This window comes from Burkholderia alba (genome assembly GCF_034721475.1).
Lineage (GTDB): Bacteria > Pseudomonadota > Gammaproteobacteria > Burkholderiales > Burkholderiaceae > Burkholderia > Burkholderia alba.
Genome location: NZ_JAWJWL010000027.1, coordinates 1 through 57,671, shown reverse-complemented (window position 1 = coordinate 57,671; position 57,671 = coordinate 1). Strand labels below are relative to the sequence as shown.

At 63.9% G+C, this 57,671-nt stretch carries 42 protein-coding genes, 5 pseudogenes and 2 CRISPR repeat arrays; of the genes and pseudogenes, 22 read left to right on the top strand and 25 right to left on the bottom strand.

All coding sequences use genetic code 11. From position 1 onward, the window contains the following. Positions 1–56: 56 nt before the first annotated feature. Positions 57–1,478 carry an MFS transporter gene (locus RZR99_RS26145; protein WP_323122675.1) on the bottom strand — a complete coding sequence of 474 codons (1,422 nt, stop codon included), beginning with the start codon at positions 1,476–1,478 and terminating at the stop codon, positions 57–59. 409 nt (positions 1,479–1,887) lie between these two features. Here RZR99_RS26145 and RZR99_RS26140 point away from each other — a divergent pair, with 409 nt between their 5' ends. Next, positions 1,888–4,323: a DUF3772 domain-containing protein gene (locus RZR99_RS26140; protein ID WP_323122674.1), complete on the top strand. Its 2,436-nt coding sequence runs from the start codon at positions 1,888–1,890 to the stop codon at positions 4,321–4,323. A gap of 192 nt (positions 4,324–4,515) precedes the next feature. Then, positions 4,516–4,803 carry a hypothetical protein gene (locus RZR99_RS26135; protein WP_323122673.1) on the top strand — a complete coding sequence of 96 codons (288 nt, stop codon included), beginning with the start codon at positions 4,516–4,518 and terminating at the stop codon, positions 4,801–4,803. Positions 4,804–4,942: 139 nt separating this feature from the next. Here the strand turns inward: RZR99_RS26135 and RZR99_RS26130 are convergent. The 4 genes and pseudogenes from RZR99_RS26130 to RZR99_RS26115 form a co-directional block, all read right to left on the bottom strand. Next, positions 4,943–5,170, bottom strand: a pseudogene (locus RZR99_RS26130) (PTS fructose transporter subunit EIIBC); the annotation flags it as partial. A gap of 139 nt (positions 5,171–5,309) precedes the next feature. Beyond that, positions 5,310–6,821 carry an L-piperidine-6-carboxylate dehydrogenase gene (gene amaB, locus RZR99_RS26125; RefSeq protein ID WP_323122672.1) on the bottom strand — a complete coding sequence of 504 codons (1,512 nt, stop codon included), beginning with the start codon at positions 6,819–6,821 and terminating at the stop codon, positions 5,310–5,312. Between the two features lie 114 nt (positions 6,822–6,935). Then, positions 6,936–8,141, bottom strand: a complete 1,206-nt coding sequence (locus tag RZR99_RS26120; RefSeq protein ID WP_323122671.1) for an aminotransferase-like domain-containing protein — start codon at positions 8,139–8,141, stop codon at positions 6,936–6,938. Between the two features lie 19 nt (positions 8,142–8,160). Then, the gene (locus RZR99_RS26115; RefSeq protein ID WP_323122670.1) at positions 8,161–9,180 is read right to left on the bottom strand and encodes a DUF1338 domain-containing protein; all 1,020 of its coding nucleotides are present in this window, start codon (positions 9,178–9,180) and stop codon (positions 8,161–8,163) included. Positions 9,181–9,353: 173 nt separating this feature from the next. Here RZR99_RS26115 and RZR99_RS26110 point away from each other — a divergent pair, with 173 nt between their 5' ends. From RZR99_RS26110 to RZR99_RS26075, 8 genes are all read left to right on the top strand, one after another. After that, positions 9,354–10,256, top strand: coding sequence for a LysR substrate-binding domain-containing protein (locus RZR99_RS26110; protein WP_323122669.1), 903 nt, complete (start codon positions 9,354–9,356; stop codon positions 10,254–10,256). A 45-nt stretch (positions 10,257–10,301) separates the two neighbouring features. Next, entirely contained in the window at positions 10,302–10,448 is a 147-nt protein-coding gene (locus tag RZR99_RS26105) for a hypothetical protein (protein ID WP_323122668.1), read from the top strand. A gap of 269 nt (positions 10,449–10,717) precedes the next feature. Further along, positions 10,718–11,707, top strand: a complete 990-nt coding sequence (locus tag RZR99_RS26100; protein ID WP_323122667.1) for a sugar ABC transporter substrate-binding protein — start codon at positions 10,718–10,720, stop codon at positions 11,705–11,707. Between the two features lie 34 nt (positions 11,708–11,741). After that, positions 11,742–12,725 (top strand): ABC transporter permease, encoded by a 984-nt coding sequence (locus RZR99_RS26095; protein ID WP_323122666.1) that lies wholly within the window; start codon positions 11,742–11,744, stop codon positions 12,723–12,725. Between the two features lie 17 nt (positions 12,726–12,742). Continuing rightward, a complete protein-coding gene (locus RZR99_RS26090; RefSeq protein WP_323122665.1) occupies positions 12,743–13,522 on the top strand; it encodes an ATP-binding cassette domain-containing protein in 780 nt (259 codons plus the stop codon). A gap of 101 nt (positions 13,523–13,623) precedes the next feature. Beyond that, the gene (locus RZR99_RS26085) at positions 13,624–14,784 is read left to right on the top strand and encodes an ROK family transcriptional regulator (RefSeq protein WP_323122699.1); all 1,161 of its coding nucleotides are present in this window, start codon (positions 13,624–13,626) and stop codon (positions 14,782–14,784) included. A gap of 133 nt (positions 14,785–14,917) precedes the next feature. Beyond that, complete coding sequence (locus RZR99_RS26080; RefSeq protein WP_323122664.1) at positions 14,918–16,195, top strand: NAD(P)/FAD-dependent oxidoreductase; 1,278 nt, start codon at positions 14,918–14,920, stop codon at positions 16,193–16,195. Positions 16,196–16,281: 86 nt separating this feature from the next. Further along, complete coding sequence (locus RZR99_RS26075; RefSeq protein WP_323122663.1) at positions 16,282–16,974, top strand: TetR family transcriptional regulator; 693 nt, start codon at positions 16,282–16,284, stop codon at positions 16,972–16,974. Positions 16,975–16,989: 15 nt separating this feature from the next. Here RZR99_RS26075 and RZR99_RS26070 read toward each other — a convergent pair whose 3' ends face one another. Together RZR99_RS26070 and RZR99_RS26065 are read right to left on the bottom strand one after the other, a co-directional pair. Further along, positions 16,990–18,774, bottom strand: a complete 1,785-nt coding sequence (locus RZR99_RS26070) for a phospholipase D-like domain-containing protein (RefSeq protein WP_323122662.1) — start codon at positions 18,772–18,774, stop codon at positions 16,990–16,992. Positions 18,775–19,034: 260 nt separating this feature from the next. Continuing rightward, entirely contained in the window at positions 19,035–19,793 is a 759-nt protein-coding gene (locus tag RZR99_RS26065; RefSeq protein WP_323122661.1) for a DeoR/GlpR family DNA-binding transcription regulator, read from the bottom strand. Positions 19,794–19,999: 206 nt separating this feature from the next. Between RZR99_RS26065 and RZR99_RS26060 the strand changes: the two genes are divergently transcribed. From RZR99_RS26060 to RZR99_RS26045, 4 genes are all read left to right on the top strand, one after another. Further along, a complete protein-coding gene (locus RZR99_RS26060; protein WP_323122660.1) occupies positions 20,000–20,185 on the top strand; it encodes a hypothetical protein in 186 nt (61 codons plus the stop codon). 121 nt (positions 20,186–20,306) lie between these two features. Next, a complete protein-coding gene (locus RZR99_RS26055) occupies positions 20,307–21,185 on the top strand; it encodes a DMT family transporter (protein WP_323122659.1) in 879 nt (292 codons plus the stop codon). 71 nt (positions 21,186–21,256) lie between these two features. After that, complete coding sequence (gene nadE, locus RZR99_RS26050; RefSeq protein WP_323122658.1) at positions 21,257–22,111, top strand: ammonia-dependent NAD(+) synthetase; 855 nt, start codon at positions 21,257–21,259, stop codon at positions 22,109–22,111. Between the two features lie 238 nt (positions 22,112–22,349). Further along, positions 22,350–22,997: a glutathione S-transferase family protein gene (locus RZR99_RS26045; protein ID WP_323122657.1), complete on the top strand. Its 648-nt coding sequence runs from the start codon at positions 22,350–22,352 to the stop codon at positions 22,995–22,997. An 18-nt stretch (positions 22,998–23,015) separates the two neighbouring features. On the opposite strand, the pseudogene RZR99_RS26040 reads toward RZR99_RS26045, so the two are convergent. Next, positions 23,016–23,832, bottom strand: a pseudogene (locus RZR99_RS26040) (TetR/AcrR family transcriptional regulator); the annotation flags it as partial. Positions 23,833–23,937: 105 nt separating this feature from the next. On the opposite strand from RZR99_RS26040, the gene RZR99_RS26035 reads away from it, so the two are divergent. From RZR99_RS26035 to RZR99_RS26025, 3 genes are read left to right on the top strand one after another with little or no spacing between them, the layout of a single operon-like run. Next, positions 23,938–25,140 (top strand): Tm-1-like ATP-binding domain-containing protein, encoded by a 1,203-nt coding sequence (locus tag RZR99_RS26035; protein ID WP_323122656.1) that lies wholly within the window; start codon positions 23,938–23,940, stop codon positions 25,138–25,140. Positions 25,141–25,157: 17 nt separating this feature from the next. Continuing rightward, on the top strand, positions 25,158–26,000 hold the full coding sequence (locus RZR99_RS26030; RefSeq protein WP_323122655.1) for a phosphoenolpyruvate hydrolase family protein: 843 nt from the start codon (positions 25,158–25,160) through the stop codon (positions 25,998–26,000). 60 nt (positions 26,001–26,060) lie between these two features. Next, on the top strand, positions 26,061–26,504 hold the full coding sequence (locus tag RZR99_RS26025; protein WP_323122654.1) for an SRPBCC family protein: 444 nt from the start codon (positions 26,061–26,063) through the stop codon (positions 26,502–26,504). 523 nt (positions 26,505–27,027) lie between these two features. Here RZR99_RS26025 and RZR99_RS26020 read toward each other — a convergent pair. Together RZR99_RS26020 and RZR99_RS26015 are read right to left on the bottom strand one after the other, a co-directional pair. Then, entirely contained in the window at positions 27,028–27,354 is a 327-nt protein-coding gene (locus RZR99_RS26020) for a DUF4148 domain-containing protein (protein ID WP_323122653.1), read from the bottom strand. Positions 27,355–27,464: 110 nt separating this feature from the next. Next, positions 27,465–28,118, bottom strand: a complete 654-nt coding sequence (locus tag RZR99_RS26015) for a flavin monoamine oxidase family protein (RefSeq protein ID WP_323122698.1) — start codon at positions 28,116–28,118, stop codon at positions 27,465–27,467. A gap of 562 nt (positions 28,119–28,680) precedes the next feature. Here RZR99_RS26015 and RZR99_RS26010 point away from each other — a divergent pair. Both RZR99_RS26010 and RZR99_RS33380 read left to right on the top strand, forming a co-directional pair. Beyond that, positions 28,681–30,588: an insecticidal delta-endotoxin Cry8Ea1 family protein gene (locus tag RZR99_RS26010; protein WP_323122652.1), complete on the top strand. Its 1,908-nt coding sequence runs from the start codon at positions 28,681–28,683 to the stop codon at positions 30,586–30,588. 84 nt (positions 30,589–30,672) lie between these two features. Next, positions 30,673–31,054 (top strand): annotated as a pseudogene (locus tag RZR99_RS33380) (IS3 family transposase); the annotation flags it as partial. A 209-nt stretch (positions 31,055–31,263) separates the two neighbouring features. Here the strand turns inward: RZR99_RS33380 and RZR99_RS26000 are convergent. After that, positions 31,264–32,133, bottom strand: a complete 870-nt coding sequence (locus tag RZR99_RS26000; RefSeq protein ID WP_323122651.1) for an SDR family NAD(P)-dependent oxidoreductase — start codon at positions 32,131–32,133, stop codon at positions 31,264–31,266. Between the two features lie 98 nt (positions 32,134–32,231). Between RZR99_RS26000 and RZR99_RS25995 the strand changes: the two genes are divergently transcribed. Beyond that, positions 32,232–32,903 carry a TetR/AcrR family transcriptional regulator gene (locus tag RZR99_RS25995; RefSeq protein ID WP_323122650.1) on the top strand — a complete coding sequence of 224 codons (672 nt, stop codon included), beginning with the start codon at positions 32,232–32,234 and terminating at the stop codon, positions 32,901–32,903. A 427-nt stretch (positions 32,904–33,330) separates the two neighbouring features. Here the strand turns inward: RZR99_RS25995 and RZR99_RS25990 are convergent, their stop codons facing one another. Next, complete coding sequence (locus RZR99_RS25990; RefSeq protein ID WP_323122649.1) at positions 33,331–33,960, bottom strand: hypothetical protein; 630 nt, start codon at positions 33,958–33,960, stop codon at positions 33,331–33,333. Between the two features lie 237 nt (positions 33,961–34,197). Here RZR99_RS25990 and RZR99_RS25985 point away from each other — a divergent pair. Beyond that, positions 34,198–34,930: pseudogene (locus RZR99_RS25985) on the top strand (IS6 family transposase). A gap of 64 nt (positions 34,931–34,994) precedes the next feature. On the opposite strand, the gene RZR99_RS25980 reads toward RZR99_RS25985, so the two are convergent. From RZR99_RS25980 to RZR99_RS25970, 3 genes are all read right to left on the bottom strand, one after another. Continuing rightward, positions 34,995–35,585 (bottom strand): SCO family protein, encoded by a 591-nt coding sequence (locus RZR99_RS25980; RefSeq protein ID WP_323122648.1) that lies wholly within the window; start codon positions 35,583–35,585, stop codon positions 34,995–34,997. Positions 35,586–35,646: 61 nt separating this feature from the next. Further along, the gene (locus RZR99_RS25975) at positions 35,647–36,111 is read right to left on the bottom strand and encodes a hypothetical protein (protein ID WP_323122647.1); all 465 of its coding nucleotides are present in this window, start codon (positions 36,109–36,111) and stop codon (positions 35,647–35,649) included. 14 nt (positions 36,112–36,125) lie between these two features. Beyond that, complete coding sequence (locus RZR99_RS25970) at positions 36,126–41,261, bottom strand: jacalin-like lectin (RefSeq protein ID WP_323122646.1); 5,136 nt, start codon at positions 41,259–41,261, stop codon at positions 36,126–36,128. A gap of 672 nt (positions 41,262–41,933) precedes the next feature. Here RZR99_RS25970 and RZR99_RS25965 point away from each other — a divergent pair. Continuing rightward, on the top strand, positions 41,934–42,425 hold the full coding sequence (locus RZR99_RS25965; RefSeq protein WP_323122697.1) for a cupin domain-containing protein: 492 nt from the start codon (positions 41,934–41,936) through the stop codon (positions 42,423–42,425). 75 nt (positions 42,426–42,500) lie between these two features. Further along, positions 42,501–42,828: a CRISPR direct-repeat array (repeat unit 28 nt; unit sequence TTTCTAAGCTGCCTACGCGGCAGCGAAC). Between the two features lie 58 nt (positions 42,829–42,886). Here the strand turns inward: RZR99_RS25965 and RZR99_RS25960 are convergent. From RZR99_RS25960 to RZR99_RS25915, 10 genes and pseudogenes are all read right to left on the bottom strand, one after another. After that, positions 42,887–44,097, bottom strand: a protein-coding gene (locus tag RZR99_RS25960) for an IS3 family transposase (protein ID WP_323122645.1) whose coding sequence is annotated in 2 segments (ribosomal slippage) — positions 42,887–43,782 and positions 43,782–44,097 — 1,212 coding nt in all. Because the reading frame shifts where the segments join, the coding sequence is not laid out codon by codon here. 103 nt (positions 44,098–44,200) lie between these two features. Next, a CRISPR array of direct repeats spans positions 44,201–46,092; the repeat unit is 28 nt; unit sequence TTTCTAAGCTGCCTACGCGGCAGCGAAC. 129 nt (positions 46,093–46,221) lie between these two features. Next, on the bottom strand, positions 46,222–46,788 hold the full coding sequence (cas6f, locus tag RZR99_RS25955; protein WP_323122644.1) for a type I-F CRISPR-associated endoribonuclease Cas6/Csy4: 567 nt from the start codon (positions 46,786–46,788) through the stop codon (positions 46,222–46,224). Positions 46,789–46,793: 5 nt separating this feature from the next. Beyond that, a complete protein-coding gene (csy3, locus tag RZR99_RS25950) occupies positions 46,794–47,810 on the bottom strand; it encodes a type I-F CRISPR-associated protein Csy3 (RefSeq protein WP_323122643.1) in 1,017 nt (338 codons plus the stop codon). Between the two features lie 79 nt (positions 47,811–47,889). Next, complete coding sequence (csy2, locus tag RZR99_RS25945; RefSeq protein WP_323122642.1) at positions 47,890–48,963, bottom strand: type I-F CRISPR-associated protein Csy2; 1,074 nt, start codon at positions 48,961–48,963, stop codon at positions 47,890–47,892. Beyond that, positions 48,960–50,360: a type I-F CRISPR-associated protein Csy1 gene (gene csy1, locus RZR99_RS25940; protein ID WP_323122641.1), complete on the bottom strand. Its 1,401-nt coding sequence runs from the start codon at positions 50,358–50,360 to the stop codon at positions 48,960–48,962. The genes csy2 and csy1 overlap by 4 nt, the downstream gene beginning before the upstream one ends. Positions 50,361–50,722: 362 nt before the next feature. Then, the gene (gene cas3f, locus RZR99_RS25935; protein ID WP_323122640.1) at positions 50,723–54,268 is read right to left on the bottom strand and encodes a type I-F CRISPR-associated helicase Cas3f; all 3,546 of its coding nucleotides are present in this window, start codon (positions 54,266–54,268) and stop codon (positions 50,723–50,725) included. Beyond that, the gene (gene cas1f / locus RZR99_RS25930; protein ID WP_323122639.1) at positions 54,265–55,257 is read right to left on the bottom strand and encodes a type I-F CRISPR-associated endonuclease Cas1f; all 993 of its coding nucleotides are present in this window, start codon (positions 55,255–55,257) and stop codon (positions 54,265–54,267) included. Before cas1f ends, cas3f begins: the two co-directional genes overlap by 4 nt. A 325-nt stretch (positions 55,258–55,582) precedes the next feature. Beyond that, positions 55,583–55,756: pseudogene (locus RZR99_RS25925) on the bottom strand (IS6 family transposase); the annotation flags it as partial. A 176-nt stretch (positions 55,757–55,932) separates the two neighbouring features. Continuing rightward, positions 55,933–56,493 (bottom strand): hypothetical protein, encoded by a 561-nt coding sequence (locus tag RZR99_RS25920; RefSeq protein ID WP_323122638.1) that lies wholly within the window; start codon positions 56,491–56,493, stop codon positions 55,933–55,935. 521 nt (positions 56,494–57,014) lie between these two features. After that, the gene (locus tag RZR99_RS25915; RefSeq protein ID WP_323122637.1) at positions 57,015–57,614 is read right to left on the bottom strand and encodes a hypothetical protein; all 600 of its coding nucleotides are present in this window, start codon (positions 57,612–57,614) and stop codon (positions 57,015–57,017) included. Positions 57,615–57,671 lie beyond the last annotated feature (57 nt).

Sequence of the window (57,671 nt, the reverse complement as noted above, 5' to 3'; positions counted from 1 at the left end):
GGACGCAAAAAAAGCCGGAGCCGCGCAAGCGCTCCGGCTTTTTTGCGTGCGCCGTTTCAGCTGGAAATCTTTTCGAGCGCGATACCCTTCGTGCGCGGCCCCATCAGGCCGATCGAGGCCATCACCACGGCCATCGCCCCCGCGATGAACACGAACACGCCCGCCGTGCCGAAGCCTTTCAGCACCGCCGCGATCGCGAACGACGTGAAGATCGCCGAGAAGCGGCTCCACGAATAGACGAAGCCCACCGCCCGCGCACGAATCGCGGTCGGGAACAGCTCGGCCTGATACGCGTGGAAGCTGTACGACATGATGTTGTTCGCGAGCGTGAGGCAGATGCCGAGCCCGACCAGCAGCCACGCGGCCGACGCCTGGCTGAACATCAGCCCGCAGACGATCGCCGCGCCCGCCATCGCGACGATGGTCGTCTTGCGTTCGAAGCGGTCGGCGATCGCGAGGCCGATCAGCGGCCCGATCGGCGCGGCCAGCGCGATCAGGCTCGAATACATCAGGCTCGTCGTGATCGTGATCCCCTGCTTGATCAGCAGCGTCGGCACCCAGTTCGCGAAGCCGTAGAAGCCGACCGTCTGGAACACGTTGAAGAGCGTCAACATCAGCGTGCGCTTGCGGTACGGCGGCACCCACATGTCGCGGAAGCTGCCGCGCCCGGGCACGGGTTCGGCCGGCGCGGGCGGCGGCAGCGGCTTGCCGTACTCGGCGGCCACCTTCACCTCCAGCGCGGTGACGATCCGGTCGGCTTCGTCGAGCCGCCCCTGTTGCGCGAGCCAGCGCGGACTTTCCGGCAGTTGCCGGCGAATCCACCAGACGAAGATCGCGCCATGCGCGCCGATCAACACGACCCAGCGCCAGCCGTCGATGCCGAACGGCGCGTGCGGCACCAGCAGATACGCGAGGAACGCGACGACGGGCACCGCGACGAAACCCACCGCCTGCTCGCACGCGAAAGCACGACCGCGGATCTGCTTCGGCACGAGTTCGGAGATGTAGGTGCCGATCGTCACCATCTCGACGCCGAGCCCGAGGCCGACGACGAAGCGCCAGACATTCAGCCCGGCCGCCGTGTCCTGGAACGCCATCACGACGTTCGCGGCCGTGTACCACAGCAGCGACCAGGTAAACACCGCGCGCCGGCCGAACCGGTCGGCCAGGAAGCCGCACGCGATCGTTCCGATGAACAGCCCCGCGAACAGCGCGGCGATGAAGCTCGCGACGCCCGTCGTGCCGAACAGCCCATGCGTCGTTGCCGTCAGGATCCCGCTCTTGACCAGACCGGGCGCGACATAGCCGCTGTACAGCAGATCGTAGAGCTCGAAAAAGAAGCCGAGACTCAGCAGGATCACCAGCTTCCAGATGCTGCGGGTGGCGGGCAGACGGTCGAGCCGGGCCGAGAGGCTGCCGGCGTCGAGCGATGAAGCGGGTGTCGCGGGCGCCCGAGGGGTGGTTTCCGTTACGGCCATCGTAAGCGTGTCTCCTGGTCGATGTTGTCGTGTGCCTCCGGGCGCGCCCGGTTCGCATGTTCGCGCATTTTACCGGCGCGGGCGGGCCCGGTCGCGCATTCCCGCGAACCCGCGCGGGCGTGCCGCGCATGGACCGGCGGGAAACCGTTCGCATGCTTCGCCGTCCGCCGCGCGAGGCGGCGGCTTGTGTAAATGACGTAACGGTCTTTGCACCGGCCGCCCCTTGCGCGTCAATCGGCGCTATCGTCCGGCGTTCCGCCGACACCCGCGCCGGCATGCTCGGCGCGGGTTCGCCGGGCCGGGCCCCGCACGCGCCCCGTTCATCGCGAACGATCCGCCGAACCGTGGCAATCTACGGACGCATTGCAGCTGCCCACATCGTCAGCTGAACGTAAGGTTATCCCTATCCATGTCCGCCCTATCGAAATTCGCGCGCTGTCTCGCGCTGCTCGTCCTGTTGAATGTCCTGCCTATCGCGGTCGCGACCGCGTCGGCATTCCCGTCCCCGGCGTCCACCACCAGCGTCGGCGCCCCGTCCGCCCCGCCGCTGTCCCACGACGACGTGGTCGCCGAACTGAAGCGGATGCAGACCGAGCAGGACCACATCAAGCAGCAGACCTCGACCGCGACGAGCAGCAAGCAGCTGGACGCGCTCGACGACGCCACCCAGGAATTGACCACCGACGTCGACAAGCTGACGGCCGCGCTGCTCCCGCAGCGCGCGCAGCTGCAGGCCCAGCTCGACGTGCTCGGTCCGCCGCCCGCCGCCGGAAACGCGCCGGAAACGCCCGCGGTCGCCCAGCAGCGCGCCGGCCTGAACGCCCGCAAGGCGCAGCTCGACGCGGAACTGAAACAGGCCGCCGACGAAAAGGACAACCTCGTCAACCTCACCCAGCAGTTCGCGAAGCTGCGCCGCAGCCTGCTGAGGGACCAGCTCGCGCTACGCTCCGGCAGCATTCTCGGCGCGCAGTTCTGGGCGCCGCTCTATCAGCCGCAGCCCGAGGACCTGCAGCGCCTCGACGCATTCGACGCGGACCTCCGCGACATGCTGCGCGCGGCCTGGCAGCCCGGGCAACGCGTCGTCACCGCGCTGCTGCTGATCCTCGCGTTCGCCGTCTGGACGGCCGGACGCCGCTCCCTCGAACGCGGGCTCGCCTGGGTGAGCCTTACCCAGCTGCCGGAAACCCGCCTGCGCCGCAGCGCGCTCGCGCTGTCGACCGTACTCGCGACGGTGCTCGCGACCGGCTTCGCGGTGCAGATCCTCTACATCGCGCTGATGCGCCGCTACGACCTGACGCCCGCGCTGGAGGACATGGCGGAGGGCTTCGCGAAGCTGACGCTCGCCTGCGCGCTGATCGCGGGCCTGGGCCGCGCGCTGCTGTGCACGCGCCGTCCTTCGTGGCGGCTGCCGGCGCTCGCCGATCCGGTCGCGCTCGCGATGAAGCCGTTCCCCGCCGCGCTGGCCGCGCTGCTGCTGGTCGCCGGCACGCTCGAGCAGATCAACCGGATCGCCGACACCAGCCTGCAGGTCACGCTGTTCGGCCGAGGCATCGTGTCGCTGGTCGTCGTGCTGACGATCGGCGCGTCGCTGCTGCGCGCCAATCGCGTACGCACCGCGCTCGCCGCGGCGGGCGAGCCGCCCGAGGCGCGCTCGACGCTGGCCGGCCTGATCCATGCGGCGGTCACGCTGGCCGTCGTCGCGTCGCTGATCGCGCTGCTGATCGGCTACATCACCGTCGCTCGTTTCATCACCTACGAACTGGTCTGGTTCGAGATCGTGCTGTGCAGCCTCTACCTGCTCACCCAGCTGACCCGCGACATCTGCGAGAGCCTGTTCTCCGCCAACCACTCGAGCGGCAAGCTCATCAAGCACCTGTTCGGGCTCGGCGACAGCCATCTCTCCCAGGCATCGACGGTCCTGTCGGGGATCGGCACGAGCGTGCTGCTGCTGCTCGCCGTGCTGGCGCTGTCGACGGGCGGCTTCGGCACGACGCCGGGCGACCTGCTCGACAGCCTGCTCGCGATGCTCGGCGGCGAGAAGCTGCGCGCGCTCAACATCGTGCCGGACCGGATCCTGAACGCGGTGATCGCGCTCGCGGTCGGCTTCTACGTGCTGCGCTCGGTGCGGCGCTGGCTCGACACCGAATTCCTGCCGACGCTCGGCATGGATCCCGGCATGCGCGTGTCGCTCGTCACGCTGTTCAGCAACATCGGCTACGTGCTGATCGTGCTGATGACGCTGGCGCTGCTCGGCGTCAAATGGAACAACCTCGCATGGATCGTCAGCGCGCTGTCGGTCGGGATCGGCTTCGGGCTGCAGGAGATCGTGAAGAACTTCGTGTCGGGACTCATCCTGCTGACCGAGCGGCCGGTCAAGGTCGGCGACATGGTCAGCATCAGCGGCGTCGAGGGCGACATCCGCCGCATCAACGTACGCGCCACCGAAATCCAGTTGAGCGACCGCTCGACCGTGATCGTGCCGAATTCGCAGCTGATCTCGCAAAACCTGCGCAACGTGACGATGGGCAACAGCACGCAGGGCGTCGCGACCCTGATGCTGACGTTTCCGCTGAACACCGACCCCGAGCAGGTGCGCGACCTGCTGCTCAGCGCCTACGAGGAACACCCGTCGATCCTCGACAAGCCCGCGCCGTCGGTGACGTTCAGCCAGTTGTCGCCCGACGGCATCACGTTGAGCGTGACGGGCTACGTGAGCAGCCCGCGGATCGCATCGACGACGAAAAGCGACCTGCTGTTCGAGATTCTCAAGCAGCTGCGCGCGTCCGGCATCACGCTGTCGAATCCGCAAACGCTGATGCTGCAGAGCCTGCCGCCCGCACCGTGATCCTCTCTCGCCGACGCGCGGCGGCGCCCATGTCCGGCACCGCGCGCGACTTGACGCTATCTGACGATCCGGGCGCGGATACGCAGGTGAACGAATGGAATTGTCAAAGATGATGTAATGTCAGCGAACCGACACAAATGAACGGCCGAGCCGCGTTATGCTCTGCGCCTTGCTTATCCGGGAGGATCATCGATGAAGGTTTCCAAGCTGTTGGCCGGCGCATGCGCCGTACTCGCGACCACCGCGGCCGCCTACGCGCAGACCACCACCTATCAGTTCGGCGAAGGCCAATCGACGCTGCCGGGCAACGGATCGGCCGCGCCGGCCCCCGCCCATGCACAGGCCCCGTCCCAGCCGGCCATGAACGGCGCCGCGCAAGCACCCGCCGCGCCGGCGCATCATCCGAAGCACGCGAAAAAGAAGCACCGCAAGCATCACGCGCGTAAAACGCCGTCGCAGGACACCTACGCCCATCACTGATTTCGCGGCGCGGATTGCTCGCGCCGCCTCGCCCGCCGGTCGCGCCCTCGCGCGCCGTCGGCGTGATCCGATCCGCCGCGTCGGCGGATCGCTCCTCCATGAAGCGCAACGTCCGATCCGGGCTCGGCGCGCGGACGGTCAGCCCGAACGTCACGGCGCGGCCGGCCCGCATCGAACGCAGCCGGGTTTCGAGCGCAGGCGGCGCGGCCGCCATCGGCGTGCCGACCACGTAGATCATCGGCAGTCCGACGATCAGCGTCGACAGTAGCGGAATGATCAGCACCGGCTTCAATCCTTCGAGAAGGCGGCGCAGCTTCAGGTGCCGGTTGATCGGCAGCACCGCGTAGCCCGCCAGAAATCCGACGCGATGCCGCCCGGGACGCCCGGCGGACATGCGCCCCGACAAGAAAAAAGCCCGGATCGGAATCCGGGCCTCGTTCGCGGTACGGCGGCCGCGCGTCATCGGCGCGACCGCCGCGCCTCCCTCGCGGGACGCGCATGCGTCGTCACACGTCGAACTTCACGCCCTGCGCCAGCGGCAGTTCGCGGCTGTAGTTGATCGTATTCGTCGCGCGGCGCATGTAGTTCTTCCACGCATCCGAGCCCGATTCGCGGCCGCCGCCCGTCTCCTTCTCGCCGCCGAACGCACCGCCGATCTCCGCGCCGCTCGTGCCGATGTTGACGTTGACGATCCCGCAATCGCTGCCCGCGCCCGACATGAACTGCTCGGCCTCGCGCATGTCGTTCGTGAAGATCGACGACGACAGCCCCTGCGGCACCGCGTTGTGCAGCGCAAGCGCCGCATCGAAATCGTCGTAGACGAGCACGTACAGGATCGGCGCGAAAGTCTCGCGCTTCACGACGGCGGTCTGCGCCGGCATCCGCACGAGCGCCGGACGCACGTAGTACGCATCCGCGTGGCCGCGCTCGACGCGCTCGCCGCCCTTCACCTCGCCGCCCTGCTCGCGCGCATCGGCAAGCGCCTTCTGCATCGCGTCGAACGACGCGCGATCGACGAGCGGCCCCACCAGCGTGCCCGCTTCAAGCGGATCGCCGACCGTCACGGTCGCGAACGCCTTTTCCAGACGCGGCAGCAGCTGATCCGCCACGCTGCGATGCACGATCAGCCGGCGCAGCGTCGTGCAACGCTGGCCGGCCGTGCCGACCGCCGCGAACGTCACCGCGCGCACCACGAGATCGAGATCCGCGCTCGGCGCGACGATCATGCCGTTGTTGCCGCCCAGTTCGAGAATGCTGCGCGCGAGCCGCTGGCTCAGCACCTTCGCGATCTCGACGCCCATCCGCACGCTGCCCGTCGCACTCACGAGCGGCACCTTCGGCGACGTGGTCAGCACCTCGCCGGCATCGCGCGCGCCGATCACGAGCTGGCTCAGACCTTCCGGCGCGACGCCCGGGTGGGTCTTCTCGAATTCGCGCAGCGCCTTGCCGAACAGCGTGTGGCAGGCGATGGCGGTCAGCGGCGCCTTCTCGGACGGCTTCCACACGACCGGGTCGCCGCACACGAATGCGAGCGCGGCATTCCATGCCCATACCGCGACCGGGAAGTTGAACGCCGAGATCACGCCGCACACGCCGAGCGGGTGCCAGGTTTCCATCATCCGGTGGCCGGGCCGCTCGGATGCGATCGTCAGGCCGTACAGCTGACGCGACAGACCCACCGCGAAATCGCAGATATCGATCATTTCCTGCACTTCGCCGAGCCCTTCCGACTCGATCTTGCCCGCCTCGAGCGTGACGAGGCGGCCGAGCGCGCGCTTGTGCTCGCGCAGGACGTTGCCGAACACGCGCACCAGCTCGCCGCGCACCGGCGCGGGCACCGTGCGCCACTTGAGGAACGCGGCGTGCGCCGCGTCGATCTTCCGTTCGGCGTCGGCCGCGCTGTCGACGGCGAGCGTCGCCAAGGTCGCGCCGTCGAGCGGCGAGCGGGCGGTCAGCGCGCCGCCCTTCCACTGCGAGAGATCGATGTCTAGCGTCGCGAGAATGTCGTTGAATTGCATCACTTCCTCTTGAGGTCTTGAGGGACAGGTTGATCGGTGCGGCATCGCCGCCATGCATGGATCGATTGGAACGCGTTCGCGCGCCGCATGCAAGCGTCGCCGCGCGGCACGGGCCTACCGTGCCGCCAGCGCCGCGCGCAAGCGCCGCACGCCTTCGAAAATCTCCGCCTCGCCCGGCGCCGCGAACGACAGCCGCAGGCTGGCCGGATCGGCATCGCTCGCATAGAACGCGCGGCCCGGCACGTACATCACGTTGTGTTCGAGCGCGCGCTTGAGCACCTCGCCCGCGTCGCGGCCGCCCGTCAGGCGCGCCCAGACGAACATGCCGCCCGCGGGCTCGCGCCATTCGACGTCCTCCGGCACGAATTGCCGCAGCGCGCGCGTCATCGCGCGGCAGCGGCTGCCGTAGGTGTGCGCGATCGTGCGCAGGTGGGCGGCCAGACGGCCGCTGTCGAGATAGCGGCGCATCGCCTCCTGCGCGAAGGGCGCCGTGCACAGGTCGCTCGTCTGCTTCGCGACGATCATCCGCCGCGCGATCGCGGCGGGCGCGACGGCCCAGCCGATCCGCAACCCCGGCGCGACGACCTTCGACAGGCTGCCGAGGTAGACGGTCCACGCGGCCGCGCCGCTGCACGCAAGGATCGGCGCAACCGGCTCGCCCGCGAAACGCAGGTCCGCATACGGATCGTCCTCGATCAGCACGAAACCGTGTTCGACCGCCAGCTGCGCGAGCGCCGCGCGACGTCCGGGCGGCAGCGTCGCGCCGGTCGGGTTCGCGAACGTCGGCACCGTGTACAGCAGCTTCGGCCGCCGCTCGGCGCTCGGCCACGCGGCCAGCAGCGCGCGCAGCGCGTCGGGTTCGATGCCGTGCTCGTCGGTCGGCACCGGCACGATCCGCGCGCCCGCGAGCCGCAACGCCTGCAGCGCCGCCGGATAGGCGGGCGCCTCGACCAACGCCGCGTCGCCCGGGGCGATCAGCACGCGCAGCAGCAGGTCGAAACCCTGCTGCGAGCCGGTGGTGACCAGCACCTGCTCGGCGTCGCACGACACGCCGCGCGCCTGCGCCATCCATGCGACCAGCGAGCGGCGCAAGCCGGGCGAGCCGGCGGTGTCGCCGTACTGGAAGCAGGCAACCGGATCGTCGCGGCACGCGTCGGCCAATGCGGCGGCGATGCCGTCCCGGTCGAACAGGTCCGGCGACGGATAGCCGCCCGCGAACGAGATCATGCCGGGCTTGCCCAGGTGCCGGAACAGCTCGCGGATCGGCGAGCCTTGCGGATCGGCGAACGGCGCGGCGAACGGATAGGCGGCGGGCGTCATGAGCGGGTCCGGGCGCGCGTCAGGCGGCGGCGGTCATCTTGAAGATGCCGGTCGCGTTGCCCGCGTCGAAGCCGAGATCGAGCGCGGCGCGGCCGGACTCGCGGTCCTCCACGACGTCGCGCGTGATGAATTCGTAGAACGAGCCGGGCACGTCGCGCTCGACGGTTTCGCCCGCCGCACCGACGAAGCGGCGCCGGACGGGATCGGCGCGGAACGCGGTCTGCCGGACCCGGCCCGATTTCGATACCTCGACCGCCGCCTTGATCGGCCGCCCGAGCGCACGCTGCGCGGCCGCGACCGCGTCGACGTCGGCCACCCGGTCGGTCGCGTGATTGAACACGTTGCCCTCGGTCGCGATCCATGCCATCTCGGCCGATTCGGCGAGCAGCGCCTCGTAGTCGGCGAGGCGCGGCGTCGCATGCTGGCGGCCGAAACAGCGCGCCAGCACCGGCAGCAGCGCGCACGCGTCGGCCAGCGGCAGGCACGCGTCGCGCTCGAGTTCGGCGAGCGTCGCGACGGCCTGCGGCGTCAGCGGATCGACCGAGGTGCCGAGCACCCGGGTCACGGCCTGCCGGAATCCTTCGCTGAAACGTTCGGGATGCAGTTCGCTGACGAAATACTGCGCGATCTGGTCGGGCGCATCGAGATGCGCATACGAGCGGCCCGTCATCTTGAGCCGGTCGAGCGGATAGGTGCCGTTCAGCCGGTAGCCGAGCGGCCGCAGGATACGCGTGAACGCCGCCTCGCCCGGGGGCAGCGCGCCGCACGACGCCCAGCGCACGGTGCGCAACGCGCCGTGGTCGAACGTCACCCGGCCGCCGTCGCGCGCGACGTCGCCGGTATAGGCCCGCCCGGTCGGCACGCGCGCCAGCAGATCGGCGAACAGCGCCATGTTGAGCGCCTGCGCCAGCTCGGCCCGGGTCACGACGCCCGGCTCGCCGTGCGCGAAACGTGCCGGAACATGCATCAGTCGCATTAATTCGTCGACGACGGGTGATTCGCACACGGCGGCAAGTAAAGCGTCGAGATTGGCATTCATGAATCTATCCGTGGATTTTCGGTCGATTCCGGCACCGAAATGGCCGAAAAACGCGCAGTGGAAAAATAATCAGGGCCATTTTCAGGGCTCACATGCCGTCGGGCAACTGATATAAACTCACCAGTTCATTCCAAAAACTCACCAACTCGCGTCACCGCGCGTGATTCCCTACGATGAGAAAAGGCATTCCGAACCTCGCGGCGCTGCAGATCTTCGAAGCGGCGGCGCGCCACGAAAGCTTTACCCGCGCGGCCGACGAGCTGGCGCTGACGCAAAGCGCGGTGAGCCGGCAGGTGACGGCGCTCGAGGAACGGCTGGGTGTCGCGTTGTTCCTGAGAATCAGGAAGCGGGTGATCCTGACGCCGCACGGCCGCGATTACGCCGCCCTGGTGCGCAAGAATCTCGAGCGGATCGAGCGCGACACGCTCGAACTGATGGCGCAGCGCGGCATCGGCGAAACGCTCGAATTGGCGGTCGTGCCGACCTTCGCGAGCCAGTGGCTGATTCCCCGCCTGCCGCAATTCCGCGCGCTGCGGCCCGACATCACGGTCAACCTGTCGGTGCGCACCGAGCCGTTCCTGTTCAGCGACTCCCCATTCGACGCGGCGATCTACTTCGGCCACGCGCTGTGGCCCGGCACCCAGGGCCGGCTGCTGTTCCAGGAGGGCGACATGGTGCCGGTCTGCTGTCCGGCGCTGCTGCCGCCGGACGGTGCGCCGCTGAGCCGCGACACGCTGCTCGAATTGCCGCTGCTGCATCTGTCGACGCGCGCCGATGCGTGGCGCGACTGGTTCCGCGCGCACGGCCTCGAACACGACGTGCGCGCGGTACGCGGGCCGCGTTATGAATTGTTCACCATGTTGTCGGCCGCCGCGCACGCGGGCATGGGCGTCGCGCTGATGCCCGCGCTGCTGGTCGCCGACGAGCTGGCGTCCGGGCGGCTGTGCGCGCCGCTGGACCTGCGGCTGGCCAGCGACGCGGGCTATTACCTCGTCGCGCCCGACGAGACGGCGGACAGCGAGCCGTTCGTCGCGCTGGCCGATTGGCTGAGTTCCGTCTCCCCGGCGCGAGGTTAAGCTGACGCCGGCCAGCTTGAAAGTCTGCCGGACCCGCGCGGCGAATTGCGCGACTACCTGCTGCCCGACTACCTGCTGCCCGACTACCTGCTGCCCGACTACCTGATCCTCTACCTGCACCGCCCGGAGGACATCGTCCTGCTGTCGATTCGCCATCACCGGCAGATTTCGTTCGACTACCCGTTCGAGTAACGCCTCCCGCACCGCCGCCGCATGCTCCCGATTTACCCGCATCGCCCGGTTCGCCTCCCGCACCGCAACAAGCGGCGCCGCCTCCATCATTGTCTTGCGAGCCCGCTCTGGCGCCGCATTTTTCTGCGGTGATGCAACACGCGCGCTTCCTTGACAGCACGAGCCGCCGCCGCACTAAATAAACCCGATTGATTTAATCGAGCGCCAGCAGGCGCCGCGCGTTTGTTCCGGTTTGGTTCACCGCATCGTCAACAAAAGGAGCAGTTCCGATGAAATTCCGTTCGCGTGCCGCCGCGTTTGGCGTACTTTCCGCAGCCGTTGCGCTGTCCCTGAACCCGGCCGCGCACGCAGCGGATCCGCCCGTGATCGGCCTGATCACGAAAACCGACACCAATCCGTTCTTCGTCAAGATGCGCCAGGGCGCGGAAGCAGCCGCGCAAAAGGACGGCGCGAAGCTGATGACCGCCGCCGGCAAGTTCGACGGCGACAACGCGAGCCAGGTCACCGCGATCGAAAACATGGTGACGGCCGGCGCGAAGGCGATCCTGATCACGCCGAGCGACACCCGGGCGATCGTGCCCGCGCTGAAGAAGGCGCGCGATGCGGGCGTGCTCGTGATCGCGCTCGACACGCCGACCGATCCGCAGACGGCCACCGACGCGCTGTTCGCCACCGACAACTTCAAGGCCGGGCAGTTGATCGGCGAATACGCGAAGGCCGCGCTCGGCGGCAAGGCCGCGAAGATCGCGACGCTCGACCTCGCGCCCGGCGTGTCGGTCGGCATCCTGCGTCACAACGGTTTTCTGAAAGGCTTCGGCGTCAAGGATGGCGATCCGTCGATCGTCTGCAGCCAGGACACGCGCGGCGATCAGGCGAAAGGCCAGACCGCGATGGAGAACTGCCTGCAGAAGGCGCCCGACATCAACGTCGTCTACACGATCAACGAACCGGCCGCGGCGGGTGCGTATCGCGCGTTGAAGGCCGCGGGCAAGGACAAGAGCGTGATGATCGTGTCGATCGACGGCGGCTGCGAGGGCGTGCGCAACGTGAAGGCGGGCCAGCTGGCCGCCACCGCGCAGCAGTATCCGCTGAAGATGGCCGAACAGGGTGTGACGGCGGGCGTCGAATACGCGAAGACCGGCAAGAAGCCGGGCGGCTATCACGACACCGGCGTCACGCTGATCACCGATCGGCCGCTCGCCGGCGCGCCGAGCCACACGACCCAGTACGGGCTCGACAACTGCTGGGGCAACAAGTAAGCGCCGCCGCGCCGCCTTCGACCAGGAGCCGCCCATGACCGCCTCATCCTCCGCGCCGCCCGCCGGGCGTTTCGGCGAGCGCCTGCCGACGCTCGCCGAGATCGGCCCGGTGCTCGCGCTGGTGCTCGCCTGCGCATTCTTCGTCACGCAGAGCAGCCGCTTCCTCTCGTTCCAGAATTTCTCGCTGATCCTGCAGCAGACGATGGTGGTCGCGGTGATCGCGATCGGCCAGACGCTGATCGTGCTGACGGGCGGCATCGATCTGTCGTGCGGGATGGTGATGGCGTTCGGCTCGATCGTGATGACCAAGTTCGCGGTCGCGCTCGGCGTGCCGCCCGCGCTCGCGATCCTGTGCGGGATCGGCGCGAGCATGCTGTTCGGCGCGCTGAACGGCGTGCTGATCACGAAGATCAAGCTGCCCGCGTTCATCGTCACGCTCGGCACCCTCAACATCGCATTCGCGGCAACCCAGCTCTATTCGAACGCCGAAAGCGTGTCGAACCTGCCGGACGCGATCATGTTCTTCGGCAGCACGTTCCGCTTCGGGCCCGCCGAAGTGACCTACGGCACGGTGCTCGCGCTCGCGATGTACGGGCTCGCGTGGTTCGTGCTGCGCGAAACCGTGCCGGGGCGCCACCTGTACGCGCTCGGCAACAATCCGGAAGCGGCGCGGCTGATGGGGCTGTCGTCGCAACGGATCCTGCTCACCGTGTACACGCTCGCGGGCGCGATCTACGGCGTCGCCGCGCTGCTGTCGGTCGCCCGCACGGGCGTCGGCGATCCGCAGGCCGGGCAGACCGAGAATCTCGACAGCATCACCGCCGTCGTGCTCGGCGGCACCAGCCTCTTCGGCGGACGCGGCTCCGTGATCGGTACCCTGCTCGGCGCGCTGATCGTCGGCGTGTTCCGCAACGGCCTCACGCTGATGGGCGTGTCGTCGGTGTACCAGGTGCTGATCACGGGGATGCTGGTGATCCTCGCCGTCGCCGCCGACAAACTTTCGCATCGCCGCGCGTAAGCGCGAGGAGCCCGACCATGACGACCTCCCCTGCCGTGCTGGAAGCCCGCGGCCTCGTCAAGCGCTACGGCCAGGTGACCGCGCTCGACGGCTGCGATTTCGAACTGCTGCCCGGCGAGATTCTCGCCGTGATCGGCGACAACGGCGCGGGCAAATCGTCGCTGATCAAGGCGCTGTCCGGCGCGACCGTGCCCGATGCGGGCGAGATCCTGCTCGACGGCCGGCCGGTGCAGTTCCGCAGCCCGCTCGACGCGCGCCAGCAGGGCATCGAGACGGTCTACCAGGATCTCGCGGTGGCTCCCGCGATGAGCATCGCCGAAAACCTGTTCCTCGGCCGCGAGCGGCGCCTGCCCGGCTGGCGCGGCAGTTGGCTCAGGATGATCGACAAGCGCCGGATGCTCGACGAGGCGACCGCGCACATGAAGGATCTGCAGATCGGCATCCGCTCGATGCGGCAGGCCGTGGAGACCCTGTCGGGCGGCCAGCGTCAGGGCGTGGCCGTTGCGCGCAGCGCCGCGTTCGCGCGGCACGTCGTGATCCTCGACGAGCCGACCGCCGCGCTTGGCGTGAAGGAGGGCAACATGGTGCTGGACCTGATCCGCCGCGTGCGCGATCGCGGCCTGCCCGTGATCCTGATCAGCCACAACATGCCGCACGTGTTCGCGATCGCGGACCGCATCCACATCCAGCGCCTCGGCCGCCGCGCGGCGCTCGTCGCGGCGAAGGACATCCACATGTCCGAAGCCGTCGCGATCATGACGGGCGCGCAGGAAGCGGACGTCAAGGCCTTCGTCTGATGGGCGACGCACCGCCCTGCCGCTCCGCCGGCGGCCCGCCGCCCCCGGCCACCCGCACGCGCCCGGCCACCTCGCAGCCGGTCGGCTCGAACCAGGTCGGGATGCGCCAGTTCAACGAGCGCATCGTGCTGCAGGCGCTGCGGCTGCACGGCCCCTTGCCGAAGGCCGACGTCGGCCGGCTGACGCGGCTGTCGATGCAAACCGTATCGGGCATCATCGACCGGCTGCTCGACGACGGCCTGCTGGAGCGGCTGCCGCGGCTGCGCGGACGGGTCGGCCAGCCGTCGGTGCCGATCGCGCTGCGCGCGGACGGCGCATACACGATCGGCATCAAGGTCGGCCGGCGCAGCCTCGATCTGCTCGCGCTGGATTTCACCGGGCAGGTTCGCCGGCGGGACCGGCTCGACTACGCGTTCCCGGATGCCGGCGCGCTGTTTCCCGCCCTCGAAGCGAAATACGCGCGGCTGCGCGCGGCGCTCGGCGAGCATGCGGACAGCGTGGTCGGCGTCGGCGTGGCGGCCCCGCTGTGGCTCGGCGGCTGGCGCGACTTTCTCGGCGCGCCGGCCGACGTGCTCGACGCGTGGCACGCGATCGACATCCGCGCGCGCGTGACCGCGCTGACCGGCCTGCCCGTCGAGTTCGCGAAGGACACCACCGCCGCGTGCGCGGCCGAACTGGTGCTCGGCCAGGGCCGCGCGATCCGGCATTTCCTGTATCTGTTCGTCGGCACGTTCATCGGCGGCGGGCTCGTGATCGACGGCCGGCTGCATGCCGGACCGAACGGCAACGCGGGCGCGGTCGGCTCGATCCCGTTGCCCGGCAGCACGCCGCACGCGGCGCGGCAATTGCTGCACGCCGCGTCGGGCTTCGTGCTCGAACGGCAATACGCGGCGGCGGGTGCGCCGGCCGCCGCCGCGCACGATCATCGCGCGCTCGCGCCGGACGTGTGGCCGCTTACCGCGCGATGGCTCGACGACGCATGCCCCGCGCTCGCGACCGCGATCACGAGCGCGGCCGCGCTGCTCGATCTCGACGCGATCGTGATCGACGGTCTGCTCGACCGGCGGCTGGTCCGCGAAATCATCCAGCGCACCGGACGCTCGCTCGACGGCTTCGAATGGGAGGGCATGGCGCGCCCGCCGCTGCTCGAAGGATCGATCGGCGCCGATGCGCGCGCGATGGGCGCCGCGATCCTGCCGCTGTACGCTCATTTCGCGCCGTCGCACGAGCTGTTCCTGAAACCCGCGGCGGAGGTGGATTAACGGCGCGCGCCGGCGCCCCGCTCTTCATCCGCCGTCCCGGTTCGCGCGGCGGCAATCGGCAGCCCCCCCGCCCGACAGGTACGATAGCCGGTCCGCCCGGCCGTTTCCGTCCACCTGCCCAGCCCTTCACGACATGCAGAATTTCTACGAAGCCACCGCGACCCGCACGCCTTACCCCACGCTCGCCGAGCGCGTCGAGACCGATGTCTGCATCGTCGGCGGCGGTCTCGCGGGCCTGTCGACCGCGCTGGGGCTCGTCGAGCGAGGCCGCCGCGACGTCGTCGCGATCGACGCGCAGACGGTCGGCTTCGGCGCCTCGGGCCGCAACGGCGGCTTCGTGTTCGGCGGCTACAGCCTCGACAACGCCGACCTGCTCGATACGCTCGGCGCCGCCGAGGCGCGCCGCCTCTACCGACTGACGACCGACGCCGTCGACCTGATCCGCCGCCGCGTCGCCCGCTATGGCATCGACTGCGACCTGATCGACGAAGGCGTGATCCTCGCGAACTGGTTCGACGATCCGGCGCGCGTCGACGCGCCGCGCAAGCTGATGAAGCAGGCGTTCGACGTCGAATGGGAGCCGCTCGATGCCGCCGCGCTGCGCGAACGCCTCAAGACCGACCGCTATCACGGCGGCCTGTTCGAGCGCAATGCGTTCCATTTCCATCCGCTCAAGTACGTGCTCGGCGTCGCGGCCGCCGCCGTGCAGGGCGGAGCGCGGATCTACGAACGTTCGCCCGTGCGCTCGATCCGCCGCGACGGCGCGGGCTTCGTCGTCGCCACCGAACACGGCGCCGTGCATGCGCGCGACGTCGTGTTCGCGACGGGCGGCTACGCGCGCGGCGTGCATCCGCGCATCGAACGCGCGGTGCTGCCGATCGCCACGTACGTGATCGCCACCGAACCGCTCGGCGCGCGACTCGCCGACTCGATCGCCTGCGCGTCGGCGGTCTACGACACCCGCTTCGCGTTCGACTACTACCGGCCGCTCGCCGACACCCGGATCCTGTGGGGCGGCCGGATATCGGTGCTCGACCGCGGGCCCGACGCCATCGCCCGGCTGCTCAAACGCGACCTGACGCGCGTTTACCCGCAACTGCGCGACGTCGCCGTGCACTATGCGTGGGGCGGGCTGATGAGCTACGCGCGCCACAAGATGCCGCAGATCGGCCGCGACCCGGACGGCGTGTGGCACGCGGTCGGCTTCGGCGGGCACGGCATGGCGCCGACCACCGTCGCGGGCGAAGTGCTCGCGTCGGCACTGACCGGGCAGCAGCCGGTGCCGGACGGCTTCGCCGCGTTCGGCCTGACCCGCACCTTCGGGTTCGCCGGGCTCGCCGCCGCGCAGCTCGCGTACACCGCGTATCAGGCGCGCGACGCGCTCGCCGCGCGCCGCCGCGCACGCCCGTGAGATGCCCTGTTTAGAGCGTCGAGCCCAGGGAAACGCCGTTTTTGCGCGTGCTAGAATGCGCCGACCATGCCGCCAGAAAACGCCACATGAAACAGGGAAGCAAGGCCCCAGCGCCCGATAGTCGCGAGCTTCCGTCCCCCGACGCGCGGCGCGACGATGCCCGCCGCAGATACGACCCCGAACAGACCAAGCGCAACATCCTCGACGTCGCCACGCAGGAGTTTTCCGCGATGGGACTGTCGGGCGCGCGCGTCGACGCGATCGCCGAGCGCACCAACACCACGAAGCGGATGCTGTATTACTACTTCGACAGCAAGGAAGGGCTGTACGAAGCGGTGCTCGAGAAGGTGTACGGCGACATCCGCGCGCTCGAACTGGAGCTCAACATCGGCGAGCTGGAGCCCGACGCGGGGCTGCGCCGGCTGGTCGAATTCACGTTCGACTACCACGACAAGCATCGCGATTTCGTACGCCTCGTGTCGATCGAAAACGTCCACGGCGCGAAATATCTCGAACAGCTGAAGTCGTTCAAGAACCGCAATGTCAGCATCATCAAGACGATCGAGGAACTGCTCGCGCGCGGCATCGCAAGCGGCGTATTCCGCGACGACGTCGACGCATTCGACCTGCACCTGCTGATCAGCTCGTTCTGCTTCCATCGCGTCGCGAACCGCTATACGTTCGGCGCCGCGTTCGGCCGCGATCCGTCCGCTCCCCGACTGCGCGTCCGGCATCGCGCGACGATCGTCGACGCCGTGCTGCGCTTCGTCGCGCGCTAGCCGCGCGCCGGCCGCTCACGCGGCCGGACGCTGTGCCGCGAGCGCGATCCGCGCCTTGGCCTCCGGGCTGCCCGCCACGAAATACTTCTTCGCCCAGCGCGCATCGGGCTGCAGCGCCAGCGTGCGTTGCACGCGCTTGTCGCGCTGCGATTCGATGGCAAGCGCCCGCGCCCGATAGTGCTCGTAGAGCCGCAGGAATTCCGCCAGATAGATCGCCGCGATGCGCGGGTCGCGGATCTCGAGCAGATTCTCGTCGTTGTAGTGCTCGGAATTCTGGCTCATGTTCGCCGAGCCGCTGTACACCACCGGATTCGCCCCCTCCGCATCGATCACGATGAACTTGTGATGAATGATGACGGGCGGATAGGCGGGCGGCTTCTCGCCGGGAAACAGCCGCAGTTCCGTCTCGAAGCCGGCCGGCACCGTCGCAGGAGAAAAATACGCGGCGTCGATCACGTCGCGATGGTCGCGGCTGCGGTGATATAGCGCGAGATTCGCGAGCTGCGCCGCATTCAGCGCGCCGCCGTCCTGCTGCGCGGCCTCGGCGTTCGTCGCGCTGCGCACGTTGATCTGGTTCACCAGCCCGAACATCATCAGGCCGCGGTCGCCCGCGTCGAAACAGGCATTGCGCAACGCCTCGTCGGTCGGCATGAACAGGCAGAACGCGACCGAGTGCCGGGCCGCGCCGATCGCGCCGACGATCGTCTCGATCTGCGTGCGCGTCTTGCCCGGTTCCGGCGAGAACGACACCCGCACCTGCGCGCTGCCGACCCGCACCGGCTCCGACCACCCGGGCGCGAGCTTCGCCGTCGCCGCGATCGTCGGATTCGCCGCGAGCGCTTGCGCCCGCGCGTTGTAGAGGCCGGCAAGCACGGCCGAATCGAAGGTGTGCAGCACGTTCGCCTGCTCGGTGATGCCTTCCGTCGTGAAATTCGCCGAGCCGGTCAGCACGCGGGCCGGCTGCGCGTCGCCGCCGCCGGCGTCGGTCACGATGAACTTGTTGTGCATGATGCGGGTCCGGTCGCGCGGCGCGAGCGTCGCCAGCCCCGTCAGCCGCTCGACCGCGAGCGCGTTCGGCGACGGCAGCGGCGGCCGGCCGCCGCCGCGCTTCGTCTCGTGCGCGTCGTAGACGATCGCGAGCGCATCCGGGCCGTGCGCCTGGCCGAACGCCTCGAACGCGGGAATCGCCCAGATCGGGTCGGTCAGGTGATACACCGCCGATACGGCGCGCTTCGCATCGTCGAGCATCGATCCGAAGGTGTCCTGCAGATCGTTCGCGAGCCAGGTCCGCAGCCGCAGCGCCTGCTCCGCCGTCGGTGCCTCGTCCGCGCCCAGATTCAGCGCCCTCGCCATCTTCGCGAACGCCTGCGAGCTGACCACCGCGCGATTGAACCACGTGCCGACGCCGTCCTCGACGTGCGCGGGCAGCATCGCCTCGCAAACGCCCGCCTCCGCGTCGAGCACGTGCAGCGACGTCGGCGAACCGACCACCGGATACACGTCATAGCGGAATGCCTGGCCGCGGTCCGGCGGATCGATGCGCGCGTCCCACCACATGAACTTCTGGATCGGCGCCTGATCGGTCGGCGCATCGCCCTGCGTATCGGCGGCCGGGCCGTCGAAGGTGAGCCGATTCGGCAGCCAGCTGCTCGCCGCGCGGGTCTGGCCGTCCGCCGACCAGAAACCGGGCGTCCGGCGGATCGCAAAACCCAGGAAATCGTCGCGGCCCGCCGCTTTCGGCCAATCGAAGGCCAGCAGCACCAGGGTCGGGGAAAGATAGCTGCGCACGCTGACGGACATCGCCGCCCTCCTCGGCTCATCGCACGATTACGGTCGAAGCGGACAGTTTTTCATGGCCCGCTTGCCCGCGGCGTGACGCTTCGATGAAGTTTGCGTGTCGCGGGCAGGCCGGCCGGACCGGCCGGCATCGGACGCGGTCCATGCCTGACAGAAAGCGCGCATGTCGCGCCGCCCCGGGCAGGCCGTCGCGGACGCGGACAATCCGGGGCAACGACGGCCGGACGAAGCGGGTCAAGCGCGGCGCGTGCGCCGCCCGCCGGCTAGCCGCAGATCACCAGTTCGAGCCCGCGCGCCGTCAGCGCGCGCCGCAGTGCCTTGTCGGGCGACCGCTCGGTGACCAGATAGCGCGCCGCCTCCAGTCCGTTGATCCGCACCGGCGTCACGCGGCCGAACTTCGAATGGTCGGCGACGACGATCGCGGTGCCCGCCGCCGCCAGCATCCGGCTGCGCACTTCCGCCGCGAGCCGCGAATAGTCAGTGAGATCGCCGTCCGGCGTGACGCCGCCCGCGCCGACGAACGCGAAATCGACGTGGTATTGCGACAACTGCTGGATCGTATCGAGTCCGAAGGTGGCGTCCTCGTCATCGGACAGCTCGCCGCCCAGCAGGGTCACGCGGTTCTCGTTGCGGCGCGCGAGCACGAACGCGATGCGCCAGTCGTTCGTGTAGACGGTCAGCTTGTGGCGGTCGGCGAGCGCAAGCGCTACCGCGTGCGTGGTGCTGCCCGAATCGAGCAGCACCGATGCGCCGTCCGGCACGAACTCCGCCGCGCGCCGGCCGATCACCTGCTTCGCGTCGGCGTGCGCCGCCTCGCGTTCGGAAATGCTGGGCTCGCGCCGGTCGGCGGCCAGCGCGCCGCCGTGGGTCGTGACGACGAGACCGCGCGCGGCCAGCGCGTTGAGATCGCGACGGATCGTCTCGCGCGACACGCTGAGCGAGCGCGTCAGTTCCGCGACCGACAGCGCACCCGTTTTACCGAGTTCCGACAGGATGTACTGATGACGTTGTTCTGCAAGCATTGCGCGAGGCGTCCGGCGACACCGGCTGGGCGGATTGAGGGGCGAGCTATTGTAGTACGCGAACTTGACAGCCATGTGTAAGCGTCATCGGCGTGTCACCGAAGCCGGCGGCGCGCGAAATGATGTTTTGCCTGGCGCGCGGGAATCGGCGCGGCTCGCGGTTGTTACACTCGACGCCTGATCGCATGCAGACCGACGGGGGAAAGATGTATCGCAAAGGCATCGTGCTTGAAATCCAGTTTTCGCCGGAACGGCTCAACGACGCCGCGGGCGATCCGTATTGGATCGACCTGACGCTCGACGAGGCGCGCCGCCTCCACCGGCAGCTGAGCGCCCGCTTCGCGACCGAGGCCAGCGCGAATCAGCCGCTCGACACCTTCTCGATCGAGTAGCCCGGCGCGCGCGGCGGCCACCCGCGCGCCAAGTGCAGTTTCCGACAAGACAGCCGGCGGCGCGGCGCCGATACTGCGGCGTGCTCATCCGTCGCGCCGGCCCGGAGCCGGCTTCACCCGCATGCTCGCTTCCGTCATCGCCGCGGCATTCGTCGCGCTGTGGTCCACCGGCTTCATCGTCGCCCGTGCGATCAAGCCCTACGCCGATCCCAATCTCTATCTGCTCGCGCGCTTCGCAGGCACCGCGCTGCTCTACGCGGGCGTCGCGCTCGCCGCGCGCGCGCCCTGGCCGAAGGGGCGCGAGTGGGGCCGCCATCTGCTGGCGGGCGCGCTGCTGCAAGGGGTGTATCTCGGCGCGAGCTACTGGGTGGTCGCGCAGGGGCTGAACGCGGGCGTGATGGCGCTGCTGGGCGCGCTGCAGCCGCTCGCGACCGCCGCGCTGGCCGTGCCCTGTTTCGGCGAGAAGCTGCCGGCGCGCGGCTGGTTCGGCATGGCGCTCGGCCTGGCCGGCGTCGCGCTCGTGCTCGCGCCGAAGCTGGCCGGTGCCGCCCCCGGCTCCGCCGCGCCGGGGGCCGTGGCCGTCCCGCTGGTGGTCGCCGTCGCGGTACTCGCCGTGATCTCGATCACGGCCGGCTCGCTGTACCAGAAAAGCTCGCTCGCGCAGACCGACCTGCGCAGCGCCGTCGCCGTGCAGAACGTCGGCGCGGCGCTCGTCGCCGCCGCGTTCGCGCTGCTGCTGCACGAGACCCGCTGGATCGGCGCGCCCGCGCTATGGCTGTCGCTCGCGTGGGGCATCGCGATGCTGTCGGGCGTCGCGGTGACGCTCCTGATGTGGATGCTGCGCCGCGGCAATGCGGCGCGCGCGACGTCGCTGCTGTTCCTCGCGCCGCCGCTCGCCGCGCTGCAGGGTTACGTGCTGTTCGGCGAAACGCTCGCGCCCGTGCAACTGGCCGGATTCGCGGTCGCGCTGGCGGGTGTGGTGCTGGCCCGCAGCACCTGACGGCCGCCGCCGCGGAGGCGCAAATGCGCTTATGATGACGCGCTTGTTCCCGCCCCTCCCGGAGTCCGTTCATGTCTCACCCCGATTACGCCGCGCGCCAGCGTAAGATCGCCGCCGACCTGCAGGTCGCGCAGCATTTCGATGCTCACGAGGAGGCCGAGCGCCGGGTCGCGTTTCTCGCCGCCTACCTGCGCTCGACCGGCTTGCAGACCTACGTGCTGGGGATCAGCGGCGGCGTCGATTCGTCGACGGCCGGCCGGCTCGCTCAGCTCGCCGTCGAGCGGCTGCGCGCCGAAGGCTACGACGCGCGCTTCGTGGCGATGCGGCTGCCGTACGGCGTGCAGCGGGACGAAGACGATGCGCAGCGCTCGCTTGCGTTCGTCCGCGCCGACGAAACGCTGACGGTCGACGTGAAGCCCGCCGCCGACGCGATGCTCGCGGCGCTGGCGGCCGGCCAGCTGGGTTTCCGCGACGATGCGCAACAGGATTTCGTGCACGGCAACATCAAGGCGCGGCAGCGGATGATCGCGCAATACGCGGTAGCGGGCGCCCGCCGCGGCGTCGTGGTCGGCACCGACCACGCGGCGGAATCGCTGATGGGCTTCTTCACCAAATTCGGCGACGGCGGCGCCGACGTGCTGCCGCTCGCGGGCCTGAACAAGCGCCGCGTGCGCGCGGTCGCACGCGCGCTCGGCGGCGACGAAGCGCTCGTGATGAAAGTCCCGACCGCGGATCTGGAAGGCCTGCGTCCGCTCCTGCCGGACGAGCACGCGTACGGCATCAGCTACGACCAGATCGACGATTTCCTCGAAGGGAAGGCGGTCAGCGATCACGTCCACGAGACGGTGCTGCGGTTCTACGACGCGACCCGTCATAAGCGCGCGCTGCCGTACACGCTGTACGACTGGCCCGGACGGAACGGTTGAGCCGCGCGGGCGGCGGACGCCGTCCGCGAGACCGCGCCGGCGGGCGATAACGAGGCGGCTCGGACGGGCACCGGGCGCGATACGAGAGGTGTCCGGCGAGCGGCATCCGGCCCTGCGTCCCGCCCGAGCGAGGCGCTGCGCATGCCTCATCGTGGACCCTCGCCTGCCCGCCCGCGACGCGCCCGCCTCCACCGCGCCGTTCGCGTCCTGCCACCTTCGACCGTTCAGGAACCTCGTCGTGACCTACACCTTGTACTACTCGCCGGGGATGGCGAGCCTGGCCGTCCACTGGATGCTCATCGAACTCGACGTGCCGTTCGACGTGCGTCCGGTCGACCTCAAGGCCGGCGCCCAGCGCTCGGCCGACTATCTGCGGATGAATCCGTCGGGACGCGTGCCGACCCTGGTCGTGGACGGCGTACCGCACGGCGAATCCGCCGCGCTGCTGATGCTGCTCGCCGAGCGGCACCCGGAGGCCGGGCTGGCCCCATCGCCGGGCAGCCCCGCGCGCGCCGAATGGCTCGAACTGATGATCTACCTTGCGAACGGCTTGCTGCCGGCGATGCGCAACTGGTTCTACGCCGGCATCGACGGCGATCCGACCGGCGCCGACGCCGTGAAGGCGCTGGCCCGCGCCCAGATCGAAGCGGTCATGGAACGGCTCGATCGCCGGCTGGGCGACGGCCGCGCGTACCTGCTCGGCGAGCGCCCGAGCACCGCCGATTTTCTGGCGCTGATGCTCATGCGCTGGAGCCGCAGCATGCCGCGTCCCGCCACCACGTGGCCGCATCTCTTGCCTTACATCGAGCGGCTGCGCGCGCGGCCCGCATTCATCGAGCTGAACGCACGGGAAGGCCTGACCGAGTGGTTGAATCCGCCGGCTTGAGCGATGGCGTTCGCGAACCGCGGCGTGCCCGCCCGGGGTAGCCGGGCGCCCGTCGGGGCGGCCCGCCAGCGCACGCTCCGTTCGTCCGTCATCGGGGAGGTCCGCGATAAGGTGGACGACGGCGCATGATCGCCGCTGCGGCGCCGGCCCGGCAGCCGCATCGCCGGGCCGGCCACCGCGCGCCGTCCGCGTACGACTAGCCTTGCGCGTTGTCCCGCACTTCGTCGAGCGTCGCCTTGACGAGCGCACGGCTCATCCAGTTGACGACGCTGCGGAACTCGGCGTTGTCGAGCCCCCAGATGTCCTTCAGCACGACCATCGCCTCGGTGCCGTACACCAGCGACAGCGCCTGTGCGAGCCGCACCGCCGATTCCGGCGCAACCCCCTCGTCCTTCAGCGGTTCGACCGCCAGCGTCAGCAGACGCCGGCGATTGCCGCGCCGGTACCTGGGTTCGTCGGGCGCGCGCTGCGCGCGTTCGTTCGCCCACTGCAGCAGCGACACCTGCAGCGCCGCCCGCAGCGCGCCTTCGTGCTGCTCCATCCGCGGATAGGCGAAATCAAGCAGCTCGCGGACCCGCGCATCGGCCGACTGAGCGGTGGGCCGCCATTGCAGAACCGGCCCGAGAACCGTATCGACCACGGTGCTGACGAGCGCCGCCTGCGACGGAAAGTAGCGGTAGGCGGTCGCGCGCGATACGCCCGACGCGCTCGCGAGCTCGGTGATGGATGGAAACCACCCCTGCTCGAGCATCGTCAGCGCGGTGTTCAGCAGCAGATCCCGCGTCTGCAGGCGGGTATCGGACAAGGTTTCGGAAGGGGAAGCGGGAATAGCCATGGATACCGGTCGATTAAATGAGACGGACGTCTCACTTATGCTAAAGTGCGGTCAATCTGTAAAGAGGCACATCGTTCGACAGGGTTAGCTGGCGAAGGAGACCAAATGGTACCTCACCGTAAACGGGTATACGTTGCGGCAACGGTTGATACAAAAGGCGCAGAAGCGCAGTACTTGAAAGAGCGGATCGCTCGGACCGGGCTGGAAGCGATCGTCGTCGACCTGTCGACGCGTGCTCAGCCGGTCGCGGCCAACGTGAGCGCGGAGACCGTGGCCGATTGCCACCCGGACGGCAGGGGTGCCGTCCTGTGCGGCGACCGGGGTCGCGCGATCGCCGCGATGGCGGTCGCGTTCGAACGCTATATCGCGCGCCGCGACGACGTGGCCGCGTTGCTCGGCATCGGCGGATCGGGCGGCACCGCGTTGATCACACCTGCGATGCAGGCGCTGCCGATCGGCGTGCCGAAGCTGATGATCTCGACCATGGCATCGGGCGACGTGTCCCGTTATGTCGGATCGAGCGACATCGCGATGATGTATTCGGTCACCGATGTCGCGGGTCTCAACCGCATCTCGCTGCAGGTGCTCGCCAACGGCGCGCACATGATCGCCGGCGCGGTGCGCGACGCGCAGGCGTTGCCGGCCGACCTCAAGCCCGCGATCGGGCTGACCATGTTCGGTGTTACCACGCCCTGTATCCAGGCGGTCACCGCCCAGCTCGATTCACGCTTCGACTGCCTCGTGTTCCACGCGACCGGCAACGGCGGCCACGCGATGGAGAAGCTCGCGGACAGCGGCCTGCTCGGCGGCGTGCTCGACCTCACGACCACGGAAGTCTGCGACCTGCTGTTCGGCGGCGTGCTCGCCTGCGGCGAGGATCGCTTCGACGCGATCGCGCGCAGCAAGGTGCCGTATGTCGGCGCGTGCGGCGCGCTCGACATGGTGAATTTCGGCCACGTCTCCACGGTTCCGTCGCGTTACGCCGACCGCCTGTTTTACCCGCATAACCCTCAAGTCACGCTGATGCGCACCACGCCGGAGGAAAACCGGCAGATGGGGGTCTGGATCGGCAACAAGCTGAACGCCTGCGACGGACCGGTGCGCTTCCTGATCCCCGAAGGCGGCGTGTCGGCGCTCGATGCGCCGGGCCAGGCATTCTGGGATCCGCAAGCCGACCGCGCCCTGTTCGACGCGCTGGAAGCCACGGTCCGGCAGACCGCCGAGCGCAAGCTGATCCGCGTGCCCGCCAACATCAACGATCCGCGCTTCGTCGACACCGCGGTCGAAACCTTTTTGTCGCTTCTCTAGCGTCACCGGAACACACCATGCAGCAGCCGACCCGCCCAGCCGTTCTCGAGAAATTGCGCGCGATGATTGCGCGCGGCGAGCCGATCATCGGCGGCGGCGCCGGCACCGGCCTGTCCGCGAAATGCGAGGAAGCGGGCGGCATCGATCTGATCGTGATCTACAACTCGGGCCGCTACCGGATGGCCGGTCGCGGATCGCTGGCGGGACTGCTCGCCTACGGCAACGCGAACGAGATCGTGATGGACATGGCGCGCGAGGTGCTGCCGGTCGTCAAGTCGACGCCGGTGATCGCGGGCGTCAACGGCACCGATCCGTTCTGCAACTTCGACGTTTTCCTCGACGATCTGCAGCGAGTCGGCTTCGCCGGGGTCCAGAATTTCCCGACGGTCGGGCTGATCGACGGCAATTTCCGCGCGAATCTCGAGGAAACCGGCATGGGGTATGCGCTCGAAGTGGAGATGATCCGGCTCGCGCACGGCAAGGGACTGCTGACGACGCCGTACGTGTTCAGCGAGGCCGATGCGATCGCGATGACGGAAGCCGGCGCGGACATCGTCGTCGCTCATCTGGGCTTGACGACGGGCGGCCGGATCGGCGCGACCACCGCGCTGCGGCTCGAGGAGTGCGTGCCGCTCGTCAATCGCTGGGCCGCCGCCGCGAAATCGGTGCGCGACGATGTGATCGTGCTGTGCCACGGCGGCCCGATCGCATCGCCGGAAGATGCGGCGTTCATGCTGCAGTCGTGTCCGCAATGCAACGGCTTCTACGGCGCCAGCTCGATGGAACGGCTGCCGACCGAGGCCGCGCTGACCGAGACGACTCAACGCTTCAAGGCGATCACCCTGAGCAGCCCCACTTAATCCGCGGCGGCGGCGATCGGGCCATGCCCGTCGCCGCGCCAGTCAAGAAAAGGCAGAACCATGAAGCACACTTCATTTGCCAGCAGTGTCATCGATGCGCCGGTCGAGCGCGTCTGGCAATTTTTCGACGACTTCAACGGGCTTCAGGCATTTCATCCGGCCATTGTCGCGAGCCGGCTGGAACCGGGCGCCGGACCGCAGACGGTCGGTGCGCTGCGCTACCTGACCTTGCAGCGGGATGCCTTCGTGCGCGAGCGGCTGCTCAAGTTCGAGCCGGCGGATTTCGAGCTCGAGTATTCGATCGTCGAGACGTCGCTGCCGATGCGTAATTACATCGCGGGCGTGAAACTGGTTCCGGTCACGGACACCGGACGGACCTTCGCGCTGTGGTGGGCCGATTTCACGACGGAAGGCGCTGACCTGCGGGCGGTTGCCGCGTCGGTCAGCGAGGACGTATTCGCCGCGGGGCTGCGCGCGATCAGCACGCAGCTCAGGCAAGGCTGAAGCAGGAGCATGACCCCGGCGCAGCCGATACGAAATCGAGCGCGACCGGGTTGGCAGCGAAGAGACCACTCAGACAAGACGATCGGCGCCCGTCCCGCACGCGGACGGGCATGGCGGCAAACGGGCCGGCAGCCTCGCGCTGCACGGGACGGCCCGGGGAGCCTGCGGTATCCGTGTCCGGTTGGCGGAGGCGGGTAACGAGCACGATCAGGCGGCGACGGGCGCGAACGGCCCGCGCCCGCCACTGAACGCGGCAAGAAGCGCGAAGCACCGACGATGTTTCTCAGGTTCTGGCGATGGCCCTCGGAAGGCCAGAACCTTTTCGGCCGACCTCATGAGAGGTCGGCTTTTTTATTTCGACGCGCGTCTTGCTCGATGCCGCCTCATCATCACAGCCAGTTCGGTCTGCCACCCAACCGAGCCGGGCGAACGCCATCAGCGGGGGACTCGAATACAGTCGGCCGATTCGCGCATCCACTGAGCACGCAAAGAACGAAAAATATCGGAACAAGACAGGTACGGATCATTGATTCCCCGACCTTCTGTCCTCCTCGCGCGTCTCGCTCGGACTCTGCTCACGATCGGCACAATAGTCGCGCGTACCGAACTGGATCTGATAGAGCGTCCTGTTGCGCTGGATATCCCGCTCGTCGAGCGGGTACTGCGTGCGCCCGATCGGCGCCACGCCTCGTCGTCTCGCATCGACCAGTTCGCAGTACACCTGTTCACGTGTTTTCCGATCAAACAGTGAAGCATCACCGACTGCGATCGTCTTCGCAACGTCGGAGGCGAAAGCCGTCATCGAAAATGGGTAGCCACAAAGCATGAAGATGAAGATAGTTCGTTTCATTTTGAACAACATAAATATTCTGTACTGCGAAATTAAATTTCGACATTGCATCGATATTTTCAACTACCACATCTCCCTATGTTATCGGCAAGCGTCTGTCAGGCTGTCAATTAGCAAGAGCGTTCATCTGCCAGGCTTGCGCGGGCCAGTGTGCCTCGGTTCAGAATTCTTCTGGCCTCGCGCCAACCGGAGAGCAATGCGCCGTGAACCGTGCCGCTGTAATCCTCATGCGCTGCTTCACCGGCAAAGTACACGCGATCGCGAATCGGCTCGGCCAGCAGTCGGCGATCCCCTCGCCTGCTGCCCACGGCAGGGAATGAGTAGCTGCCTCGGGCGAACGGATCGGATGCCCATCGCGTGATGCGATGCCCGATCGGTTGCTGCGCGTGGGAACCATAGATGCTCGTCAAATGCGCCATCGCATCTCGGACAATCTCGTCGTCCGACATCCCCTCTATGCGGCGCGCGACATTGCCACCGTTAAGCGTGCAAAGGATCGGTGTATTGGTGACATGCTGCAACGCATACCAGTTGGCCCACATGCCGTGTTGAGTGCCTTGCTGTGAGATCACCTGAACGTCGTCCCAAAACACGCGTGGAAAGCGCAAGTAGAGGTTGTCGTAGACACCCATGCCCAGCCGATCGATCGCCCCTAGCTTATTCGCCGGCAATTCCGGGGTGAATTTGACTGCTCGGGATTTCAAGACGCCGAGTGGCAAAGTCACGATGACCTGATCCGCCCCGACGTGCCCGCGTTCTGAGATGCGATGGACGGACGAAGGAGCTCACGGACTGGTGCAGGTCAGGGTCGCGATTCTGAACGGGGAATTCTCGCCTCGTCACATTTCAGCACTCGGGAAAGCCGCCTCGCGTCACAGCAGATGCGCCGTGGCAGCGGCGTCAGGCCGGCACCGGTCAGTGAACAATTCCGGTAACGAAGCACCCACACTTTATAAAGAAGCCTGCTTAGATCGACCTCCCCAAGTTTTGCACGCTCTTGGTGACGGCTGGAAACCGATGGTCATGGTAGAGCGATTCGTCTTCTTCATCTCCCCATCCTGACAGAACCAGGCGTCAACGCGACAAAGCCCTCCCGGTTCCATTCGTCGTCATCCTGACCGACACAGGCATCATCGTGACAATGCCATCGTTTGCGGTCAAATACGTCCAATTCCGTATGCTGAGATGGTCAAATTCGACCAGAAAAATCCGCACTTCAAAAAATATTTCTTAAAATCAATGCCTTATTAATATGGCACGGTTATTGCACGCATTGCGATGGCAAGATATTTTTCTTGCGAACTCAACATTAAATTGGTGGATAATATGAGCACAATTCCTCATCTTGACATGAAATTAGCAACTCCTCCAGGTAGCAAAAATACAATTGAAGAAATGCTTGATAATTTCAAAAATAGCATTTCCGGCGGCACATTCTCTGGTGGAACTTTTACGTACGGATATGAAAATGATGAGCCATATCTTGCAGCAGTAGATATTGCCGAAACTGCCGCTTTAGCTGCGGTTGCCGTTATTCCTGGCGTTGGCTGGCTTGTTTCAGGGGTGATGGCTCTAGCATTTTCGTTTCTCAACGACCTCCTTAAGCAATCAGATAATAGCTATGTGAAGGTAATCAAGGAAATTGTTCATGAAGAAATTGATAAGAATAATTTATCTTTGATGAGTGCGGCAGTTTCTGGAATTTTTGATGCGCACAAGGATTTTGTCGTTTATGTTAATTCAGTGACTCCTCCATACGATAGCGAGATACAAGAAGAAATCATCTCCAAAGCTTCTGCATTGCGCCTAATAATACGCGCCCAGATGCCAACCTTATTAATAAAAGATACCGCTGATGATCAATATCAAGGATTGCCATTGTATTGCCTGGTTGCCAGCTTGTACCTGGATATATATCAAGATTTCTTGAAAAAGAAAAATTATTTGAATATGTCCGATGAGTCCTATAATGCAAATTTGAAGGAATACAATGAAGCACTGAGTGACATTCAAAGCAACATCAATAAAATTATTAATAAATGGATTTCCGACAACAAGTCAATATCATTTCTTAAAAGAAATAAATTTTTCAGAACACTATATCTTGGCGGGCTAGCGAAACTGTGCGGTTCCGTAAGAAAAGGCGTATTGCTTGAGTATGAAAAAAATGTAAATATTCGCAATTCAATGGAAATATTTCTTGCAGAAGCATATTACGATGACCATGGAAATTCAGATGATCGCGACGCGATGGTTAGAAGAGACATGGTGACGCGAGCATCTCCGTTGCTCAACATTGTTGGCTATGGTCATGAGCAAGATTACGCCAATCCCTCCGTTCTCCAAATTACGCAAAAATATTGCGACTCAAAATTTGTTGACAAAGAAATTTACTATGCAAGCTGCTGGGGGCGAGTGGATGATCGCAATCGCGACATCGATACAAATTTCACAAGCAACGCGGCTCAATCTAACGGCTACGACTCAACATTGAAATATGCAATCGATAAAGTTGAAGCCGCATATAATGGATGGGACAATGATGCAACAACATATCCACTTTATGCTTACAAATTTTCTGCAAAAGATGACGTCTATGATCTCGGGGATATTGATGCCAGCATGAGCGATCTCGTAAAAAAGGTCAAAGGATCGGCGTCAGGATATTTTGTTAGCGGGATGGTTGTTGATCACAATCCCCCAAATGGTAGCAACGCTTGTTCTGTGGATAGTGGCCCTTCCGTGGGCTACGCGGGGACGGTTTTCCGCCATTGGTCATCTTTCGAGCACATTCCGACTATTTCGAGGACCAACGGAGCCGAGTGCGATTTGAATTGTGGTTGGAATACAGACAATAAAATTATCGAGGCCACCCCCGATCCTTTGCTTGGGAAGAATTGTGTAAAAATACCGGCTCAATCAGAAATTAAATTTACCGTCAACTCTGATCTTCAACATGGGGATCATTATACAGTTATTTTATATTGCTCACTGTGCTCTTCGGAAGCAAATCCAGATTACAATAAATTTATTCTTAGCACGAAGAATTCATCAAACCAAGGTAACTATGAAGTTATAGATGGCCCAATTGGGATAACCGGCATTTACAAAATATTAAAATTCAAATACAACAATTCCATTGAAGAAGGCTTCGATGGGTTTTCTATAAAATACCCCGGAGATTATGATTGGTACTTCAGTACGGCAATAATTGTCCCAAACAATACATTGTAGATTCCACCGATTCTTGAGAAAGGCAGCACAATCTGCTGGCGAGCACGTTTTCCGCCCTGCCAGCAGATCAAGGGAAGCTGTTACTTGGCGCGCAGCTCCTATTTCTATCATCGGTCGCCCATACGGCTTGCCGACAAATATGCAGAAGCCCGTCGTACCGTTGCAGAGATCTTCGAGGACAATCATCGATCCTACGGCTATCGAGACCGTGACCGAAGACGATGAAACGCCGATCGTGCATTCCGATCGAGGTGGCCACTACCGTTGGCCAGGCTGGCTATCGCGGGTTGCAAAGGCTAATCCGGTTCGATCCATCTCGCGTAAAGCCTGCTCCCCAGACAACGCGGCCTGTGAGGGATTCTTCGGCAGGCTGAAGACCGAGATGTTCTATCCAGGAGACTAGCGTTCCACGACCATCGCGGAGTTCGTTGAGGTACCGAACGCCTACGTTCGCTGGTACACCCAGTGTTGAGACTCTCAAATTCCGCTAGCAACGGCCTTTCGCCAAGGCACTATGTCCCTCTCTTCCACATTGACCGAGCGCGAGATTGAGATCGCAAGCGCTGCCAGCTCCTTTCGTACACGCCGCTAGCGGGTTTCGTGACCATCGCTGGCAGAATTTGCGAACTCAACAGATGTCGAACACGTCCGCGTGTACGTCCGGCCGGCAACGCGCTATCGGCCGCTTCCCTCGGGAAGCTCAACCGGATAAGGCCGGCCGAAGTCGGCGGAACTGCTGACCGGCTCCCATGCGGCTGCCTCGGCAACCTGGTGCGTCGAATACGCCTGCGCCATCTTGACGGCCCCTGCCCCGAGCAACAGATGCGTCGGCAGTGCCGGCTGCTTGACTACCCGAACGAGGATTTCTCCCGCGCGCTTCGGATCGCCTGCCGACGCGACGCCGGAGGCCAGAATCCGCGCCAGTTCACCCACCGTCCGGTCATACTCGGCCGGGATATCCGGGATCTTCATCGAGGAGCCGGCCCAGTCCGTCGCGAAACCGCCCGGCTCGACCACCAGATACTTGATCCCGAACGGAGCGGTTTCGGCCTGGAGCACGCGCGTGAAACCATCCACCGCGAATTTCGCCGCTTGATACGAGCCGAGCCCGGCCGCCCCGCCCACGCGCCCGCCCACCGACGAGAACTGCACGACGATCCCGTGCCCTTGCGAGCGCAGGACGGGCAACGCCGCCTTCGACACGTTGTACACGCCCCAGAAGTTCGTCTCGAACTGCTTGCGGAAATCTTCCTCGCTCGTCGTTTCGATCGGGGATACGTTCGCGTAGCCCGCGTTGTTGACCACGACATCCAGCCTGCCGAAATGGCCGACGCTCGCCTGAACGGCTTTGACGGCGGCCGCCGGATCGGTAACATCGAGCGCAACGGGAAACACGCGATCGCCGAAACGTGCAACCAGGTCGGCGAGCTGGTCGGGCCGGCGGGCCGTAGCGACCACGGAATCGCCGGCCTCCAGGGCCGCCGTGGCAAGCGCATGCCCGAAACCACGGGATGAACCGGTGATGAACCAGACTTGAGAACTCATTTTCAGACCTCTTCCGAAATGGGAATGTCCTGCTGCCAGCGAGACATTCCAGCACAGACTCGCCGCTAACACAACGATGTTTCGTTAATATTCGTCACATGAAAACCGCCCCGATGTTCCAGCGCGCGCGCAGCCAGGAGGCCAAACAGCTGCGCGTCGCCGAGATCCTCCAGACCGCGTCTACGCTCGGTACCGAGCGCGGCGTGGGCAATGTGTCGCTGACCGACATCGCCGATGCCGTCGGGATGCACAAATCGGCGTTGCTCCGTTACTTCGAGACCCGCGAGCAAATCTTCCTGATCCTCACCGCATCGGCCTGGAGCGAATGGGCAGAAGATGTGACCGCCCGCCTCGGGCGGCTACGCGCACCGTCGCCCGCCTCCGTGGCGAATGCGCTCGCAAGATCGCTGCGCGCGAGGCCGTTTTTCTGCGATCTGGTTGCGCATGCGGCACTCAGCCTCGAGCGCAATGTCTCGCTGGATGCCGTGCGCACGTTCAAATCCGCCGCGCTGGATGCGACGTACACGATCGCCGCCCAACTGCGGGACGGCGTTTCGATCACGCAGCAGCAAGCCGTCGACGTCGTCGCGACGGCAACCGGCATGGCCGCCGCGCTGTGGCAGATCGCGACGCCTTCCCCAGAAGTACGGCAGCTATACCGCACGGATTCGAGGCTCAGCCACGTGACAAGCGACATTGCGCCACGACTTGCGCGCATTCTGGAAAGCCTCCTGATCGGCTTCGTCGCCACGAATACGACCGAGGCGTGACTTTCGGCAGCGCGAAGCTGCGAATCGGCGCCTTTTCCGCACTGCCCTGTTGATGTCCGCGCAGCACTGACCGCGGGGGGATGCGGACCAAATCTTGGACTACTTTGGAGGTAGTCCATGTATTCATACGAGGACCGCGTTCGCGGCGGTCGAGCTGTACCTGAAACTCGGGAAGCGCATCAAGGCGTCGAGCATCGATTGATCGCATGCGGCCCACGAACGACGCCCCTCAAAGAAGGGGGTGTTGAGGCTCTCAAAATCCGCTAGCCGTGGCCACAAAATCCGCTAGCGGAAAAACACTGTAATTTTTTGATATTACGGAAAATTCTATTCTTTATATATTCTGTCGGCGATGTTGCCTTTTGGCAACTCGTCAACGGAGAAAAAGTGCTGCATCGGCAATCGTAATCTCTATTGATCAGATGGGTCATTTGACCTTCTCGATCTTTCCGCATGCGATCGGCAATGTAACGTGAGTACCGTATGATCCGACTTGGCCGCCGACACTATCGGGAAGAGTCAAGGACGTTGGCACGCCATGCACCATGAATACACGTTTATCCAAATCGATCTGCTGCCCCTCATAGGTTTTGCCAAACTTTGCTTGGAGTGTCGTCAAAGGCACGATCTTCGTGTACTCGTAGCTCCCTTTGGCATTTGCCTTCGGGTAAGTGTCAGTCGGGATGTTCATTACCTCGGGCTTATCATTGAACGGCACCATCGTCGTTCCCATCGACTGACCTGTTTCCATCAAATCCACGAATCCATCTCCGTTGCTATCGTTCGCTGCGGTAGGACATTGCGCCTCAGCACCATCTGGGAATCCGTGAAAATGCTCCCAGTGCTGGATGTTTGGTGGAGTTCCGTCCATTTTGACGTGGATAACTAAATTATTTCCTTTTATTTTAAATGTGGCCGTTCCTGATGGGTTGTATCCGGTTTTGCTGGAATTTAATGATGTTATATGGGCAACATAATTTTCCGATTGCGCAATAGCCAACGTAGAGGTAGTGAGAAAAGATGCGAGTAATATGTGTTTAAAAATGATGGGCTTCATGGCTGCATCTCCATCTGGTTTTATTGATCACCGAAAGTAAGGTCCACGACATTCCATACCTGATCGCGCTACTCCGTCTTTGGGGCGTCCCTTCGTTGGCGGTAAGGTTACACCAATCGCGAAGGTCGATGCGGTGATTTAAACGGACTATATGTTGTCTGCTTTGATCATTTCCAAAACACAAACCGCAATGCCATTGTCGCGTTGAGAAGGTGCTCGGTAGCGTAGGATGTCGAAATGAAAAAGCAATCGCCCTATCGTGGACATCGGTTTCCAGCAGCCATCATCAGTCAGGCCGTGCGTGGGTATTTCCGCTTCCAGCTGAGCCTGCGTGATATCTAGGCGTTGCTGTTCGCGCGCGGCGTGATCGTCAGCCATGAGACGATCACGCCGCTGGTGCGACAAGTTCGGTGCGGGGTTCGCCCATCTCGTCAAGGCCGCCCGACGCAAGCCGGGCGGCACCTGGTATCTCGACGAGATGGGGATGTCGCTGCGCGGCGAGCCCTATCTGCTTTGGCGCGCCATCGACGAACACGGTGCCGAACTCGATGTGCTGCTGCAGAAGCGGCGCGACAAAATCGCCGCCAAACGTTTCTTCCAGCGAGTGCTGCACACCTGCCCGGCACCGCGCATGATCGTCACCGATCAGCTACGCAGCTATCCGGCGGCCAAGGCCGACATTCCGGAGCTCGCGAATGTGAAGCATGTACTTGTCAAAGCTGCGGCGCGCGTGAACAACCGCGCCGAGAACAGTCATCAGCCTACCCGCGAACGCGAGCGTCGCATGCACGGGTTTCGAGATCCGCAGCGCACGCAGGTATTCTTGTCGTGCGTCGGCCCCATTCGGCAACACTTCGCGCTCAAACGTCATGTGCTACGCGCGCCGCTCTATCGCAAGCAGCTCGCGACGCAGTTCGAAACCTGGCGACTTCTCACCGGCATGACCCAAAATCCGTCTTTCGCAGCCTGAGCGACCGGCTGAACACTGCGGCTTTATCCCGCCAGCCCCAACGTGACAATGCCTCACGCACCCATTAAACCTTGACGCGGGACGCGAGCTGCACGAGCAGGCGCGCGACCTCCTCCGGCTTCGGGAAGTCGGCGGTGCGCAGCACCAGCTGCGCGCGCTCATCGAAGAAGAACACCTGCCCAGTGTGCCGGTCGATCCCCGTCGCGCGACCGTTCAGATAATCGAGCCATGCATCGAGCCGCTCGGCCTCGGGGATCGCGCCTGTCCAGGCCGATTTCGCGTCGAATTTCGCGAGCCAGTTCTGCATTGCCTTGGGCGTATCGCCGAACGGGTCGATGCTCGCGGAAACCAGTTGCAGCGGCAACCGTCCAAACGCGGACAGCGTGTCCTGCACCCTCGCGAACAACGCGCCCTGGATCGGACAGGTCGCGCTGCAGCCGGTGAACATCAATTGCAGCGCGGTCGCCTTGCCGGTCAGCAGCGTGCGCATCGTCGTCCGTCCGGCGGTCTGCGTGAGCACCTTCATGTCGGGCACGCCGCGCGGCGGATTCACCGTGCCGGCCTGATTGTGCGCGTCGGCCGGCCGCCCGACGCTCGCGAGCGTCATCCAGCACGCCATGCGCAGCGCAGCCCTGCGTGTCGGGGAGTGGGTCATGGGATCGTTCGGGAAAGGAGGGCGGGTGTTTCCGGCCGGCCCGTGAGGACTCGGCCGTTCGTCATGAGGCATGGGTCAGATAGCGCCACACGTCCGCGCATTGATCCTGCGTGAGCGCATAACGCGGCATCGTCTCGTCGATCATCACGTCGTCGGGACCGATGCCGTCGCGCAGAACGCGGCAGAACGCCGCCCGGTCGTACGCGCTTGCCGGGCCGCCGCGTCGTACGCGGCTGTCGAGCAGACGCGGTGCCGTCAATGCCGGCGCGAAGCTCGCCTGTCCGGCGCGGTCGACGTCGGCATGGCAGTTCGCGCAGCGCGTCGCGATCGGCGGCAAGTCCTCGTCGTGGCCCGCGAGCCGCGCCACCGCCGGCGACGCGCCCTCGAACAGCGCGCGTCCGCGTTCGGCCTGCGCGTCGAGCGCGATCGGCGCGCGATGCCAGGCATAGCCGATCGCGCCGAGGCCGGCCGCCAGCAGGATCGCCAGCGCGACGCCGCGTGCGCGCATCGGGACGGGGGCATGCATCGTCTTGTTGCGCATCACGGACCATAGATCACGCTGATTGCGTTCAGATACACCTGACTCGCGCCGGCGAATCCGTAGATCTTCCGGCCCGCCGGCACCGTGTAGTCGAACGGAATGCTCGTCGTCTGGCCGAGGTTGCGGCCGTACGGACCATAGGTTTGCCCCGTGTTCGACACGAACGTGATCTGCCCGATGGTCTTGCCGGGCGTCGCCGCGCCGTAGATGCGCACGAGGTACTGTCCGGCCGGCAGCCTGAAACTGACGGCGTCGCCGCCGTTTCCGCCGTGCGCCGGCAACGCGCCCGCGCTGGTCACGCCCTGGATGCTGTCCAGCCAGTAGCCGCCGCGCAGGTTGACGCCGACGAGCGGATTGGCGGCCTGCACTGGATCGGAGAAGGCGGTGCCGGTCGTTGGCGTGCCGAAGGCCGTGCCGGTCGAGAACGTGCCCGGCGCATAGGCTTCGTCGCCGCCGATCTGCAGCACGTAGGCGGTGACGGACGCTAGATCGGCGGCGCTCAGGCTCATATTCGTGTGGGCGGCTATCGCGGCGTCGACCGTCGGCGCGGAGCCGTCGTGCAGGTAGGGCGCGGTGGCCCACACATCGCGCAAGGTCGGCGTGTCGAAGCCGGGCAATGCGCCGCCCAGGCGCTTCCCGCTGCCGGGATACAGCGTGCCGATGTCGCGCAGACTCGTGGTCGACGCGCCGGCGAACGTGAAGCTGTCGGTGAAATTGACGCCGCCGTGGCAGCTGGCGCAGTTCGTCGCGAAGATCGTCTTGCCGGCGACGGCGGTGCTCGTTAGCGTACCGTCCTGATTCCGGTACGGACTCGGGCTGAACACGTTGAGCGACGACACGTACGCGGCGAGCGCGTCGAGATCCGCGCTCACGCCGGCCTTCGGATCGCCGAGCGGTTGGCTGCGCGTGCCGGTGTTGAACTGCGCGTTGCTCATCAGCCCGGTACCTTGCGCGAACCCGCGGATCTGGCCTTCGAAGTCCTGGATCTCATCGAAGTTCGCACTCCAGTGCTTGTTGCCGTGACCGCCCGCGCGACCGAGCAGGCTGATCGTATTGCGCAGCCCTTCGCCGAGGCTCGTGAAGTCCCAGACCCGGCCGTCCTCGCCGCCCTCGTTGTGACAGCTCGCACAGCTCATCCAGCTGTCGCGCGCGAGGCGCGGATCCTGCGCGTCGTAGAAGAACTGCTTGCCGAGTAGCACGTTGGCGGGTAGCTTCTCGACGCCGATCGTGGCGACCGTCGCGAGCTTGGGCAAGCGTAGGTTGCCGAGCTGCAGAAGCGGGTTGAGGTCGTAGACGGATACGGTGCGATCCATGAAGTTGTTCACGTACAGCTTCGTGCCGTCCGACGACAGGCCCAGCCCGTTCGGCGCGCGGCCTGCCGCGACGCGCAGCAGTTCGCGCCGTCCCGCCGCGTCGAGCACGGCGATCTCGCGCGAGGTTTCGAGCGCGACGAACAGATAGACGCCGTTCGGGTGATAGACGGCGGCGGTGGTGAAGCCGCTGTTCAGGTGGAAGACCCGGCCGGGCAGGTCCTCGGTGTTCGCGCGCAGATCCAGATGCGAGGTGATCGCCCGCACCGACGTTTCGAAGTCGAGCGGCTTGCCGTCGCGGTACGAGCCGCGCTGGATGTTGTCCTGCTTCGACGGCACCCAGGCATGCGCACCGTCCGGCGAGAGGGCCGGCGCACCCAGGTAGTTCGGCACGCCGCGCCCCGACACGAGCGTATCGGGCAGGCCGCTGAACTGCAGCACGAACTGGCGCACCTTCGCGAGCGACGCGGGATCGAGTTCCGTCACCGCGCCACCGGTGGCCTGGCCATTGACGCTCGTCATGACCGTCTTTGCGCTTTCGCCGGGCTGCGGCGCGGTGATAAAGCGGCTCGCGAAAAGGCGCGAACCGTCCGCGCTCATCGCGAGTTCGCGCACGCCGGGCACCGCGACGCTCGCGCTTTGCGCGAGGCTGCCGTTGAACTTGAGCACCTGACCGAGGGCTTCGAGACCGACGTAGGTACTGCCGTCCGGCCCGACGATCACGCCGTAGGGCTGCGACCCGCGCGGCAGCGCGACGGTATTCACGATCGCCAGCGTATCGGTGCTGACGACGCTCAGGCTCGCGCCCTCCTTGTTCGTCACGATCGCGGTTGTGCCGCGAAGCGCGACCGTGCGCGGCTGCGACCCGACCGGAATTTCGCGGACCAGCGTATTGCTGGCCGTATCGATCACCGACACGGTGCCGTTGTCAGGATTGACGACCCAGAGACGATCGCTCGCGCCCTTGCGCTTCTCCACCGCGAGGTTGGACGAGCGCGCCGCGCTCGCGCCGGTGGTGGGGCCGCTCGTCACGGCCTGCACAAAGTTGCGTGTCACGACCGTGCCGTTCGCGTTGGTCGCGCTCACCGTCACGGTGTAGACGCCCGGCGCCGCGTACGTGTAGCTGGCGGCGTTGGCGGTGCTCGGCTGGGTCGTCGAGCTGCCGTCGCCGAAATTCCACGTGTAGGTGAAGTCGCCCTTTCCGGCGTCGACCGTGTAGTTCGCCGCGCTGCCGCTCAGAACGGGCAGCGCGCTCACCGGCTGGATCACCGGGATCGGTGGCTGGATGACCCAGTTGAAGCGGGTGCTGGCCGTGCCGCCGCTGCCGTCGCTGACCGTCGCGTTGACGACGTACGTGCCGGGCGTCGTCGGGAAGCCGGCGATCACGCCGGTCGACGCATTGAGGAGCAGGCCGGGCGGCAAGCCCGTCGCCGAATAGGTCAGCGTGCGGTTGCCCGGCTCGCTGGCCGACAGCGTGATCGAGGTCTCGACACCCGCATAGGCGGTGGGCGGAATCGGCGTCGCGATCACCGGCACCACCGGCGTGGACATCACGGGCGCGTACAGGACGCCGATCGCATTCAGATACTGGCCGGCGCTGCCGGTGAGGCCCACGATATGCATGCCGGCCGGCACCGTGTAATTGAACGGGGTGGTGCGCGTTTGTCCCTGGTTCTGCCCGTACGGCCCGAACGTCTGTCCGGTGTTGGTGACGAAGCTGATCTGGGTGATCGTCGAATCGCCGGCGATCCCGGACATGCGGACCAGATACTGCCCGGGCGGCACCGTGAAGCTGCTCGCTGTGCCGCCCGCGCCGCCGCCGTGCAGCGCCAGCGCGCCGGACGCGCGCACGCCCTGGATGCTGTCGAGCCACCAGCCCGCGCGCAAGTTGACGCCCATCAGCGGGCCGCCGCCGCCGTCGGTGAACGAAGCGCCGCCGCTCGGCGTGCCGTAGACCGGGCCCACGGATGGCGCGGACGACGCGGCATTGACGTCCCATTGCAGGGTCGAGCTGATCCGGCTCGCGCCGTTCGACACGATGATCGTCGGAAAGAACGTGCCTTGCGCCGTGAGCGTGCCCGTGACGACGCCCGTCGCGGCATCGATGGTGAGCCCGGGCGGCAGACTGGTCGCTGAATAGGAGACGGCCGCGCCGCCGTTCGCGCCGGCCTGCACGGCGAACGAGACCGGCGCGCCGACGAGGCTCGTCTGCGAGTCGGGCGCGACGAGCGTCGGCGCGCCGTTGCCGCCCACCGTGATCATCTTCGCGACCGACGGCGTACCGTTCGCGTTCATCGCGAACAGCATGTACATGCCCGGCACGGCCCAGCCGGGATTGCTCGGCACGTCGACCTGATAGCTGTTCGTCCCGTTGCTGCTGAACGTCAGTGACAGCCGCCGCTGATCGTTGTTCACCGTGTGCGTGGTGGACGAGAGGCGGACCAGCGAGAAGCCGGTGACGGCCGAGTCCGTCGACACGGTGACCGTGCTGCCATAGCTGACGTAGCTTGGCGCGCTCGTGATCGCGGGACGCGGCGCGGGCGTGCCGTCCGGGTTGAGCAGATAGTTCGGCGTGAGAATCTGCAGGTCCGGATGGTTCGCCGCGCACCCGGCCCCGCACAGGCCGCCGCCGGCGACGAGCACGCGCGCGTCGGTCAGTAGGACGGCGACGCTGTGATAGTTGCGCGGGATCGCCATCGGCGGCAGGGCCGTGAAGGTCTCGGTGACAGGATCGAACACCTCCGGCCGCATGACCGAGTTGTTGTCGGTGAACTGGCCGCCGACGGTCATGCCACCGAGTATCATCACCTGCCCGTTCGGCAGCACGACCGAGTTCTGGTACGACCGCGCGTAGTTCATCGGGTTGATCTTGCGCACGTTGACGCCGGCGTTCAGGTTGATGACGTACGCCGACGCGCTCGACGGCGCATTCATGTTCTGGGGCGAACCGCCGACTTTCAACACTTTCCCGGTGTCGTACATGACGGCGTTGCCGTGGAAGGCGAAGGCGTCGTCGCCGCGCGCGCCGGCATTCGTGACGCTGCCGTTGCCGCGCGTGTCGATCCAGTGCATCGCCTTGCCCGGGCCGGCGTGGAAGGTCTTGCCGTTGCCGGTGGGAATCAGCCACAGGTGGCTGTCGGCCACGTAGGGCTCGGGGGTGCTCTGCCCGGGCTCCAGAAACGGCTGGATCGGCACGCCCGTCAGCGGCTTCCAGGCGCCCGTCGACGGCGACCATAGCTCGGCGTTCTTCGGCGCCGTGCCGCCGAGCCACGAGCCGCCCAGCGTAAGCACGGTCCCGTCGGCCAGGACCGTATTCGAGTTGTAGGCGCGCGGGATGGTCATCAGCCCCGATGCAGACCAGACGTTGTGCGCGGGATCGTAAATGCTCGTCTTCGCAATGTCGCCGCCGCCCGCGATCAGCAATCGGCCGTCCGCGAGATTGCTCGTGCCGGAACAGAACATGTCGTGGCCGGTGTTGCTGACGAGCGTATCCGACGACGTGTTGGTGGCCGGGTCGTAGAGCGTCGAATAGGTCATGCCGCCGGGGCCGACCGTGAAGCTGAACTTCGCATCGGCGGAGAACAGCAGGACCTTGCCGTTCGGCATCGTGGCGGCGAACGAAGGTACCAGCGACAGCGTCGTCACGCCCGACCATTGCGACTGGGACGGCGCGGCCATCGCCATGAGCCGGCTGCGCTGATTGGCGAGCGCGGACGTGAAGTCCTCGCCCGCGACGGTGTCCTTCGAATCGCCGCCGCATGCATGGAGCACGAGTGCGGCGACCGGAATCAGCAGAAGTGGCAGGCGATGCGCGGCGATTTTCATGGAAGCGTCTTGTCGGATGGTCTGGCGGCAACGGGCGACGCATCGCTGGACGCGATTCGCGAATACCTTGTCTGGCGCGAACACACCCGGAAAGAGTTGGATTGCGCGCTGCCGCGTGTTTTGTTTTAAATCAACAGAGCGGAATGAAGCATTCCGATCGACCGTCCTGGACGGCGCTTGTCGTACGCCGTGCGCGTATCAGCGCGATGGCTTGGTCAGCCTTCGGCTATCGGATCTCTGAATCCATGCGGCTCATGCGTGCGGCAATGATCCGCGCTGTAAAAAGCGCAGCTGGGTCGACTGTCGGCATAGTGTAATGAAACGAAAATGTTTCGTTCAGTGGGCGGGATTACACAGCGCGATGATTGGTGGGCATTGTCACGTTGGCGATGGCGGGTAAAGCCGTAGTGTTCAGCCGGTCACACAGGCTGCGAAAGACGGATCGGTCAAAACCGTGTCGGTACCAACAAACCTCTACAACCGCTGACGCATCCGCACCACAGCTTGTTAATTTATTACAAATAAATAACATCTGCTTGCGGCCGCGCCCCCGATTCTTACAAAATGTCTACGCTCGACTCATTCGAGGTCCCATCCGGCGGCGCTCACGCCACCTCCGAATGCGGCGACTTTTCCCACACTTCCGGATTACACCGCAGTAAAGGCCGCGCCATGACCTCTCCCGCTTTCAAGTCCGTACGGCTGAACGATGTTGTCCTGCAACCTTCTCCAATCAATCCAGAGTGGATTCTCGACGGGAGTCCCATGGCCCGCTGCGGCCAGTGGTCGTGCAGTTCCGACTCGACGACGTCGATGTGGGTCTGGGATTGCACCGCGGGACGCTTCAACTGGTACTTCGAATGCGACGAAACCATTCACGTGATCGAGGGGGAGGTGATCGTCTCGTCGGACGGCCATGAGCCTCGTACGCTGCGCGCGGGCGACGCCGCATTGTTCCATGCCGGCAGCCGCACCGAGTGGCATATCCCCGAGTACGTGCGCAAGCATGCGGTTCTGCGGCCGCCGATCTCCAGGCCGGTGCTCTTCGTTCACAAACTCTTCCGCAAACTGGGGAGCGTGTTGAACAGGTATGAACAAGGTAAGGACTTGTGCTCTGCAGACAAAGGTAACCCCGGTCGTTCGGTCAGCAAATCGCCGAATTAAAATGAAGTCGCTGGTCGTCACGCTGCCGTTTTGATCGCAGGCAACGTAGCGAAGCAACCAGTATGTGACGGACAATTTCTAAGCTGCCTACGCGGCAGCGAACTTGCGAAGCTGTCCGATCCCGGCGCGCTTGCGTTTCTAAGCTGCCTACGCGGCAGCGAACCTGGACCGCAAACGCCACGCGGCCGGCGACTTTTTCTAAGCTGCCTACGCGGCAGCGAACTTCTGATATCTGAACGCCCCCTCGTTTTCCGTTTTCTAAGCTGCCTACGCGGCAGCGAACACGAAGACCGGTCCTGCATGGGCGAAGTATATTTTCTAAGCTGCCTACGCGGCAGCGAACGGTACGCGCATTCGGACGCTCCAGACAGTTCTTTTCTAAGCTGCCTACGCGGCAGCGAACTGCCAGACGGAAGATCATCATCGTCTGTGGAGTTGCCCCTGTAATCCCGGACACAGCGTCACACTAAGGTTGCTGAATCCATTGAGCGCCGGAACTCGCGAGGCGAGCGGTACTTCAGTGCGCTATGGGGATGCTTCTCGTTGTAATGCTCGAACGCGATGGCCAAGTTGCGTGCAGCAGTCGCTGCATTCGGCTTCGGCATGAAGGCGACGTAGTCGCGCTTCATCGTCTTCACGAAGCTCTCGGCCATCCCGTTACTTTGGGGGCTACACACCGGCGTGGTCAATGGCTTCAGGCCGATGGCCGCTGCGAACCGGCGCGTATCGTCGGCCGTATAGCCCGAACCGTTGTCGCTCAGCCACTCGATTTCAGACGGTGTATGCAGCTTGTTGCCAAACCGATTTTCCACTGCAGCCAGCATCACGTCGCGCACGATGTCGCCGCTGTGGCCTGCCGTCGTAGCCGCCCAGCTCATCGCTTCGCGGTCGCAGCAGTCCAGCGCGAACGTCACTCGCAGCGGTTCGCCGTTGTCACAGCGGAACTCGAAGCCATCCGAACACCAACGCTGGTTACTGCGCGCCACGGCCACTTTGCCATCGTGCCGACGTTGCGGCCGAGGCGGAGTTGGACGACGTTGCATCAGCAGCCCATGCGTGCGCATGACGCGATAGATGCGCTTGGCATCGAACGGCACCAGCCCAACCGCAACGCGCTCGTTGCGCAACGCGCCCCAAACCCGGCGATAGCCATAGCTGGGCAAATCGCCGACAACGCGGCGGATTTCCTCGACCACGCTCGCATCGTCCGCCTGCCTCGATTGACGGCCATCGCGCCACGTCGCCGAACGCGACAGTCGTGCCGATACGTTCGAGCGCGACACGCCGAGAACTTCACAAACCAGTTTCACTGGTCGTCCTCCGGCAGCGAGGGCGAGTGCGCTATCCATTTTTTTGCTCGGCCATACTCGACTGCTTCGCGGAGAATCTCGTTCTCCATGGTCTTCTTGCCGAGCATCCGTTGCAACTCGCGAATCTGCTTGAGTGCATCGGCCAGCTCCGATGCTGGAACCACTTCCTCGCCAGCCTTGACTGCTGACAGGCTCCCGTCCTGGTATAGCTTGCGCCAGTGGAACAGCTGGTTCGGGTTCACGCCGTGCTGGCGCGCGACCATCGAAACCGACTTCCCCGGTTCGAAGCTCTCGCGCACCATTGCCAGCTTCTGCTCCGCCGTCCAGCGCCGCCGACGCTCCGGGCCCGTCAACACTTCCATCACTTCCTGCCTGGTGTTAGTCAAAAACACAGTCTTATGCCTACCCGCTAGTTTAAGTGAGAGGCTATGTCCGGTGTTTCAGGGGGCTGCTCCAGTCTGCGAAATTTCTAAGCTGCCTACGCGGCAGCGAACAGGAAGTCGAGTCGTCGCAGATCCATTCGATCTTTCTAAGCTGCCTACGCGGCAGCGAACCATGACGACTCCGTTTCGGCCAGCGGCCGGTGTTTCTAAGCTGCCTACGCGGCAGCGAACCGCGTCTGCAATCGCTTTGCGAATAGTGTCCTTTTCTAAGCTGCCTACGCGGCAGCGAACGCGCACTATGCGAAGCTCCAGCGTCTCGGCATTTTCTAAGCTGCCTACGCGGCAGCGAACCCGCAAGCAATCGGCGTGAGCGTGTTCGAGTCTTTCTAAGCTGCCTACGCGGCAGCGAACGTCGCCCCGCAGCCCGCGCAGGCCGACGCACCTTTCTAAGCTGCCTACGCGGCAGCGAACGAGCACGTCGGCAAGCACACCGATGGGATCGCCTTTCTAAGCTGCCTACGCGGCAGCGAACACGAACGGGCGAAGCCGCCGGCCGACTGGAATTTTTCTAAGCTGCCTACGCGGCAGCGAACAAGAAAAAGCGCCCGCAGACAGCACGGGCGTATTTCTAAGCTGCCTACGCGGCAGCGAACTTCCTGGATCAGATCGCGATTCGTGATGGTGATTTCTAAGCTGCCTACGCGGCAGCGAACTTAGCGTCGCGGCGGTTCTCAGCTCGCGATACTTTCTAAGCTGCCTACGCGGCAGCGAACCGTACTCGGGGTACTCGCCCTCCTTATTTTCTTTTCTAAGCTGCCTACGCGGCAGCGAACGCCATCGTCTGCGTCCTGAACTCGTCGATCATTTTCTAAGCTGCCTACGCGGCAGCGAACACAGCGTCACGTTCCGCGCCGAATGTGCCGCTTTTCTAAGCTGCCTACGCGGCAGCGAACTCGACTTTGTCGCGCACGCGGACGACGTTGATTTTCTAAGCTGCCTACGCGGCAGCGAACAAGGAGCTCGAGCGCCTAGTGTTGTGGTGCGTTTTCTAAGCTGCCTACGCGGCAGCGAACTCATCGGGGCTTTGAAACGACGCTTCCTGGGATTTCTAAGCTGCCTACGCGGCAGCGAACTCGGCGTGGCCGGGCTCGCGGCGTCGGACCTTTTTCTAAGCTGCCTACGCGGCAGCGAACAACGCGACGGCGACAAGACATTTAGCGAAAATTTTCTAAGCTGCCTACGCGGCAGCGAACGCGGCAACGATAGCGCATGGGAATCACGACGCTTTCTAAGCTGCCTACGCGGCAGCGAACTAGACTTTGGTCATGACTTCGACTCCGGAAGGTTTCTAAGCTGCCTACGCGGCAGCGAACTCCCATGCGCTATCGTTGCCGCCTGCCGCGCTTTTCTAAGCTGCCTACGCGGCAGCGAACGCGTCGGCCGCTATCACATACCACGCGGCCGATTTCTAAGCTGCCTACGCGGCAGCGAACATCTCGGTCGACATCCTGCCGAACACGAACGTTTTCTAAGCTGCCTACGCGGCAGCGAACGTCGGTGCCGTCACCGATCTCATCGCCCAGCATTTCTAAGCTGCCTACGCGGCAGCGAACATATGGAGAGCCCGGTACGCTCGATCAACTCTTTTCTAAGCTGCCTACGCGGCAGCGAACCAGTCAGCATTGTGCTGGCGGTCTCAGCGGGTTTTCTAAGCTGCCTACGCGGCAGCGAACGAGAGAGCCTGAAACCGTACCTTTCTCAGTTCTTTCTAAGCTGCCTACGCGGCAGCGAACGAACTGACCGGCCTTGGCCGTGCGCGAACGCTTTTCTAAGCTGCCTACGCGGCAGCGAACTCGGCGAAGCGGCCGACAAGCCGGAACTGATCTTTCTAAGCTGCCTACGCGGCAGCGAACGTCGAGAACCTGCGAGTACTGCTCGCTCTCTTTTTTCTAAGCTGCCTACGCGGCAGCGAACTAACCCCAAAAACACCTAATACATTGATTTATAAACAATATTTACCATAAACCTCGAACCACCCCAATTCCCACCCCCACCGCTAACCCATTGATTCCTATAGCAATGGGAATCCATCCAGGAAAAGGGTTAAAACCACGGCACGGTTCCCCCCTGGCTCAGGCCATAGCTATTGAATGCCCCTGGCACCGCTTCCGCCAGTTCCTCCGCTTGGTCGACGAACAGACAAAACGGCTGCCCCGTACTGGCGCTCCGCAAATGGATATACGGTAAATCGGGGGTCCGCTCCACATCGTCGGGAATCGCAGCAACCGCCTGATCGGCAGTCTCGCCCTTGCGTCGCATACGGCGACGGCGCAAGCGCTCAACATTCGTTTTGAACTGCCGCCGCTGCACAACACGATGCATCGCTCCCGGTGGAACAGGCATGGCCCCGGTCACCTGGACGTGATCCCGCATGCCTTGCAACCACGGCTCCGTCATCAGGCTCTGCAAGATCGTTGCGCCTCCGTGTAGCCTCAACACCCGGCCCAACGATCGTGGCCGCAGGCTGTACCCGGGAAAGCTGATACCGATATCGTCGGCCCGAAGCTGCACCAGCACCCGATGCAGTTTTGCCACTAACGCGCCCAGCAAATGCGTGTGGCTGAACTCCGGATCGGGCAGCAAGGTGATGTCGATGTAATGGGTTGTCATGACTGTCAGCTCGCGTCGCCGAACACCCCGCCGCGAATCAGCACGGCCATCACAAAATGCTGCTGCTCCGCCGGCGGCGTCTTGTCCTTGAGCAGCCAGTCGTCCAGCAAAGTATAAAAATCCTGCTTCTGCTTGGGCTGACGGTAGGCCTTGCCTTGTGTCGTGACCGAACCGTAAGGCTCCACGGCGATCGGACCCAGATCCCCTGCTCCTTCGTACCAGGTATCGATGGTCCGCACCGCGTTGCCGATCTTTTGCGAATGGATCGCAGCCACGTCCTGCACGCGATAAAGCGTCTTGCTCTTGCCATTGCTCCCTTTGTCCAGGATCAGTTCCTGCGACGGGAACACTTCCTGCCCTCGTCCAAGGCGTACATAGGCCGTCACCCGCAGCAAGACATGCTCATGCCCCGCCAGGCCGGAAGCAATCAAGCCGCCCAGCGCCGTCACTTCTGGATCAAGCTCATCCAGAGCACGCAAATTCAGCGACAGCGCATCAAAGGACCAGGTTCGGGCCGACTGGCCGTTCCGCTGTTGCGCGACCTCCACCCACACGCTTTCCGCACCGATGCGATTGCGCCACAAGAAGCGCCCGTTGGCCAGGTTGGCCGCATAGCGGTTCGCCAATTCCGTGAAGCCTTGCTGCGCGACATAGTCGTTCACCACGCTCTGCAATCTGGCTCGATACGCGGCACTATTGCAAGCGGAAGGCGTGCCTGCACCTGCCAGCACGCGCAGCGTGAACTCCACCTTTAGCGTGTCGGCATCGGCCGGCAGCGTCGCAACATCGACGGTCTGAAGGTTGGGGTTTTCGATGGCCGCATCCAGCTTGGCCGGATCCTGATCCTTGGTCTTCAAACGGTTCGAGATCGTACCGCGCACCGATTTCACACCGATGCCGATCGGCCCCCAGGCCAGCGGATCGTCACGCTCATCCCAGCGACCGGCACGGAAAATCGCATCGGACGGATCCAATTTACGTTCAAAGGCGAGGACGGAAGCAGTGGTCAGTTTTTCAGACATGGTGGACATCCTGCAAAAAATGAAATGAAGGCAGACAGCGCGATCCCGCACGGATCGCCCATCCACGGGTCAAGCACGTTCAATCGAAATCGGGCATGTCGTTATCGGCCCATGCAGCGGGTAAATCGTCATGCACGTAGCCACTATGGCATCGGTACAAGCCGCTCGCCGCATCGGTTTCAGGACGCCACAACAGTTCGTGTACGTAACTCAGTCGATGTGGACTGATCCATTGACCCAACGAATAAACCGATTCCACAAAAACAAAAGGAGTGGATTCATCGCGCGCATTGGCGACGGAGCCACCCGCCTGCGGCTTTGTCAACGCGGCATAACCGACCGGTATCGGCACTGTCCAGCCCGCACCCTTTGGCCTGTCAGGATCTGCCCAACGCAGTTTTTTACCGCGGACAGGCTGTGCCTCGTCGCCGGTTGCCTCTTCTTTCATCGGTTGATGATTGAAGCGCGCCGCATGTAGCCACGCATCGAGCAACGTCGCGTCGGGACGTTCGCCTCGAAGGGTTCGATGGCGCTCCGCCAGCAAATCGTCGCGCCCAACCAGGACATAGCCGGGCAGCCACTGGCGTCGCCAACGGGCGAATACCCGTGCCTGCTCCTCGTGATCCTCCGGCAGCACGGCCATCCACGGGCTGGTGCGTCGTCCCGGCATAGGTCGGACGGGTAGTACTGTTCCGCCGGCAATCCGCATGCGCGTCACGATATCGCCGATCTGCTCGGCCCATTCGGTGAGTTGCTTTTCTTGGCCTCGCGACAGCGCAGAACCTCCGCTCTGCTCCGGAGGTTGGACCACCTCGAACACCACGGTAACATCCAGATGAATGCGGCCTTCCTCCACGATCGCGGCGGTGCCGCCATCCTTGTTCACCGGGTTACGCGTCAATCGGAACGTTTTCACATAGCCGTCCATCACCTGCTCTTCGTGGTGATGGCAGATCACGCCCACTTGCTGCAGTTTCAACGGTATGCCGGCGGTAACGAACTGACGCTGTAATGCCCACATCAACCCGGTGAATGCCGTGATGGAGGGGAAGCCATGCGTAAGGGGGCTGGAGATCGCATTGGCGTTCTGCACGCGAAGGTGTGGAAGTACAAGCAAGGCTTTGGCGGCGGGAGTTGAGATGATGTGGCTCATCTTTCCTCCCGCTGCGCCATCATTTCCTGATGCGTCTTGCGAAATGGGAGGTACCCCGGCGCATCGAGCCGCTTGCGCGTTTCACGCAGTTGCCGCACCCAGGCACCCTCTTCACCCAGCAAGGTCCGGCGCCACTCACGAGACTCGGCATAGCCGACGTCGGGAAACTTGTCCTTCAACCGGGCATTGAGCCACTTGCCGAAACGCTCGCCGATCCGGACAGGCCAATCCATGGTCAACCACCGACGGGCAAACTCCCCCTCTTCCGGCAATTCCGCCCGCAATGGATCCAGCCAGAGCGCCTCTTCGTCTGCCAGATCCTCGAAAGAGCGATCGCGGGTCCAGCCAGCAGGACACTGCAGCAGTTCGCCTGCGTAGACCACGAGTTCGTCGACGAGCCGGTCCCTCAACTCGCGAACCCGGTCCCGGGTATGCATATTGGCGGTCGGATCGCTCGACAAAAACGTCTTCAGTTCGCGGACGGTCGCGCGCACTGAAGGACGTGCGCCAAAGGCGCGTTCGAAGACGGAATTCGCGTTGACCGGAAGCGTGTTTCGTCGAGCCTCCCAAATAGGTGGCAGCGAAGCCAGCAGGTAGTTGTGGCCGCGCCGCTCGCTGTTGAGCTGCGAGATGTTGTGGGGTTGCGTGCCGCCCATCTTCTGCACAGCAAGATCGCGAAACTCGCGATAGACACCGTCGTATGGCAAACCTTCCCGGCGCGCCTGACGAGCCTGCTTGTTAGCCTCGCCAAAGCGGACATCCTGCACTTCCTCGTAGACAACCTGCGCCAACGAAGTGGCATGCAGCGGCGCGAGCAGGTGGTACAACGCATCGTCGCCCGCGTCGTCGCCCACCAGCCAATACACCTGTTTGGCGCGCACATGCGAGCCGGCGCGCCCCTCCCGCTCGGCAGTCAAGCTGACAAGTGCATCGCGCAAAGCTCGCGCTTCGGCGGGGTCGTCCGCGAGCGCCTGCAATGCAGCGGGATCGCTGGCATGGAGCGCCTGCAGCAGGCTGCGCCCATCGACTTCGAGTTTCAGCAGCTTGTATACGTCGAGCGCGGCCGCATTGCCGACTACGTCGGCAATGAAGTGGTCGCCGAGCGCATGACTACCCAGTTCATCGAGCGCCGGTAAATCGACGGGTGCGATGTAGAGATTCGTCCCGCGTGCGTCGGGGTGAATGGGTTTGAGCGAATGCGTGACGGCCTGGATTTGCTTGACCCGCCTGGCCGCATCCTCCAGCCACGGCCCCCGCTGATGTTCATCGATCAGATCCTGCCGCTTCGGATCATCGGGCAGGAGCTTTTCGAGTTTGGTCTGTAGACGGCCATGCAGGAATGTATCGATGGCCGCACGGAAGCTTGGGTTGCCTCCTGTTATCGGTAAGTCGGACATCCGGTTTCCTTCTGAACGAGATGATGGAAAATCCCCCCAGTCAGCGCATCCCCACTGAGGAGACAGCAACGGCTGGCTTCCCAGCCTCAAGCTTCTTTGAGCGAGCGGCGGCTAACCGCCGAAATACCCTCCTCCACGAAAGTGGCAGTTGTAGATTCCGAAAGTACTGCGCTGATACCCCCACGACAGCAGCTGATACCTGCTGTCGTGTTTTCACCCTATACCAATTAACTTTTATTATCTAAAGAAATTTATGAAGCATGCTATGCCTCCATCAATCTCATCAGTTACCGAATAGGTAGCTCAGAAAAATTAGCGTTTCTTAGCTGATTCCCAGTCCTGCCGCATAGGCAGCCCACCTCTCACCCCTTGTTGAACCCCAACAAGGGGTGAAACATCCACCCCGTTTCCGACTCCGGCAAGCTGGCGGTCGCCACCCGTTCCGCACCGGTGGCCAGACTTTGATCCTGTGCATCACCCCATTGCCGCAGCAGTTCCAGCAGATCGACATGACACCATGGGCCAATCCCCGGTCCGGCCAGGTCGCTGTCGGGCACCCGCACCAACAAGTCACGGATATCGACATAGGGAGATTTCCCACGCTCCCGCCGGTCGATGACCCGATGCAAGCGCAACGCGTCCTCATCCTCCGTGGGCAGCAACACGACATCCTCCCGTCGCCGCGAATCGTAGCGAAAGCGCTGTAACTGCGGCAGCAGACCGGTCAACCAGATCCGTGCGCGTTGATCGGAATCATGGTGATACCAGTGCCGGGTGGCGTCACGTGCGACAGGCGTATAGAAAGCGCTGGCCTCGTCGCGAGGCAGCATGGTGTCGCGCATTCGACCGTGCTCCAGATCGACCAGACTGAGCATCGGGCGTAACTCGGCTGCCTGACGGACACGCGGTTGGGCATCGATAGGCCAGCCGCCCGCTCCGTCGGGTAAGTTCAGCAGGTCGGTCAACCGATGGGAACGCAAATGAAAGTACGCGGAGGAATCCTGCTTTTCTGATGTGTTGCGGTTCGTGGGCCTGGATATCCGATTCATTTCGAACCCGGGCCGACAGAACACCGGCTTGGTATGATCGCGTCGCTCGAAATATCGCAGGTTCGTATCGAACACGGCCATATTCGCCCGTTCCACGGATCCGGAGCGATGACGCCGCACTCGCCCCGCGAGTTGGATCAGCGAGCGCATCGAGGAGGGTTCGGCGATTGCCCAGTCCGCATCCCAGTCTCGTCCGACCTCACAGACCGGCGATGCCAGCACCACGAACATCTGATGCGATTCTGGATGCCTGTCGAGCAGCGCTCTCACTGCGGGACGCGACAACACCGGATCAGCACCCCCCCGCTCCGACCGGCGATCGAACACACTATCGAGCTGCTGTTCGAGATGCGAGCGTGCCAACAGCGGAAACTGCGCGTGATAGACGCACAGATGAACACGCACGTCGGATGACGGCGCACCTAGCCGGTACATCGCCAACGCAACATCGAACAACGGATTGATATTGGCCATGCGAATCAACCCGAAGCTCACTCGCTTGCCAGTGGCAGGATCAATCCCGTGATTCTGCGCGTCTTGATGCAGCGTCCATGCACGCTGCAACGCAAGCCGGGCGAATGCTTCGCGGCGCGCGTCTTTTGCCGTCGATGCCCAGGCCTCTGGCAACGGCACCAGCATGGCCCGCCGCCGTATCTCCGATCGGGCCAGTTGCGCACAACGCCTTTGTACAAAAGCCTCATGTGCACTGCCGAAGCTATCGCCATCGGCACAATCCGCATGCGATTGCGCGAACTCATCGACCCAAAGGCATGCCACGCGAGGCAATTCGGCAGGTCGCTCCCCCCTACTGCGCTGGTAGTGGCGCCGACCATCCAGGTAAGCCAGATACAAGCCGCGCACCAGCGCCGGCGGCAACGTGGCCGATGACAGCAGCACGCGCGCGCCCAGGAGCCCCGCCCAATGCACGAGGCGCGTCAGCGCTGGCAGATCGGCCATATCGAAATCGTCCGGCTCATCAAGAACAAGATCGCCGGTCATCAACCTCAACATGGGTGCGATCTGACGTCCGCCGCGCAGGCTTTCGGTGGCAGGTGTCAGATGATCGACCGTACAGACCAGTAGCGGCGCGCCAATCAACGAACGTACCTGCGCTTCGTCGGTCAGGCGCTGCAGCAGCGGGTGCTGATCATTGCCTTCGAACAGCACTTGCCCTCCCTCGTCGAGCAATGCCTGGGCAGACGCGGAACCCGTCGCTTCCGCCTGCGCTTCCCAGTATTCGAACAGCGCCCGGCTGGCCGCACCGCCCACCTTGATTGCGAGTTGATCGTCATTCAGCCCCAGGTCTCGCTGAAAACTGCGTCCGGTTTGCAATGTCAGCGTGCGCAAACCGATCGCAAACGCGCAACGCATACCACGTTGCGGATCCGCAAGCGCATTCATGATGCGGGCGTTGCCGAGCGTCTTGCCGCAGCCGGTAGACGCCATGTTGACAACAAAAGCGCCTTGCTCCGCCGCACGCACGCGCACGCCGGCCGCCAGATCCGCGGCTTTGTCCTGCCAGTGAAAGCGGGGGTCTGTCGCGCGCTTCTTGAGGCCACGATGGTTCTGCAGCGCGGGCAGGCTGCGTGCCAGTGTCGGCAACGAGCGTGCTACCAGCGATGCATGGGCCTGCACGCCAAGCAAGTGCTCGTCGAGCGTCTGATTGAAAAACGGCCCCGCACCCTTCAGTTGCAAGCGCTCGATGCCCCGCTTTCCGAGCGTGTTGGCGTACAGCGGGTAGCCGTCGCTGCGGTAAGGTTTGCGCCGGATGTCGTCTTCGATGCTGGAATAGTGATGATCGGCCAGCATCAGGCATAGCCGCGAGAGATGCATCGTGAACGGATCGTCCAGTACAGGAGAAGTCGCCCGCGTACCGATCAGCTCCATCAATTTGCGTGCATATCGCGCTGCCTGCTTGCGCCACGCGTCAACGCCCACCGGTAGGCCGTGTGGGAATTGCCAATGCTCGATCACCGTGGCGACCTTCGCTTCCTCGCGCGGCTCGTTCCAGTCCGCACTGATTTTCCGGAACAAATCCAACAGATCGGCACTGTTGACGCCATCGATATGTGCACCGAACCGGCGCCACCGATATTGCGGCTGCTCGACGTCGGCGTCTGCGCTACCGTCTCTTTGCGGGACAGGCATGCAGGGCATCCGGTGGTGTGTCAGCACCAACCAGGCCACGGCTTGCGCCAATGGCGGCAACGTTGCGAACGGCAACCGCATGCCGGCTTGCGGTTCATCCAGCCCATCGCGCAGCAGCCGGCCTCCGTCATGATCGAGCCATTGCGCCTCGAACCCCCGCCGATCCAGAGGCGTATCCACGCAAGCGGCCAAGCGACCCAACCATTCGGCGTCGTCTTGCGCATCACCGACGAACGCCTGGAACAGTCGCACCGATACCCATTCGTGGCGGTAATGATTCCGCTCCCGCACGCCCGGCTCCCGTAGTCGCGCCTGGAACGCCTGCGTTGCCTTGCCCAGATCGTGCAGCAGCGCGGCTAACGCGGCCAATGCCGTGATCACGGGCAGATGGTGCCACGCACTTTCATCCTCGGCGCGCAATACGTCGTTTGCCGTCGTATTCGTCGGGACAGCACCTTCCACATTGAATTGCCGAGCGTCGCCGACGATCCACATCAACTCGCTGTGATCGCGACCGCGTATCCAGTGGCAAGCGATAGCGGTATTCTTGCGCGCACTCTGGCGCAACAGCTTGCGCACGGAGTCGAGCCCCGCCTGTGTAATCGGCGTTTGCCAAGTGCGGTCGCCGCGCCGTTCAGCAAATTGGTCTAGGATGCGCCGGGTTTCCGTCAGCGCTCGCTTAGTGCACTGCGAAACGAACAGCACGTTCATGATCGCGGCTCCGGCGCATTGGCAAGGCGCGCCGTATCGATCGCGATGGTCTTGAGCGTATCGATGATGAAGTCGAGCGATTCGTCGCGCGTCAGTGCTTCGATGCATTGACGGCGGAACTGCTGCTCGTCGTCACCGCGCATCGCCGAGAGAAAGGCTTGAGGCAAGATAACCGCATCCTTGATCAAATCGGCTGCGTCGAACACGAGGCCACCACGCCGTGTCTTGCCGTGCAACACGGCCAGTCCGTGAGGCAGGCCCAGCACCCAGGTCGCCGTGGCGCCAAGGCCGTACCCCAAATAGTTACCATGATCCAGGAATCGATTGGCGGCGTCGGTGCCGTTGCCGCGTTTGGCACGCGTGAAGTCGCCATAGCCCACCGTGTCGACCGCAAGCTTGAACAGCGCCTTCGTCAGACGAGCCTCATCGGTCAGTAGGCCCGTTACATCCGGTGCATCGGCGATCTGTTTCTCAAATTGCAGCACCAACGCCTGCAAACGATCGACGTCCGCCGAGAAACCCGCCTCGCGCAATGCACGCGCGCTCCATGCCTGCTGCAACCGCCGCAGACGATAGGTCTGCAGTTGTCGGGCGGCATGCAGGCGCAGCGTATCGTCGAACCAGAAGCGCACCCACGCCTGCAGGTACTCGGTTGGGCGATATTCGCTTTGCGGCGACATCCAGGCCACTTCGACATCGACCTCGTTGGCGCTGAACAACGGCGTGCCGCCCCCTCCGCAAAACCCCACCAGCACGCCCGCTTTGGCCAACTCCCGCATCGCCGCCTGCGTAATGGAAGTACCGGTACCGAGCAGGATGCTGGTGGTGTTGGCGATGGGAATATTCCAGTACAGGCTTTTCTTGCCGGCGTCGGTTACATATTCGACTCGCCCGCCGTTCACTAGCACCCGGCAATGTTCCAGGTAGTAAAAGTTGGCACGCTTGGAATGCAGAATGTTCTTGAGATCCGAGGCTCGTATCGACTCCACATGCGCTCCCGTCTTGTTATGTATGTTCGCTGATGTAGATGGATTCTACGACGGTTGGAGTTCCAGGATTTCGTGGAAAGTCTATAACCAACTGATGGAAGATCCTTCAGGAGGCGAAAATGACAAAGCCGCTACGGTATGGCCCCTCGCCATCGGCTTGCAGGAGCAGGTGGCAAATCGCCATGAGCGGCTTGGGTCAAAAGCCCCGGTCGTGAGCGTCATGGAAAATGCGTCGTGAAGACGTCAGGTATGGATCGAGGAAGACGAATAACCGCGATCCGTTACGTCGAGAACGGCAACTGGCCCATATCGAATAATCGGGGCACCCAAACTTGTCGCACCAGCGTCGAATCGTTTCATGGCTCACCGCGACGCCCCGCTCGAACAGGCGTTCTTCGATGTCGCGCAGGCTGAGCTGGAAACGGAAATACCAACGAACCGCCTGGCTGATGATGGCCGCTGGAAATCGATGTCCACGATAGAGCGATGTCGTCTTCATCCTGTCAACCTACGCTAACGTGACAGTGCCGTGGACGGTGTTTCAGGGAGCTGCTCCAGGAGAAATCGGGTTGACCACAAATTATAATTTAAATACCCATCAATAAGAATTTTTAGATCAACCCAAAACACAATCAACAAATCATTGTTTGATTAATTAAATTAAAAACCAATAAATTATTTCACTTTGATTTGAAAGTTAACAGATCCAGTGTATGTCGGAGATGTTGTCGGCGCCGAGGTTCTATAATAAAACACACTGCCGCCAGTGGCGACAAATCCGGAAGGCGTAGTGCTGGAAATCTCAACAATCGGCTTGAACTGAATATCACCACTAACCGAAATACTCGTAGAGCTTCCTTGCGGAAGAAGCTTGCAATGAAGTTCGTTACCTCCTCCCTTCACTTCACACGCAGGTTTAACCCCTCTAAGCCCCGAGATTGCAATTGTTTTTTGTTCCGGAAAAGTCACGAACGGTGCTGATGCCGTAAAAATTACGTCCAACGGATCTCTTCCGAAATAGATATTATATTGCCCGGGATTCACCAAAACATATTTTACATTGGCGTTAGTCGTAGAGTGCGTTTCAGCCTCTACTGACGAAGGAGCGCCATTTTGGGCAAAGATGGGAACTCCGTCGGCTGCCAATACATAGGATGATCCTTGAATCGAAATTCCAACGAAAACCAGACATGAGACAACAGTCTTTGAAAGATTATCTTTCCGAATCGAATTCATAGATACTCCTTGCATGTATTAATCGGATGAAATTAGCTTCAAGTGCGAAGTGCAACGCCTCGCGAGGTTAATGCACGGAACCCTGGTCCATGGAGTTAGCCAAGACATCAGTAAGAACCTCCAATCGAGCGCACCAATTCAGCGTGGTACGCAGTGGGGTGGTGAGGTTGTCGGCAATGGCATCAAGATCTTCTGAAGAGTGGATCGACAAATCGGGGCCCGTGGGTAGCGACTACCGTAGCGTTCCTGGTTGTCTCCTATGCGACGAATAGGATTCCCAATTGATTCCGCGCCACACTGCCCCCTTGCACTCGATTCACTCCAGGTTCAGCTTAGGCTAGTATTCGCCCGAACAAAATGTAATAAATGGAAGTAATTTGTATTGATTACGTAATATTTGCGTGAAATAGCACGTTGGTCGTAAGCGGTAGATAGGTATTGTCAACTTGGGGGTGCGGACGACAACTTGGACTACCAGGAGGTAGTTCATGTACTCGTCTGCATCCCACGAAGCTCAGAGTTCAATAAATCTCAACAGTCGCGTCGCCCGTGACCCGTCGCGCCTCGGACTCGCTCACACACCGATGATCCTCAGCGGCCTTGCCGATCGCCGCCGGCAGATTGGAGACGACGTCGGCCAGCTGGTCATCGATCTGATAGGGAATCGCCAGCTCGTATTCTTCGTCCGACAGCGGCGTCACCGCATACCCGTCGAAACACCAATGCTCAACAAATTCGATGGCGTGCTGACGCCCACGTGAGCGGCCCACTGGCCTGATCCGCACCCTGAACCGCACCCGTGCCAACGGTCCGGCCTGACGGTCCCTGGCCGGCTTGACCTCAGCTTGCGCTGAGGTTGCCGAGACCGGAACCTCAGCCGCCACCGGCTGGCGCTTCCTAAAATATCGCCCTACCTCCTCCCGGATCCGACGCTGCTCGGCCGTCACATAGACGGTCGTGGTCTGCAACGACGCGTGGCCCAGTACCCGCTGGACGACGTCGAGCGGCACCTCGACCGCGGCAATCGTTGCGCCGAGTGACGGCGCGTGCGCACGCAGCCACGCCACCAGCACGCGCGCGACCCGCGCCGATACGGGGCACTGATGCCGAGATCGCAGCATGGGCACGCGTACTTGACCCGCTGGAGCATCCCGCGCCGTTTACAACAGCTACGCCAT

Excerpts from the sequence above, each read along its gene's own strand:
- RZR99_RS25975 (WP_323122647.1), bottom strand. The coding sequence starts at position 36,111 with ATGCATGCCCCCGTCCCGATGCGCGCACGCGGCGTCGCGCTGGCGATC.
- csy1 (WP_323122641.1), bottom strand. The coding sequence starts at position 50,360 with ATGTCCGACTTACCGATAACAGGAGGCAACCCAAGCTTCCGTGCGGCC.
- RZR99_RS26110 (WP_323122669.1), top strand. The coding sequence starts at position 9,354 with ATGAGAAAAGGCATTCCGAACCTCGCGGCGCTGCAGATCTTCGAAGCG.
- RZR99_RS25965 (WP_323122697.1), top strand. The coding sequence starts at position 41,934 with ATGACCTCTCCCGCTTTCAAGTCCGTACGGCTGAACGATGTTGTCCTG.
- RZR99_RS25995 (WP_323122650.1), top strand. The coding sequence starts at position 32,232 with ATGAAAACCGCCCCGATGTTCCAGCGCGCGCGCAGCCAGGAGGCCAAA.
- nadE (WP_323122658.1), top strand. The coding sequence starts at position 21,257 with ATGTCTCACCCCGATTACGCCGCGCGCCAGCGTAAGATCGCCGCCGAC.
- RZR99_RS26090 (WP_323122665.1), top strand. The coding sequence starts at position 12,743 with ATGACGACCTCCCCTGCCGTGCTGGAAGCCCGCGGCCTCGTCAAGCGC.
- RZR99_RS25915 (WP_323122637.1), bottom strand. The coding sequence starts at position 57,614 with ATGCTGCGATCTCGGCATCAGTGCCCCGTATCGGCGCGGGTCGCGCGC.
- RZR99_RS26115 (WP_323122670.1), bottom strand. The coding sequence starts at position 9,180 with ATGAATGCCAATCTCGACGCTTTACTTGCCGCCGTGTGCGAATCACCC.
- RZR99_RS26080 (WP_323122664.1), top strand. The coding sequence starts at position 14,918 with ATGCAGAATTTCTACGAAGCCACCGCGACCCGCACGCCTTACCCCACG.
- RZR99_RS26085 (WP_323122699.1), top strand. The coding sequence starts at position 13,624 with ATGCGCCAGTTCAACGAGCGCATCGTGCTGCAGGCGCTGCGGCTGCAC.
- RZR99_RS25980 (WP_323122648.1), bottom strand. The coding sequence starts at position 35,585 with ATGACCCACTCCCCGACACGCAGGGCTGCGCTGCGCATGGCGTGCTGG.
- RZR99_RS26100 (WP_323122667.1), top strand. The coding sequence starts at position 10,718 with ATGAAATTCCGTTCGCGTGCCGCCGCGTTTGGCGTACTTTCCGCAGCC.
- RZR99_RS26135 (WP_323122673.1), top strand. The coding sequence starts at position 4,516 with ATGAAGGTTTCCAAGCTGTTGGCCGGCGCATGCGCCGTACTCGCGACC.
- RZR99_RS26120 (WP_323122671.1), bottom strand. The coding sequence starts at position 8,141 with ATGACGCCCGCCGCCTATCCGTTCGCCGCGCCGTTCGCCGATCCGCAA.
- RZR99_RS25990 (WP_323122649.1), bottom strand. The coding sequence starts at position 33,960 with ATGAAGCCCATCATTTTTAAACACATATTACTCGCATCTTTTCTCACT.
- cas6f (WP_323122644.1), bottom strand. The coding sequence starts at position 46,788 with ATGACAACCCATTACATCGACATCACCTTGCTGCCCGATCCGGAGTTC.
- RZR99_RS25920 (WP_323122638.1), bottom strand. The coding sequence starts at position 56,493 with ATGAATTCGATTCGGAAAGATAATCTTTCAAAGACTGTTGTCTCATGT.
- RZR99_RS26000 (WP_323122651.1), bottom strand. The coding sequence starts at position 32,133 with ATGAGTTCTCAAGTCTGGTTCATCACCGGTTCATCCCGTGGTTTCGGG.
- RZR99_RS26060 (WP_323122660.1), top strand. The coding sequence starts at position 20,000 with ATGTATCGCAAAGGCATCGTGCTTGAAATCCAGTTTTCGCCGGAACGG.
- RZR99_RS26095 (WP_323122666.1), top strand. The coding sequence starts at position 11,742 with ATGACCGCCTCATCCTCCGCGCCGCCCGCCGGGCGTTTCGGCGAGCGC.
- RZR99_RS26145 (WP_323122675.1), bottom strand. The coding sequence starts at position 1,478 with ATGGCCGTAACGGAAACCACCCCTCGGGCGCCCGCGACACCCGCTTCA.
- RZR99_RS26030 (WP_323122655.1), top strand. The coding sequence starts at position 25,158 with ATGCAGCAGCCGACCCGCCCAGCCGTTCTCGAGAAATTGCGCGCGATG.
- RZR99_RS26065 (WP_323122661.1), bottom strand. The coding sequence starts at position 19,793 with ATGCTTGCAGAACAACGTCATCAGTACATCCTGTCGGAACTCGGTAAA.
- amaB (WP_323122672.1), bottom strand. The coding sequence starts at position 6,821 with ATGCAATTCAACGACATTCTCGCGACGCTAGACATCGATCTCTCGCAG.
- csy3 (WP_323122643.1), bottom strand. The coding sequence starts at position 47,810 with ATGTCTGAAAAACTGACCACTGCTTCCGTCCTCGCCTTTGAACGTAAA.
- RZR99_RS25970 (WP_323122646.1), bottom strand. The coding sequence starts at position 41,261 with ATGAAAATCGCCGCGCATCGCCTGCCACTTCTGCTGATTCCGGTCGCC.
- RZR99_RS26075 (WP_323122663.1), top strand. The coding sequence starts at position 16,282 with ATGAAACAGGGAAGCAAGGCCCCAGCGCCCGATAGTCGCGAGCTTCCG.
- RZR99_RS26025 (WP_323122654.1), top strand. The coding sequence starts at position 26,061 with ATGAAGCACACTTCATTTGCCAGCAGTGTCATCGATGCGCCGGTCGAG.
- RZR99_RS26020 (WP_323122653.1), bottom strand. The coding sequence starts at position 27,354 with ATGAAACGAACTATCTTCATCTTCATGCTTTGTGGCTACCCATTTTCG.
- RZR99_RS26055 (WP_323122659.1), top strand. The coding sequence starts at position 20,307 with ATGCTCGCTTCCGTCATCGCCGCGGCATTCGTCGCGCTGTGGTCCACC.
- RZR99_RS26010 (WP_323122652.1), top strand. The coding sequence starts at position 28,681 with ATGAGCACAATTCCTCATCTTGACATGAAATTAGCAACTCCTCCAGGT.
- RZR99_RS26070 (WP_323122662.1), bottom strand. The coding sequence starts at position 18,774 with ATGTCCGTCAGCGTGCGCAGCTATCTTTCCCCGACCCTGGTGCTGCTG.
- RZR99_RS26140 (WP_323122674.1), top strand. The coding sequence starts at position 1,888 with ATGTCCGCCCTATCGAAATTCGCGCGCTGTCTCGCGCTGCTCGTCCTG.
- RZR99_RS26035 (WP_323122656.1), top strand. The coding sequence starts at position 23,938 with ATGGTACCTCACCGTAAACGGGTATACGTTGCGGCAACGGTTGATACA.
- csy2 (WP_323122642.1), bottom strand. The coding sequence starts at position 48,963 with ATGAGCCACATCATCTCAACTCCCGCCGCCAAAGCCTTGCTTGTACTT.
- cas3f (WP_323122640.1), bottom strand. The coding sequence starts at position 54,268 with ATGAACGTGCTGTTCGTTTCGCAGTGCACTAAGCGAGCGCTGACGGAA.